The organism is Leptospira stimsonii, assembly GCF_003545885.1.
Classification (GTDB): domain Bacteria; phylum Spirochaetota; class Leptospiria; order Leptospirales; family Leptospiraceae; genus Leptospira; species Leptospira stimsonii.
Genome location: NZ_QHCT01000003.1, coordinates 500,001 through 557,032, shown reverse-complemented (window position 1 = coordinate 557,032; position 57,032 = coordinate 500,001). Strand labels below are relative to the sequence as shown.

Annotated in this window: 57 protein-coding genes and 1 tRNA gene (2 of these 58 cut by a window edge); 28 read left to right on the top strand and 30 right to left on the bottom strand. The window is 43.6% G+C overall.

The features are described 5' to 3' along the window. Positions 1-386, top strand: partial view of a hypothetical protein gene (locus DLM75_RS14025; protein ID WP_118969098.1) — the 3' portion only. 757 nt of this gene lie to the left of the window's left edge; the window shows 386 of its 1,143 coding nt (coding positions 758-1,143); the start codon falls outside the window, past its left edge; its stop codon occupies positions 384-386. A gap of 42 nt (positions 387-428) precedes the next feature. On the opposite strand, the gene DLM75_RS14020 is transcribed toward DLM75_RS14025, so the two are convergent. Then, complete coding sequence (locus DLM75_RS14020; protein ID WP_118969097.1) at positions 429-1,805, bottom strand: class I SAM-dependent RNA methyltransferase; 1,377 nt, start codon at positions 1,803-1,805, stop codon at positions 429-431. Positions 1,806-1,926: 121 nt separating this feature from the next. Between DLM75_RS14020 and DLM75_RS14015 the strand changes: the two genes are divergently transcribed. From DLM75_RS14015 to DLM75_RS14005, 3 genes are read left to right on the top strand one after another with little or no spacing between them, the layout of a single operon-like run. Further along, the gene (locus DLM75_RS14015; RefSeq protein ID WP_118969096.1) at positions 1,927-2,904 is read left to right on the top strand and encodes an ABC transporter ATP-binding protein; all 978 of its coding nucleotides are present in this window, start codon (positions 1,927-1,929) and stop codon (positions 2,902-2,904) included. After that, positions 2,901-3,686 carry an ABC transporter permease gene (locus tag DLM75_RS14010; protein WP_118969095.1) on the top strand — a complete coding sequence of 262 codons (786 nt, stop codon included), beginning with the start codon at positions 2,901-2,903 and terminating at the stop codon, positions 3,684-3,686. Before DLM75_RS14015 ends, DLM75_RS14010 begins: the two co-directional genes overlap by 4 nt. A gap of 2 nt (positions 3,687-3,688) precedes the next feature. Then, positions 3,689-4,492: an ABC transporter permease gene (locus DLM75_RS14005; protein WP_241547923.1), complete on the top strand. Its 804-nt coding sequence runs from the start codon at positions 3,689-3,691 to the stop codon at positions 4,490-4,492. Here DLM75_RS14005 and DLM75_RS14000 read toward each other — a convergent pair whose 3' ends face one another. Beyond that, a complete protein-coding gene (locus tag DLM75_RS14000) occupies positions 4,493-4,954 on the bottom strand; it encodes a hypothetical protein (RefSeq protein WP_118969199.1) in 462 nt (153 codons plus the stop codon). A 969-nt stretch (positions 4,955-5,923) separates the two neighbouring features. On the opposite strand from DLM75_RS14000, the gene DLM75_RS13995 reads away from it, so the two are divergent. Together DLM75_RS13995 and DLM75_RS13990 are read left to right on the top strand one after the other, a co-directional pair. After that, on the top strand, positions 5,924-6,331 hold the full coding sequence (locus DLM75_RS13995; RefSeq protein ID WP_147456640.1) for a hypothetical protein: 408 nt from the start codon (positions 5,924-5,926) through the stop codon (positions 6,329-6,331). Between the two features lie 15 nt (positions 6,332-6,346). Next, positions 6,347-7,054 (top strand): hypothetical protein, encoded by a 708-nt coding sequence (locus DLM75_RS13990; protein WP_118969093.1) that lies wholly within the window; start codon positions 6,347-6,349, stop codon positions 7,052-7,054. Between the two features lie 142 nt (positions 7,055-7,196). On the opposite strand, the gene DLM75_RS13985 is transcribed toward DLM75_RS13990, so the two are convergent. The 9 genes from DLM75_RS13985 to DLM75_RS13945 all read right to left on the bottom strand — a co-directional run bounded on the left by DLM75_RS13985 (position 7,197) and on the right by DLM75_RS13945 (position 13,532). After that, positions 7,197-8,009, bottom strand: coding sequence for a hypothetical protein (locus DLM75_RS13985; RefSeq protein WP_118969092.1), 813 nt, complete (start codon positions 8,007-8,009; stop codon positions 7,197-7,199). Between the two features lie 106 nt (positions 8,010-8,115). After that, positions 8,116-9,003, bottom strand: a complete 888-nt coding sequence (locus tag DLM75_RS13980; RefSeq protein ID WP_118969091.1) for a hypothetical protein — start codon at positions 9,001-9,003, stop codon at positions 8,116-8,118. After that, positions 9,000-9,734, bottom strand: coding sequence for a hypothetical protein (locus tag DLM75_RS13975; protein ID WP_118969198.1), 735 nt, complete (start codon positions 9,732-9,734; stop codon positions 9,000-9,002). Before DLM75_RS13975 ends, DLM75_RS13980 begins: the two co-directional genes overlap by 4 nt. Before the next feature lie 5 nt (positions 9,735-9,739). Further along, positions 9,740-10,063, bottom strand: coding sequence for a hypothetical protein (locus tag DLM75_RS13970; protein WP_118969090.1), 324 nt, complete (start codon positions 10,061-10,063; stop codon positions 9,740-9,742). Further along, the gene (locus tag DLM75_RS13965) at positions 10,060-10,416 is read right to left on the bottom strand and encodes a hypothetical protein (protein ID WP_118969089.1); all 357 of its coding nucleotides are present in this window, start codon (positions 10,414-10,416) and stop codon (positions 10,060-10,062) included. Before DLM75_RS13965 ends, DLM75_RS13970 begins: the two co-directional genes overlap by 4 nt. Positions 10,417-10,756: 340 nt before the next feature. Beyond that, entirely contained in the window at positions 10,757-11,119 is a 363-nt protein-coding gene (locus DLM75_RS13960) for a TRL domain-containing protein (RefSeq protein WP_118969088.1), read from the bottom strand. Further along, the gene (locus tag DLM75_RS13955; RefSeq protein ID WP_118969087.1) at positions 11,116-11,442 is read right to left on the bottom strand and encodes a TRL-like family protein; all 327 of its coding nucleotides are present in this window, start codon (positions 11,440-11,442) and stop codon (positions 11,116-11,118) included. The genes DLM75_RS13960 and DLM75_RS13955 overlap by 4 nt, the downstream gene beginning before the upstream one ends. Continuing rightward, positions 11,439-11,957: an adhesin Lsa14 gene (gene lsa14, locus DLM75_RS13950; RefSeq protein ID WP_118969086.1), complete on the bottom strand. Its 519-nt coding sequence runs from the start codon at positions 11,955-11,957 to the stop codon at positions 11,439-11,441. Before lsa14 ends, DLM75_RS13955 begins: the two co-directional genes overlap by 4 nt. A gap of 360 nt (positions 11,958-12,317) precedes the next feature. After that, on the bottom strand, positions 12,318-13,532 hold the full coding sequence (locus DLM75_RS13945) for a tetratricopeptide repeat protein (RefSeq protein WP_118969085.1): 1,215 nt from the start codon (positions 13,530-13,532) through the stop codon (positions 12,318-12,320). A 13-nt stretch (positions 13,533-13,545) separates the two neighbouring features. Here DLM75_RS13945 and DLM75_RS13940 point away from each other — a divergent pair, with 13 nt between their 5' ends. After that, a complete protein-coding gene (locus tag DLM75_RS13940) occupies positions 13,546-15,660 on the top strand; it encodes a sodium-translocating pyrophosphatase (protein ID WP_118969084.1) in 2,115 nt (704 codons plus the stop codon). Between the two features lie 254 nt (positions 15,661-15,914). Here the strand turns inward: DLM75_RS13940 and DLM75_RS13935 are convergent, their stop codons facing one another. Next, the gene (locus DLM75_RS13935; protein WP_118969197.1) at positions 15,915-16,442 is read right to left on the bottom strand and encodes a DUF1564 domain-containing protein; all 528 of its coding nucleotides are present in this window, start codon (positions 16,440-16,442) and stop codon (positions 15,915-15,917) included. On the opposite strand from DLM75_RS13935, the gene DLM75_RS24275 reads away from it, so the two are divergent. Next, positions 16,435-16,653 (top strand): hypothetical protein, encoded by a 219-nt coding sequence (locus DLM75_RS24275; protein ID WP_158586476.1) that lies wholly within the window; start codon positions 16,435-16,437, stop codon positions 16,651-16,653. The genes DLM75_RS13935 and DLM75_RS24275 overlap by 8 nt on opposite strands. Continuing rightward, positions 16,650-17,624 carry a hypothetical protein gene (locus DLM75_RS13930; protein WP_429945471.1) on the top strand — a complete coding sequence of 325 codons (975 nt, stop codon included), beginning with the start codon at positions 16,650-16,652 and terminating at the stop codon, positions 17,622-17,624. The genes DLM75_RS24275 and DLM75_RS13930 overlap by 4 nt, the downstream gene beginning before the upstream one ends. Positions 17,625-18,077: 453 nt before the next feature. Here DLM75_RS13930 and DLM75_RS13925 read toward each other — a convergent pair whose 3' ends face one another. Beyond that, positions 18,078-18,836 carry a hypothetical protein gene (locus tag DLM75_RS13925; protein ID WP_118969083.1) on the bottom strand — a complete coding sequence of 253 codons (759 nt, stop codon included), beginning with the start codon at positions 18,834-18,836 and terminating at the stop codon, positions 18,078-18,080. Continuing rightward, positions 18,814-20,070 (bottom strand): 3-deoxy-D-manno-octulosonic acid transferase, encoded by a 1,257-nt coding sequence (locus tag DLM75_RS13920; RefSeq protein WP_118969082.1) that lies wholly within the window; start codon positions 20,068-20,070, stop codon positions 18,814-18,816. Before DLM75_RS13920 ends, DLM75_RS13925 begins: the two co-directional genes overlap by 23 nt. A gap of 6 nt (positions 20,071-20,076) precedes the next feature. On the opposite strand from DLM75_RS13920, the gene DLM75_RS13915 reads away from it, so the two are divergent. After that, positions 20,077-20,694: an HAD family hydrolase gene (locus DLM75_RS13915; RefSeq protein ID WP_118969195.1), complete on the top strand. Its 618-nt coding sequence runs from the start codon at positions 20,077-20,079 to the stop codon at positions 20,692-20,694. On the opposite strand, the gene DLM75_RS13910 is transcribed toward DLM75_RS13915, so the two are convergent. After that, a complete protein-coding gene (locus tag DLM75_RS13910; protein WP_241547937.1) occupies positions 20,666-21,385 on the bottom strand; it encodes a flagellar filament outer layer protein FlaA in 720 nt (239 codons plus the stop codon). The two genes, DLM75_RS13915 and DLM75_RS13910, sit on opposite strands and share 29 nt — an antisense overlap. 140 nt (positions 21,386-21,525) lie before the next feature. On the opposite strand from DLM75_RS13910, the gene DLM75_RS13905 reads away from it, so the two are divergent. Genes DLM75_RS13905 through proC form a run of 3 tightly spaced genes read left to right on the top strand, consistent with a single transcriptional unit; the run spans position 21,526 to position 23,685 of the window. Continuing rightward, complete coding sequence (locus tag DLM75_RS13905) at positions 21,526-22,239, top strand: hypothetical protein (protein ID WP_118969080.1); 714 nt, start codon at positions 21,526-21,528, stop codon at positions 22,237-22,239. A gap of 1 nt (position 22,240) precedes the next feature. Continuing rightward, entirely contained in the window at positions 22,241-22,909 is a 669-nt protein-coding gene (locus DLM75_RS13900; RefSeq protein ID WP_118969079.1) for a YggS family pyridoxal phosphate-dependent enzyme, read from the top strand. Further along, positions 22,795-23,685: a pyrroline-5-carboxylate reductase gene (gene proC / locus DLM75_RS13895; protein WP_241547936.1), complete on the top strand. Its 891-nt coding sequence runs from the start codon at positions 22,795-22,797 to the stop codon at positions 23,683-23,685. The genes DLM75_RS13900 and proC overlap by 115 nt, the downstream gene beginning before the upstream one ends. A gap of 242 nt (positions 23,686-23,927) precedes the next feature. Here the strand turns inward: proC and DLM75_RS13890 are convergent. After that, positions 23,928-24,000 (bottom strand) — tRNA-Met (locus DLM75_RS13890). Between the two features lie 200 nt (positions 24,001-24,200). Here DLM75_RS13890 and DLM75_RS13885 point away from each other — a divergent pair. From DLM75_RS13885 to nhaC, 8 genes are all read left to right on the top strand, one after another. Then, complete coding sequence (locus DLM75_RS13885; protein ID WP_069607816.1) at positions 24,201-25,259, top strand: sensor domain-containing diguanylate cyclase; 1,059 nt, start codon at positions 24,201-24,203, stop codon at positions 25,257-25,259. Between the two features lie 42 nt (positions 25,260-25,301). After that, the gene (locus DLM75_RS13880) at positions 25,302-25,532 is read left to right on the top strand and encodes a hypothetical protein (protein ID WP_118969078.1); all 231 of its coding nucleotides are present in this window, start codon (positions 25,302-25,304) and stop codon (positions 25,530-25,532) included. Then, complete coding sequence (locus DLM75_RS13875; RefSeq protein ID WP_118969077.1) at positions 25,511-26,470, top strand: retropepsin-like aspartic protease; 960 nt, start codon at positions 25,511-25,513, stop codon at positions 26,468-26,470. The genes DLM75_RS13880 and DLM75_RS13875 overlap by 22 nt, the downstream gene beginning before the upstream one ends. A 1-nt stretch (position 26,471) precedes the next feature. Further along, positions 26,472-27,605 carry a tRNA 2-thiouridine(34) synthase MnmA gene (mnmA, locus tag DLM75_RS13870; protein WP_118969076.1) on the top strand — a complete coding sequence of 378 codons (1,134 nt, stop codon included), beginning with the start codon at positions 26,472-26,474 and terminating at the stop codon, positions 27,603-27,605. Positions 27,606-27,621: 16 nt separating this feature from the next. Further along, the gene (locus DLM75_RS13865; protein WP_118969193.1) at positions 27,622-29,904 is read left to right on the top strand and encodes an alpha-hydroxy-acid oxidizing protein; all 2,283 of its coding nucleotides are present in this window, start codon (positions 27,622-27,624) and stop codon (positions 29,902-29,904) included. 107 nt (positions 29,905-30,011) lie between these two features. Then, the gene (locus DLM75_RS13860; RefSeq protein WP_118969075.1) at positions 30,012-31,091 is read left to right on the top strand and encodes a PilZ domain-containing protein; all 1,080 of its coding nucleotides are present in this window, start codon (positions 30,012-30,014) and stop codon (positions 31,089-31,091) included. Positions 31,092-31,120: 29 nt separating this feature from the next. After that, complete coding sequence (locus DLM75_RS13855) at positions 31,121-32,128, top strand: pseudouridine synthase (RefSeq protein ID WP_241547935.1); 1,008 nt, start codon at positions 31,121-31,123, stop codon at positions 32,126-32,128. Further along, positions 32,125-33,540: a Na+/H+ antiporter NhaC gene (nhaC, locus tag DLM75_RS13850; protein WP_118969192.1), complete on the top strand. Its 1,416-nt coding sequence runs from the start codon at positions 32,125-32,127 to the stop codon at positions 33,538-33,540. The genes DLM75_RS13855 and nhaC overlap by 4 nt, the downstream gene beginning before the upstream one ends. Here the strand turns inward: nhaC and DLM75_RS24555 are convergent. From DLM75_RS24555 to DLM75_RS13830, 3 genes are all read right to left on the bottom strand, one after another. Beyond that, a complete protein-coding gene (locus tag DLM75_RS24555; RefSeq protein WP_174715084.1) occupies positions 33,537-34,271 on the bottom strand; it encodes a hypothetical protein in 735 nt (244 codons plus the stop codon). The two genes, nhaC and DLM75_RS24555, sit on opposite strands and share 4 nt — an antisense overlap. 78 nt (positions 34,272-34,349) lie before the next feature. Continuing rightward, the gene (locus DLM75_RS24550) at positions 34,350-34,958 is read right to left on the bottom strand and encodes an LIC11966 family surface protein (protein WP_174715089.1); all 609 of its coding nucleotides are present in this window, start codon (positions 34,956-34,958) and stop codon (positions 34,350-34,352) included. A 638-nt stretch (positions 34,959-35,596) separates the two neighbouring features. Next, positions 35,597-36,748 (bottom strand): IS481 family transposase, encoded by a 1,152-nt coding sequence (locus DLM75_RS13830; RefSeq protein WP_429945470.1) that lies wholly within the window; start codon positions 36,746-36,748, stop codon positions 35,597-35,599. 285 nt (positions 36,749-37,033) lie between these two features. On the opposite strand from DLM75_RS13830, the gene DLM75_RS13825 reads away from it, so the two are divergent. Both DLM75_RS13825 and DLM75_RS13820 read left to right on the top strand, forming a co-directional pair. Continuing rightward, a complete protein-coding gene (locus DLM75_RS13825) occupies positions 37,034-38,038 on the top strand; it encodes an adhesin OmpL37 family surface protein (RefSeq protein ID WP_118969191.1) in 1,005 nt (334 codons plus the stop codon). Positions 38,039-38,061: 23 nt separating this feature from the next. Further along, the gene (locus DLM75_RS13820; RefSeq protein WP_429945469.1) at positions 38,062-38,667 is read left to right on the top strand and encodes a hypothetical protein; all 606 of its coding nucleotides are present in this window, start codon (positions 38,062-38,064) and stop codon (positions 38,665-38,667) included. Between the two features lie 497 nt (positions 38,668-39,164). Here the strand turns inward: DLM75_RS13820 and DLM75_RS13810 are convergent, their stop codons facing one another. The 6 genes from DLM75_RS13810 to DLM75_RS13785 all read right to left on the bottom strand — a co-directional run bounded on the left by DLM75_RS13810 (position 39,165) and on the right by DLM75_RS13785 (position 44,032). Next, a complete protein-coding gene (locus DLM75_RS13810) occupies positions 39,165-40,163 on the bottom strand; it encodes an LIC11086 family outer membrane transporter (RefSeq protein WP_118969070.1) in 999 nt (332 codons plus the stop codon). Continuing rightward, entirely contained in the window at positions 40,163-41,044 is an 882-nt protein-coding gene (gene lsa30 / locus DLM75_RS13805; protein WP_118969069.1) for a laminin/fibronectin-binding adhesin Lsa30, read from the bottom strand. The genes DLM75_RS13810 and lsa30 overlap by 1 nt, the downstream gene beginning before the upstream one ends. After that, a complete protein-coding gene (locus DLM75_RS13800; protein ID WP_118969068.1) occupies positions 41,019-42,218 on the bottom strand; it encodes an MbnH family di-heme enzyme in 1,200 nt (399 codons plus the stop codon). Before DLM75_RS13800 ends, lsa30 begins: the two co-directional genes overlap by 26 nt. Before the next feature lie 45 nt (positions 42,219-42,263). Further along, the gene (locus DLM75_RS13795) at positions 42,264-43,211 is read right to left on the bottom strand and encodes an MbnP family copper-binding protein (RefSeq protein WP_118969067.1); all 948 of its coding nucleotides are present in this window, start codon (positions 43,209-43,211) and stop codon (positions 42,264-42,266) included. Between the two features lie 81 nt (positions 43,212-43,292). Next, positions 43,293-43,733 carry an LIC_11090 family protein gene (locus DLM75_RS13790; protein WP_118969066.1) on the bottom strand — a complete coding sequence of 147 codons (441 nt, stop codon included), beginning with the start codon at positions 43,731-43,733 and terminating at the stop codon, positions 43,293-43,295. Continuing rightward, entirely contained in the window at positions 43,730-44,032 is a 303-nt protein-coding gene (locus DLM75_RS13785; RefSeq protein ID WP_118969189.1) for a sulfate transporter, read from the bottom strand. Before DLM75_RS13785 ends, DLM75_RS13790 begins: the two co-directional genes overlap by 4 nt. Before the next feature lie 144 nt (positions 44,033-44,176). Between DLM75_RS13785 and DLM75_RS13780 the strand changes: the two genes are divergently transcribed. The 3 genes from DLM75_RS13780 (at position 44,177) to DLM75_RS13770 (ending at position 48,580) form a co-directional block, all read left to right on the top strand. After that, the gene (locus DLM75_RS13780; RefSeq protein ID WP_118969065.1) at positions 44,177-46,225 is read left to right on the top strand and encodes an O-antigen ligase family protein; all 2,049 of its coding nucleotides are present in this window, start codon (positions 44,177-44,179) and stop codon (positions 46,223-46,225) included. After that, a complete protein-coding gene (locus DLM75_RS13775) occupies positions 46,225-47,133 on the top strand; it encodes a glycosyltransferase family 2 protein (RefSeq protein WP_118969188.1) in 909 nt (302 codons plus the stop codon). The genes DLM75_RS13780 and DLM75_RS13775 overlap by 1 nt, the downstream gene beginning before the upstream one ends. Before the next feature lie 121 nt (positions 47,134-47,254). After that, positions 47,255-48,580, top strand: a complete 1,326-nt coding sequence (locus DLM75_RS13770) for an adenylate/guanylate cyclase domain-containing protein (protein WP_118969064.1) — start codon at positions 47,255-47,257, stop codon at positions 48,578-48,580. Here the strand turns inward: DLM75_RS13770 and DLM75_RS13765 are convergent. The 3 genes from DLM75_RS13765 to DLM75_RS13755 all read right to left on the bottom strand — a co-directional run bounded on the left by DLM75_RS13765 (position 48,577) and on the right by DLM75_RS13755 (position 50,305). Continuing rightward, a complete protein-coding gene (locus DLM75_RS13765) occupies positions 48,577-48,867 on the bottom strand; it encodes a YciI family protein (RefSeq protein WP_118969063.1) in 291 nt (96 codons plus the stop codon). The genes DLM75_RS13770 and DLM75_RS13765 overlap by 4 nt on opposite strands. Before the next feature lie 281 nt (positions 48,868-49,148). Next, entirely contained in the window at positions 49,149-49,685 is a 537-nt protein-coding gene (locus tag DLM75_RS13760; RefSeq protein WP_118969062.1) for a metal-dependent hydrolase, read from the bottom strand. Further along, the gene (locus DLM75_RS13755; RefSeq protein WP_241547921.1) at positions 49,685-50,305 is read right to left on the bottom strand and encodes a glutathione S-transferase family protein; all 621 of its coding nucleotides are present in this window, start codon (positions 50,303-50,305) and stop codon (positions 49,685-49,687) included. The genes DLM75_RS13760 and DLM75_RS13755 overlap by 1 nt, the downstream gene beginning before the upstream one ends. A 370-nt stretch (positions 50,306-50,675) precedes the next feature. On the opposite strand from DLM75_RS13755, the gene ilvD reads away from it, so the two are divergent. Continuing rightward, entirely contained in the window at positions 50,676-52,358 is a 1,683-nt protein-coding gene (gene ilvD, locus DLM75_RS13750; protein ID WP_118969060.1) for a dihydroxy-acid dehydratase, read from the top strand. Then, a complete protein-coding gene (locus DLM75_RS13745; protein WP_118969059.1) occupies positions 52,355-52,885 on the top strand; it encodes a nucleoside 2-deoxyribosyltransferase in 531 nt (176 codons plus the stop codon). The genes ilvD and DLM75_RS13745 overlap by 4 nt, the downstream gene beginning before the upstream one ends. Here the strand turns inward: DLM75_RS13745 and DLM75_RS13740 are convergent. Next, positions 52,882-53,682, bottom strand: a complete 801-nt coding sequence (locus DLM75_RS13740) for a YARHG domain-containing protein (RefSeq protein WP_118969058.1) — start codon at positions 53,680-53,682, stop codon at positions 52,882-52,884. The genes DLM75_RS13745 and DLM75_RS13740 overlap by 4 nt on opposite strands. A gap of 156 nt (positions 53,683-53,838) precedes the next feature. Next, positions 53,839-57,032, bottom strand: the 3' portion of a protein-coding gene (locus DLM75_RS13735; protein WP_118969057.1) for a methylmalonyl-CoA mutase family protein. The gene runs 184 nt beyond the window's last position; 3,194 of the gene's 3,378 nt are visible here — the last part of the coding sequence; its start codon lies off the right edge, out of view; the stop codon is at positions 53,839-53,841.

Sequence of the window (57,032 nt, the reverse complement as noted above, 5' to 3'; positions counted from 1 at the left end):
ACGGCGCAATCCCACATGTAAGCGCTGAAACAGGAACGCAAGAAGCGATTCGAAAAGCTGTCGAAAAGGCCTATCCGAAAATTCGGGACCAGATTACTTCCAAGTGGAAACCGGGTAATCTAATACGCGTTAGACTAGAAGGGATTCCATACGATGACTACGTCGATAAGGACGTAAAAGGGTTGATCCGAAGTATCAAAGGTGTGAACGGTGTTTCCGAAGTTACGAGCGGAAATAAGAATCAGACGATCGTTTTGGAAGTTGAGGCATTATTCAGCGGAAGCGTTTTGTATCAAAAAATGAGGGAACGAAAAAACGATTTCGGATTCGATTTTACTCAAAAAGAGGTAAAGTCCAGCTCCTTGCATATCATCAAGAAAAGATAATATTCTGAAATAAAGAAGCATCAAATTATACTATGATGGAGGTTAACGCTCCGTGTTGAAGGATTGTAGAAGGGCAACCGATTCGAGGTGTGGAGTTTGTGGATAAGGATCGGTAATCAATATTTTCTGAATATGGAAACGATCTCTCAGTTTCCAGAGATCCTCTTTCTGAGAACTTGGATTACAAGAAACGTAAATAAGGGAAGAAATTTTTGAATCCCTAAGCGCTTCGATCACGAACTCGCCTAGACCGGCCCGGGGAGGATCCGCGATGAGGAGAATCTTCTCTTCCGATCGAAAAAGTTTTTTCAATCCCTCCGTTGCCTTTTTTGAAAAAAGATCTTCGCGAAGGTAAGAGAAAGAAATTTCCGGAAAATCGGTTTGCATCTGTTTGCGTGCAATCTCTAGAGAGCTTTCGATGGAATCGATTCCTGTAATCTTTTGAAAACGATCCGCGAGAATTCTACTAAAAAAACCGGAACCGCAGAAGAGATCGACGAGATGTTCGCAAGAATGTGGGATTTCGTTTTGGATAAAATCCAAGATCGGTAGAAACCCGGTCGGATTCGGTTGAAAGAAGGAATCGAAGGGAACACGAAATTCCTTTCCCGCCACGAGTTCCAGATAAGAATCTTTTCCTCTGAGGATTTTGATTTCACCCATCGCGGAAATTTCGCCCTTTCTTCGATTGAAACAAAAAAGAAGATGGTTTGCTTTCAGAAATTTCTTGCATGCTTCGGCGAAATTGGATTCTTCCTCCGTGTCCTTGAATTCTTCTACAAACGTAAGAATGGACATGAGCTCGGTTGTGTTCCTTGCCTTTCGGAGGGTGAGATATTTTAAGAATCCGGAATCTTCTCTGCGATCGTAAGGGAGGTCCGGAAATTTTAGAATGAGATTTCTAAATCGTTCGAGTTCTTCGTTCGCTTCCTGAGTTTGGATGAAACAAGATTCTAAATCCACCACGTATCGAAACGAACCCGATTCTCTTTGTCCGACGACCGGGCCCGGAAAGACGGAGAAGTCCATTCGATTTCTGTAATGGTACGTTTTATCCGCCGGGATCAAGAGTGGGGTCACTCCGAAGTCGTTTTCGTAACCTTTGGAAAGCGAAGAAGTCTTCAACAAAAACTGTTCCGTATACGGGATATGCTGGGCCGAACAACCCCCACAACGAGTAAATGCTGGACAGGGAGGAGTCGAAGTTCTTGGAACCTGAGAAACTAACTCCAGTTTGGCGTTCGGTTTTCTCCGTTTCTTTTTAAAGAGCGTAACGTTGTAAGTATCCCCCGGTAGAGAATAGGGAACTTCGATTTGGTTTTTTTCGAAATGAAGAATTCCTCTGAGATTGGATTTAATTTTCTCCACTTGCGAAGGCAAAACGGAATTATTTTTTGTAACAATCGGATCGACTTCCATTTTTGGTCAAGTTAGAACCGAAAGCCGTACTGTAAATCGCTTGTTTTTGTCGAAGAATTGAAATTTTTATTCTACATTGTAATCAGATTCGGTCAGATAGAAATCACCGGAGTCAAACTCTTTGATCACAGTCAAAAACCTTCAGAAATCCTTTCAAATCTCCAAAAGAAAACCTGGACTCTTCGGAGCCATCGGCTCGCTCTTTTACACAAAAAAAGAAATCATTCAAGCAGTTGAAAACGTCTCTTTTGAAATTCAACCAGGAGAATTTCTGGGATACATTGGTCCGAACGGCGCTGGAAAGTCGACCACCATTAAATTATTGACCGGCGTTTTGACTCCGGATCAGGGAGAAATTCGAATTTTCGGATTGGATCCTTCCAGAGATAGGAGGGAAAATTCGAAACAGATCGGAGTGGTTTTCGGACAAAAGACCCAGCTCTGGTGGGATCTTCCGGTCGGAGAGTCTTTTGATCTTCTGCGATCCATTTACAAAATCGAAAGTAAAGATTATAAAAAACGAATGGAGATGTTCAACGATCTTCTCGGTCTTCAGGAGTTTTTTCATCAACAAGTTCGAAAGTTAAGTTTGGGACAGAGGATGAAGGCAGAGATTGCGGCGAGTCTCTTACACTTTCCTCGCGTCTTGTTCTTGGACGAACCTACGATCGGACTCGATGTCCTCGTAAAAGAGAAGGTAAGGGAATTTATTAGAACCATCAACGTGGAGGAAAAAGTAACCATTCTTCTTACCACGCATGATGTTCAGGACATCGAGTATCTTGCAAAAAGAATCATCTTGATCGATCACGGAAAAATTCGCTTTGACGGAGATCTGAATTCTTTTCGAGGACTCGGAGCAACGGATAACGTCGTCGAAATTCAATATCGTGGCGAACCGACTCTCGAGTTTCCTTCCGAGTTTACTTGGATTCAAAACGGAACACCCAATCAGGCGAGCATCATTGTAAAAGAGGGAGAATCCCTAAATCGACTCCTTTCTTTTTTGAGTTCTTCCGGCCTGGAAATTACTGAAATCAATTTCAAAAAACCGGATCTTGGCGCCGTTATCAAACAGATCTATGGGGAAAAACCTTGACGCTTTATCTAAAAGTTATTTCCAAAGCCTTCCAAAGATCTTCCACGTATCGACTCGAATACTTTACCGGGGTTCTCAATGCGGTTTTGTATCTTGCGATTCTGACTTCCGTTTGGCAATCGGTTTCGGGAAAAGGATTGGAAGGAGGTCGAACCAGAGAGTCTTTGATTCTCTACGCCGTTTTATCCACTTTGATCAAGGTTTCTTTCGGACGACAAGACGGACTTGTTTCCTCAAAAATCAAGAATGGAACCATCGTCTTCGATCTTTTGAAACCGATTCGATTCCCCTTAATCGTTTTCGCTGATACGATAGGAGTGAGCGTTTATCATCTCCTTTCCAGATCGCTTCCTCTTTTGATTCTCTCCTTCGCATTTTTAGAACTTAGGTTTACTCCGAATCCTGAAGCCGTCTTCTCCTTTTTGTTTGTTTATTTTCTTGCGTTCCTGATCTTCTTTTTGATCGGATTTATGATTTCATCTTTGTCTTTCTATTTTACGGAAATTTTTTCTTTCTTTTTGCTTTATTTTGCACTGATTACTTTGTTTTCGGGTTCCGTGATTCCGTTAGATCTTTTTCCCGAATTTTTGAGAAACGTTTCCTCCTGGCTTCCATTCGCTTATCTATATTATTATCCGACTCAAGTTTTGACATCGCAATCGATCGGAATGGAATTCGGAGAGTTGATTGTGCGATACTTTTTGATGATCGGAATTCTTACGGTTGCGGCTTCTGCAATCTATCTTTCCGGATTGAAACGACTCGAATTGGCGGGAGGTTGATTTTGTTTCGATCATTTTATACCTATCTTAAGTTGGCTCTATCTTCGGTTCAGTCCCATATGGAATATAAGGCGAGTTTTTGGATTTATCTAGTGACCTTGCTCATTTACTATTCCGCTCAAGCCGCGACAATCTTCATTCTACTTTCTAAGTTTGTCTCGATCGGAGGATGGAACCGAGGAGAAATCGCCTTTCTTTATAGCCTTTTAATTTTCGCTCAGGGTATCGTCGCGTCCGTATTTTCCGGAATGGTAGAATTCGGATCCTTAGTGAGAGACGGGGGATACGATCGATATCTTTTAAGACCTCTTTCACCGATAGGTCAGGTATTGATGAATCATTTTGATATCACCGGACTTCTTCATCTGATTTTGGGCATGATCACGTTTATAGTCGCCAATCAATTTACGGATATTGAATGGACTGCGACAAAGATTGTTATGTTGTTTTTGGTGGTGTTGGGAAGTGCGATGATCTTGGCAGGAATCAGGATCGCAATCGCGTCCATCGCATTTTATGCGATTCAGAATTATTCCTTAGTTCATCTCTTTATATTTTCGAGTCGCGAATTTATGATGTATCCGATGAATATCTATAACGTATCGATCCGGATTCTTCTCACCTTCCTACTCCCTTTAGGTTTTGTGAATTTTTATCCGGCTCACTATTTTTTAAGTAAGAGCGGAGATTCCTTATTTCATCCTTTCTTTATCTATTTGAATTTTCCGGTCGGTTGTTTTCTTTTTTTCGGATCCCTGCTTCTTTGGAAGAGAGGACAAAAAAGATACGAATCAACCGGAACGTAGCTATTTGATTTCTAAATGTTCGATTCCGGATTCGGTGAAGATTTCCTCGTATTTCGAAATGAAGGGCGCTTCCTTTTCGATTCTTTCTTCGATAGCCATTCCTTTGATTTCGGCCTCGGTATAAGTTCGCGTAAAATCTCTTACTGCCAACCTCTGAACGAGTTCGTCCCAGAAGATGCTATCTTGGTATTCGGTAATTAAATCCGAAATGTCAGTCTTTTCTTCGAACTCTCTCGTGAGGTAGTGAAGCTCCTCCTCGCTGTCGTAAGCGACCAAATGGGTCACTTCAAGTGCCTTCGCATACGAGAGGACCTGTTGTTCCATGTCCTCGTAGGCGTCATACGAATCCAGACGATCCGGTGCGGGTTCTTCTTCCTCTAAAATAGAGTGATAGAGAAAGCGAGTGATCGCTAAGGACTTAAGAAGGGCTTCGTATTGTTCGCGTGTGAGTTCGATATTCATTGCAATTCCCATTTCATGGAGGAGGCGCGGATTGCCAAATCTATTTCTCTACGAAAATTTCGGTAAATGATCGGGAAATAAATTTAGAATTTTCTTTACTTTCATTTCGGTCAAGTGGTTCTATCAAAATTCAAAACTTGTTTAGTTTAAAATAGACTTTCAGATCGCTCTGTTTTCTGCTTTTTCGGGAACTAACGAAATATTTTTCTTCTCTGTCTTCAAATCTCACGCAAATAGATAAATTCCGATGAAGAAAACTGCATGAGATTTTACAATAAAAAAGAAAATCGAGCATTGCTTTAATATTGAAAAAGAATTCGTGCGTAAGGAATCAGCGCCTTAAGAAAATTCATAAATTCGATGAAATGCGAACCACTTTGAATGATTTAAAGTGATGGGCTTTCATTGTAAATTTCTTATGACTTTTGAATTGGGAGTTGTTTTATAATTTTTTGATATGATATCTTAACAGGGAATAGGAAGGATTTCATTATGAATAAAGAATCGAGAAATCTTACGTGACTTAAAATCCGAATCTAAGTTGTATATGAAGATCCATCCTGTCTTCATTTAGAGTTTCACTCAAAATGAAGACAGATATTCTAAGTTTCGAATTTATTCGTCAGTTTATTTATGTGAAAAATCCAGAGAAATTTCAGTTTCGCCTTGGACGCGAAATTATAAAAAGGTTGGATTGCATTGCGAAAGAGTCCCTTTTTGTCGACTGAATTTCAAATAACTTTAATAGGCTATCTTGCTATTATACTGATGTAAGTTACAAATACTTGCCTGAAGAACGTTAAGCTATCTTCATATATTTTTACGTATTTGAATGCAGTAATTTCAGAAATACGGCGGGGAAGAATTTTTAGAACTCCTTAAGGCAATTTACAGAATTTGTCTCAAATTGTATTGACATATTCCTTATCTATTTTTTTCTTATGGAAAATTATTGAATGAGGCTATTGAATGAAAAAATCAATGTTGATTCTTATGACAGTTGTGGCAGTAACTGTGGCAAACTGTACATACAAATACAAAGAAGCTCCTGAAGTTGGAACTTCCGTATTGAGACTTGCGGAAGCGGATTACACAGTAGGCGCGGAAACTTCTGGAAAAGCCTGTGGCTTCTTCTTATTTCACGTTATTGGATCTGCTCTTTTTGGTGGGAACTTTGGAAGTATTGGATTTGGATATGTCGGATCTCTTACCGCAGAAGCTCAATATGACGCTCTTTCAAAATTAGAAACTGCAACTTACATTGTAAATCCAAAGTACGAGTCTGAATCTACAAACTACGTTATTGGAACTCATTCCTGTGTAACCGTTAAAGCTCGCGCGATTACTCTGAAAAACGGACCAGTAGCTTCAAAATAATCCTAGGGGGTTCGCATGAGAATTCTAATAGCGATCCTATTAGGCACCTTGCTAGTCGGGTGTGTTTACAAGTCGAATCAAGCAGGCAACCTAGTTCGAATTCCTGAATTAAAATTAGCGAAATCTGGTTATGAAATCATTGGTGAAACATCTGGAAAAGGATGCTCATTTGATGATCCGTTTCATAAGACAACAAGAGCTAATTTGAAAAGATACGTTTCTTTTGATGAAATGCATCCAGTTCTTAGTAATCTTGCAAAAACTGAAGGTTATGAATTAGGCGGTTCTAGGCAAGTGGCCCAAAAGTCTAAAATTAATCCGGCAGTTTTGGGTATTACTTTGGTGGTTGATTTCTATCAAGTTATTCTTGCAGCGGTTGGTATAGTTGAGTATCCTTCTAAAAGTCCTTTAGCGGATGTTGAGAAAGAACTAGCCAATAGCGTTGGTGTTGAGTCTGAGCGAAATGAGAATCCAATTAGGAAAGGTAGCGGATTTGATCAAAGGGATGCATACAATATTGCTCTTTACAAGGCTTTGGAAAATCTTGGGGCGGATGCTTTGATCGACGTTAAAGTTAACTACGATCAAAAGTATGTTCCGATTTTCTTTAGTTATTTCGTTAACTCAAATGCATGCGCAACGGTTACGGGAACTGGAATTAAGTTTACTGGTCCTAAACTAGCGGGCGCAGGTAAAACAACTGTTTTTCCTAAGAAAAAGTAAATCGAATTGACCCGATTTGCCTCTATTCTTTAGGGCATTTACTAAAAAAAAAGCCGACCTTTTAAATAGGGTCGGCTTTTTTTGTAAAGGTCCTCGATTTATTTTAACTAAGACGTGTCTTTTTAATTTTGAAAATCCATATTTAATCTAATAATTTTTGAAAATCTTGATCGATGAGTTTTTGAATTTTTAAGAATTCATTATGATACTCATTTTCATTTACGCCGCTCCTTCCGTGTACAACCCACTTCCTGGAGACAAAGGAATCAAAAACGATTCTTTTTTCTTTGCTATCATAAACTAGCATTTGGATTCCTGTCCGGATTCCTGCTAAACAACCCCAATCTTGTCCATTGAACCAACCGCCGGAATGCGCATAGTATTGCTGTACGATGGGAACCACAGCGAATCTCACATTCTCAACTTCTAAGACTTGGTTGAATTCTTTCGACGCTTCTTCAAAGACAAAATGAATGTTAGGAACGTTGATATTGTCCTGTCCATTGTCGGGGCTAAGTTCGTAGTTTTTAACCGTATTCACTTTCGAAAATGGTTGTTTTATTGTTACAATTTTTATTGGTTTATTTTTCGTCCTTAAAACTTCCGAGAGGCTTTTTTCCAACCAATTCAGAACCATCGGTTTTAATTCTGTCTGTCCTTTAAATTCTTTATTTTTGGATTCGACTTGCACGCCGAAAGCCTTCTGTACTCGAATGAGTCCTCCAGAGAAATGAATAAATCCGACGAAAGCATTATTCTCAAATGCGATTTCCGTTTTCTTGTAACCGGCTAATTCCGAGGCTAATAACGGACGGACTAATAAAAAATTTTCTTCCTTTACCGAACTTTGAATCTGGTTAGAACGAATCGAATAGTATTTTTTTGAACTGCAGGACGCAAGGAAAATGACTGTGCAAACAAAGAATAATGAAAACGTATATTTATTTTTGAACATAGTGAAAAATGAAATCTCCTAAAAATAGATGATTGGATATTTCTGTTTCCCGTAAAATCATTTTTTAATAGGGTATAATTTTGATCCAAATCACGAGGTAAAAAACTCATTTCATCTCATCGAGTAATTTACATTCCGGAATCTCTTCTTTTTCTACCCGTTTTTCTTTTCTATATCCAGTGATATGTCCTGGAATCGAGGAAAACAAACCTAGATACTGACCGGCGGATCCTAAAAGTGAGCCAGTTGCATAGGTGGAATAAGCGGGGTATAACGTTCTGTAGGCGAGAAGTTCATTCTTCTTATCACATTTGTGTCTCAGATAACGAAGCGCGTCGTCCGATGCTCTCGCTTCCGGATAGAGGGCTCCTAAAAAGGGAATCGAGTATCCGAGGCTATACAAAGATTTGTATTTTCTCATCGCAAAGTCTTTGGAGTGGCCACCTTCGTGTAAAACGACCGAGGGAAGATCACTGTAAATATTGATCGTGTTCGTATAAGGATTGTAATGGTCTCCGCCTCCGAAAATAAATCCTGCGAAGAGTCTTTCGGGAAAGAGGGTAGAAAGAAACCAGTTAGCAAATCCTAAGGTATATTTTAAGACGGGATGCACCGTATCCGATTTCCAGAGTTGTTTCAAATCGCTCCAAGGAGAATATTGATTAAAACGAACTTTGACGTCTTTTAGATTGTTCTCCCGAATGTAATCCATCAGATATTTTTTGGTTTCTTCGGAAATGCTATGACTGTTCATTTTCCGATTCCAGAGAATGAGTTTTGTTAAAGAACCGAATACGTTTCCCAGAAAATCCAAGAGCCAATAGGGCTCTCCTTCCTCGAATTGAGGATTCCTTTCGTCGAAGTAATTTTCGTTCGGATAATACGGTTTTGCATAAACGTATTTTTTTTCCACGGAATAGGAACAACAGATCGTAGACAAAATACAAATCAGAAGAAGAAGAAGTGTTCCTCTTGTTCTTAGGTTTCGATTCATGGATGAGAAATCCTAACTTTTTTTTCTGACTTTTCAAAGGACGATTTTTCGACGTAAGACTTTAGTTTTTCAGAAAAATCTAATAGAGCGATTCTGCCGAGTTGATTGAGCTGATCTTCCCTGTTTCCCCTGAAACCAAGATAAGGCATATAAATCAACCAGCCGACAATTGTTCCTGTCGCAAGTGCAAAGTTACAATCGGTGACATTGGAATCGATAGAATCTTCAAAACGGAAATCTAAATTTTTTTCGTCTTTTTCGACTCTATTTACGTCGATTTCCAGTTTTACGGAAGTGGTGCTTCCGTAAAAACAACGATCAATCGTCTTGAGTTCGAAGTTCTTTATATGAATTTTAAAACGCCGATCGGTTTTGTAATCGTCTCGATTTCGATCCAATTCTCTTTGAATCAGGGTTTTTACGGAACCATATTCGTTTTCCAATTTGCGGGGGGCTAAGAAGAATAGAGACGGGTCTCTGGTTGCAAAAAGGAATCGGGACGTTTCCGGAGATTCTATGACTTCGAAGTGAGGATTCAGGTTCGGTATTTCAAAATGAGGAATTGTGTCAACATTTCCGATATCAAAAGCATCCGTCCCTTTTTCGGAAATATAAACTCGAATTGCAATGCAGTTCAAGAAAAAGGAAAGCAAAAAAGAATAAAGAAAAAAAAGGATTTTCTTATCATCAAATAAAAAGTTAATATAGAGTAGATTGGAAGATGTGCGCATCAATTTCATTTTGAGATTCCTCGAATCACCTTGGCTGTAAATGTCGTACAGTATTTTGTTCCTAAAAACTGATAATACCAGGATTCTTGGATTCTAATTTCGGTTAGAACCCCGTCCTTAGCCTGCTCCGCTAATTTTTCATAAGCTCTTGCATAACGATCGGTGACATCGATTGGAATCAAATACAATAGCACGATTCCACATTCTCTTGCGAATGCCGGCGAACTCACGACATCGGTTTCCGTTATCCGCTTCTGCTCGATGAAAACCGGTTTTGAAATACACGAGATCAAAAGGAAAAGAATGAAAGGTCCAATTTTTGAAATCATTGAATGGCCTCTCCCGAGATGGTTAGGCATTGGAAGTTTCCTAAAATCCCCCAAAACCAGAATTCTTCTATTTTGATGTTCTTAATTGCCTTAGTTCCGGGAATCTGTTCTAACGCATTTTGATACGCCCTTTCTATCTTAGAAGTTTGTCGGATCGGAATGAAATAATGAATTGGTAAAAGGGTGAATGCTGGGTAGGGAAATCCTACAAATCCGCAAGCCTTTCCTTTTACATCGCCTAACGTTTTCTCGTTTCCCGTTAAAACCGGTTGAAGCAAGATATGATCCGAAGAGCAACTGAGAAAAAAATAACTCGTAAAGAAAATATATATAAAGAATACCGATTGTTTCATGGAAGGTTCCCGATTCAGAATGATCTAGAAGTGTGGAATGCGGTAAAGTATTTTTTAAAATGATAGCGAGAGATTATCTTTATTCCATGCATATCTTGGATAATCGAAGATGTATTTCGAGAAATGATAAAATGGGATTGAAACCAATGATCTACATTGGAATACATTCATAAAGTGTAATGTTTCCCTAGTTCTCTCGATATGGGCATTTCGGAAAAAGGAAAATCGAAACCTTTGAATAGTCATAATTTTTTTCAGCATACACTTCTTGTTCGTTGATAGCGCACCCTTTGATTTATTTCGATCGCCTAATTGGGCGCGAAGGTTTCCGGCAGTGATTTTATTCCCCCCAAACGACGACGCAATTTTTATAAAAGATGGGGCCTAAAAAACTAAAGGACGAATAATCTACGACCGCGATTTTTTCAATCCCAAAATCTTTTGCGATTTCCGCTACGCTGTTTTTAGGTCCTCGATACGCCGTATTGTAATGGAAAAATGAGATTGCATAGGCGCAACTTTCCCCTTTTTTCAAAACTCTCGCGGAAGAAATCAAGGTCCCGTTACTTTTTGAAAGAAGATGTTGTGCGTTATAGGAAAAGAGAAGTGCGGGCTCTGATGTCGCAGTACAATTTGAGTATTGCAGAAGGAAGAACGCGAAGCAAGAATAAAGGATGCGACTTTTTTTGTTATTTAGGTTCATTCTTTTTCTCCCGCTACGATGACGCAGTGATTTCTATAAACGATCGCAAAAATATGAAGCGCGCTATAATCAATCATCGCGATTCTTTGAATTCCGTTTGATTTGGCGACCGAGCCGACGCCCGCGTTTCCAAAGGAGATTAAGCCTAAGATATTATGAATACAACCCTCGGCGACGGCTTCCGGCTTTACGTCGTTAGCAGGATTGATCTGTCCTGGAAATTTATTGTATGTAAACAAGAAACCGCCGACTGGACCGGAAGCGCACCCTACAAAAAAAGTTAGGATGAGAAGAATGGAGAAGATAGACGTTCTTTTTTTCATTCGGATTCTCCTTTTGTTTTTTTCTTCTTGGTAATTTCAAAGTCCGGTTTCGATTTTTCGTATTCTTCTTCTGAGACAGTTCGGGACGGCTTTGATTCTCCCGTTACGATCGTGCAAAAACTGTGATAGACGATCGCAAGGACGGCGGTGTGCTCGTATTCTATATGTGCAATTTTTTTAATATTTCCTTTTTGTGCGGCGGTTAGAAGGGAGGAATCTCCCCAGGCAAATAAGGACAAAACGGACCGGGAGCATGCTTCTCCTCGATCGATACTTTTTGCATTCCCGGTAAGAGTTACTGGAATGGATTCATTGTGATAGAATAAACCACCTTTATAAAAAAGTTCAAAAGAAGGTCTTCCGTAGGCGGGAGTCGGGTTTGTGTTCATTTCTTCGGGGCCAATGGGAGAATTGACGATATTGATTCCGGTGCAAGAGAACGAAAAAAAGATTCCTATCGAAAATACGACGGAGGAAAGACGAAAGTGCTTTTGGAATAAAAACTTTGAATTCATAGAATCCTCCAAATGTTATATCACTAATTTATAAAATTTTAAGACAAAGAAAACGATTTTTTTCGATCAAAAAAACAAAAATCTTTTTTAATAATCTTATCTTAATCAGAAAAGACCTTAAGGGAGCCGTTTTCGTTCCCAGTTCTTGACGCATTTATTATTTCCTAAGCTAAAAAGAAGTTGAATGCACCGTTAGGCCCACGAATGTTTTGTTCATTCTTTGAGAAACGGGAGAAACGAACTAAGGTGGCTCGGTCCGAGAAGTCGCGCGGAGCTTGCGAATTTTCTTTGATGTTTCTTTCGATTTTTTATGAAAAGAGAGAAGTATTTCTTCGGTTGAAAGAGGATCGAGATCGATTCTTATCGAGAGAGCATTTCCGATTCTTCCAAATCAAAAGAAAAAGGGGAGATGATCAGGGAGATATCGTCTTCTTCTTTTTGTTTTCGAATGTTCCCGAAAACGCTTTTCCATTCTTCTCTCCTTTGCTTGGAGGTGGAAGTTTCGTTTTTTTGAATATAAAAAAGTGCGAATAAAAGGAGTTCTCGGTTGAATCCGGTTTGTTTGAGTTTTGCGTCCAAAAATTCTTCATCGAGAGTTCGGTTGGATTCCACGATTTCTTGAAGAATTTCGATCGCCTGAATATCGGAAACACTTCCTCTTTGTCTGTAAATTCTATGCAAAGGGTAAAGGATTTCCTTTCCCGCTCTTCCTTCTTTTTTAAGGCTCAGATAAAAGGCTCTCCGGGACATCGCCAAAGCATCGTTATATCTTTTGTTCTGTAAGAATTCGAGGCCTGATTCGTAAGAATAGATCGGTTCGTTTCGAAAGATCGCGGCTCGGTCCAAGAGGGCTTGTTCCAAAAGTGGAGAGTTTTTCTTTTTTAAGGACAAGAGAAGAATTCGGTGGAGAAGGGAATTCTCCGGAAAGTAAAGAAGATATTTTCTGCATTTTGAGATCGTTTCGTCGATTTTACCGGCTTCGAACGAAGTATTGACTTCCGCGTCGATTGCGTCTCGGTCTTCTTTGTAAGGATTGTTTTTTTGGATCCAGAGAAGTGTCTCTTTGTAATAATTTAAATTTCCGAGTCTCGAACTTAGAATGAGCGCTTTGTAACGATACTCCGGTAGTTCCGGTCTTTGTGTGAGGCTGAGTCTTGTAAAAAGAAAGGCTTTGTCCGGCTTCTTTAATTCTTCGTATCCTGCGACCATTTCTCTTAAGAGGTCTTGATTGTCCGGTTCGATCTGAATGCTCTTTTCAAAACTCTCCAGAGCGGTCGTTAGGTCTCCCTTTCCGATCCAAGCTCTTCCTTCGATTTCATAGTAGGGCGCGGTTCTCTTGGTTCCTAAGGAGTCTGCGATCTCCAATTTCTGGAGCGCTTCGTCGTAACGGAGTCGTCCCAATTCTTCCTTTGCCTGGCGGAGCAACTCTCCGTAAGAAAAGGTTGAATTCCCATGGAGCGTTGAATAACCTGTGCAAAGTACAAAAAAGAACCAAGTGGATAGCAGTTTCCTAGGCGCTCTGTCAGGTAGAATTCTTCCCATCTTTTTAAACATCGGAACATTGAAAAAAAACAAGAGGTTTCACTGAATGAATTCAGTTACGATTATTATCGCCATGTCTATTTTGGCGATCGTTACTGCAGTAGTCTACACCTTCAAAGTGATCGGCATTAAAGTCGGCGCTCCGGGTAGTAACGATAAAGAGACTCAAAAACTCATAGAAATATCCTCCGCCATCTCCGAAGGGGCAATGGCCTTCCTGGTTCGGGAATACAAGGTTATTTCCGTTTTCATCGCCTTTATGGCGGTCCTGATCGTTCTCCTTTTGGACAATCCGGGTTCGGAAGGGTTTAATGACGGGATTCACACCGCGATCGCTTTCGTTTCCGGTGCCGTGATTTCCTGTCTCTGCGGATTTATCGGGATGAAGATTGCAACCGCTGGAAACGTAAGAACCGCAGAAGCCGCAAAAACTTCTCTTTCAAAAGCGTTTCGAGTTGCTTTCGATTCCGGTGCTGTGATGGGATTCGGTCTCGTGGGTCTTGCGATCCTCGGGATGATCGTCCTCTTCCTTATTTTTACGGGAATGCATCCCGGAGTGGAAAAACACTTCCTCATGGAATCTCTGGCAGGCTTCGGTCTGGGTGGTTCGGCTGTGGCTCTTTTCGGAAGAGTGGGGGGAGGAATTTACACAAAGGCCGCCGACGTAGGAGCGGACTTGGTGGGAAAGGTAGAAAAGGGAATTCCGGAAGATGATCCGAGAAACCCGGCTACGATTGCGGATAACGTGGGTGACAACGTGGGTGACGTTGCCGGAATGGGAGCCGATCTTTTCGGATCTTGTGCGGAAGCGACTTGTGCCGCCCTTGTGATCGGAGCGACGGCATCGGCTCTTTCCGGTTCCGTGGATGCGCTTTTGTATCCTCTTCTGATCTCCGCTTTTGGAATCCCGGCTTCTCTTTTGACGAGTTTCCTCGCAAGAGTGAAAGAAGGCGGAAATGTGGAAACCACTCTGAAAATTCAGCTCTGGGTATCCACGATTCTCGTAGCGATCATCATGTATTTCGTAACCAACACCTTTATGGTGGATTCTTTTGAAATCGCGGGAAAGACGATCACAAAGTGGGATGTTTATATTTCCATGCTCGTCGGTCTTTTTTCGGGAATGTTCATAGGAATCATAACCGAGTATTATACTTCTCATTCTTACAAACCGGTGAGAGAAGTCGCGGAAGCGTCTAACACCGGTGCGGCGACCAACATCATCTACGGACTCGCGCTCGGATATCATTCTTCCGTGATTCCCGTGATTCTTCTTGTGATCACCATCGTAACGGCGAACATTCTCGCTGGGATGTATGGAATCGCGATCGCGGCTCTGGGGATGATTTCTACCATCGCGATCGGCCTAACGATCGACGCTTACGGTCCTGTTTCGGATAACGCGGGTGGAATCGCAGAGATGGCGGAGCTTGGAAAAGAAGTTCGTGATAGAACCGACAATTTGGATGCGGCAGGAAATACCACTGCGGCGATCGGAAAAGGGTTTGCGATCGGTTCAGCGGCCTTGACGTCTCTGGCACTGTTTGCGGCGTTTATCACAAGAACGCAGACGACAAGCCTCGAAATTCTAAACCCGGAAGTATTCGGGGGTTTGATGTTCGGAGCGATGTTGCCTTTCCTTTTCACCGCAATGACGATGAAGTCGGTTGGGAAAGCGGCCGTGGATATGGTGGAAGAAGTTCGAAAACAGTTCCGTGAAATTCCGGGAATTATGGAAGGAAAGAACAAACCGGATTACAAACGTTGTGTGGACATCTCCACGACTGCGGCTCTCAGAGAAATGATTCTTCCGGGATTACTCGTTCTTTTGACTCCGATCGTAGTAGGTTATCTTTTCGGAGTGAAGTCACTCGCAGGAGTTCTTGCGGGTGCGCTCGTTGCCGGTGTGGTTCTCGCGATCTCCGCGGCGAACTCAGGCGGCGGATGGGACAACGCAAAGAAATACATCGAGAAAAAAGCCGGTGGAAAGGGTTCCGACCAACACAAGGCGGCCGTAGTCGGTGATACCGTTGGAGATCCTTTCAAAGATACGTCCGGACCATCGATCAATATTCTTATCAAGTTGATGGCGATCACAAGCCTCGTCTTTGCCGAATTTTTTGTTCAGCACGGCGGATTGGTTCTGAGATTGTTTCATTAGAATTTTAGAATTCGATTCTAAAACTTGGGAAAGCCCTTTTCGCAAAAAAAAAGCGGGAAGGGCTTTTTTATTTTTTCAGGGGCGTGCCCTTCGCGAGGCGAAGGTCGCGCTCTCCGCTTCAGTCAAGTTATTGAGTGATTCCCGTTTGAGGAAGTCTTGGAATTTGAAAGCAATAACTTGACTCCGCCTCGATCGCTCACGCTTTCGAGGAAAGGTTTGTATTTGCCGTTTAGCTTTCTGGGAAGGGGAACTTTTTAGGGAAAGGGGTCGGGGATGGATTCAGTTGTAATCGGGTCCGGTGCGAAGTGCAAGGCACGGGAGATTTGGTTTTTCCGTAGATCTAAAGTCCAGATCATCCTGTAAACGGAATGGAACTGAGGAACTCCTCGGTTCATGGTTTCAACGATAGAATCCCCGACGCCGACGTCTTCCAACCACAAGAGATAGTTAAAGAGAAAACACCTCGAAACTCCGTGTGCCGCCGCCAAAGCCCCCAAGACCGCCCAAACTCCCGAATGTACATGGATCGTCATCTTCTTCATATCTCCGGCTCCCCAGTTGTATTTGATCTTACCACCTCTCCCATGAAGACGATCCAGGGAAGCAACGTACTTCGTAAATCGAATCAAAAGAAAAGGGAGCTTCTTAGAAAGAGCCTTCCTCTGAGCCACGTCTAAACGGTTCCAGTAACGGAGCGGAATCAAAAGAGAATCCGTTCCGACTTCACCTTCATTCAGAGCGGAAAGAATCTTTTTTTGGGAAGAAAGCAAGAGGATGTCCATACTCGAAACGGTTCCCCAAAGAGAAGAAACGGACGACGAAAGTGTAAAAAAAAATGGAAAAAAGATTCCGACGAAACGATGGAAAACAGCCGAATCGATTCCAAGTAGAGAATCGTCAGAATCCATTTTAGAATTTTGGTTTTTTAGTCCGCTCGGCGCCTTGTTTTCTCACTTGCAAATTCGCAAAGGAAGATCTATTTCATTCTTATGAAACTTCGTTCTCTTCTCGTTCCAGCGATATTCTCCGTTCTCTACGCGATCTCCGTTCAGTATCTCATCCGAATCGAAACCTTAAAGAGTCTCGGAATCACGATGGCATACGGAGGCGTTTTTGTATTACCGTTTTTGATCGGTGTAATCAGCGTCTACTGGACGGAAAAGGAAAGAGCGCGATCCATCTTCTTTCATATCTTTTTTCCTTGGTTGCCGACGACGCTATCGATGCTCCTTTCGTTTCTCGTAAATTGGGAAGGAATGATCTGTCTGATCATGGGTCTTCCTATCTACCTCGTCTTATCGAGCTTGGGAGGGATTTCGGTAGGAATCTGGTTTTATATCTTCCCGAAGAATCGAATGAACTTCCTCGGTGCGTTAGGTATTCTTTCCCTTCCTCTCGTCTCCGGATACTTGGAATCCCATTGGAATTTACCGAATGAGATCCGCTTCGTAGAAACGAGCATTTCAATAACCGCAAAACCCGAGACGGTCTGGAAGAATATCATCCGAATTCCGGAACTAGAAAAAACGGAAGATGGATTCTTTTACAAGATGGGATTCCCGAGACCGGTCGAAGCTACGCTTTCAAACGAAGCTCTCGGAGGAATTCGTGAGGCGAAATTTGAGAAGGGACTTCTTTTTTACGAAACGATTACGGAATGGAATCCGTTTCAAAGATTAAAGTTCGAAATCAAGGCAGATCCCAATTTAACGCCGCTTACAACGTTAGACACTCATGTGGTTCCGGGAGGGATCTACTTCGACGCGTTGCAGGGAGAATATGAGCTGGAGTATCCGGAACTTCAGAATCACAGGAAAAAACAAAAGGTGATTCTTCATCTGAGAAGCAAATATCGTCTTTCTACACACTTTAACTTTTACGCATCTTTCTGGGGGGATTTTTTGATGCGTGATATTCAGAATACGATCTTAAGAATTTTGAAAAGAAGGATCGAAAATTCGTAGAACAATTTCTCCGAAAAAAACTTTGATCTTCTCCTAAAAACTCCAATGTGGGAACTCTCACACTTTTCGGTCTGGTGTGGACGGAACCAAACGTCCCGAGATTCACTGAGGAGACAAAATCTGTGGGAACTCTCACACTTTTCAGTCTGTGTGGACGGAATCAAACGTTCCAAAGTCCACCGAGGAGACAAAATCCGTGGGAACTCTCACACTTTTGAGTCTGTGCGGACGGAATCAAACGTTCCAAAGTCCACCGAGGAGACAAAATCCGTGGGAACTCTCACACTTTTCAGCCTGAAAGGACAGAATCAAACGTTCATAGGTCCACCGAAGAGACTAATCTGTGGGAACTCTCACGAAAAACGACTTCTAACTTCTTTGAATTTAGCACTCGTTCTTTCTAATCATCCAGCCGAAGGGAAATGGCATGAAAACCGTATGGAGAACACCTCTTTATTTTTCGTGGGAATTGAAGTGGCAGATCGGATCCGAGTACGAAAGAATTTCCTCAAAAGAATTCACTCCGAAAAAAACACCGAATCTTCCGTAGTTGAGATGGGGAACCGAAAGAGATTCACCCGTATCCGAGTTTTCCTCCTGATCAATGTGAATGTGACCGATATAAACCCATCGACCGTCATCCTTCCTATTCTTACTCAGCTTAGAAAGTAACACAGGAGTATTGGAATACCAGAGAGTGGTTCTGATCGGATCCCGAAAGTTTTGAGATTCGTTTGTGGTTTGATCAACGATGAACTTTTTTACGTTTGGAAATCCGTTGTAGCCTTGATCCCAGGACCATTCCGGTTTTCTACCTCGAGTCACGTGTCGTATTAAAACGAAATCGATTTTTCTGAACGTTTCTTTTTCCGTCGAAACGGAGACGTCGTTTAGAAGAATATCATATGCATCTTCCGTAATATTCCTATCAAACCATCTGGCTGGATTTAGAAAGTTTAGAAAGGCAAAAAAGGAGGAACCAGGAATGTGCGGATGACCGTTTAAATCCTCTTTCCGAACACCCCTTTGCATGTAAGAATGAGAATCCGGTTCCTTTACGAACTCAGCCGATTTGGCGGAAAGAATCCTTACCCTGGAAATGGATTCTTCGGAAAATACTTTCCCGTTTCCGATCAATAAAAAACAAAAGAAAGCAATCTGATAAAAACGGAAGGTTTTCAAAGCGGGGCTACAACTTAGAAATCTCTTCAAATAGTCTTTTCGCCGCGCCTCGCCCTTGTTTTACGAAATCCGAATTGTGTTTTCTGATCTTTGCGATCTCAGTCGAAGGAAAATTCACAATTCTTAATATATCCTCGGGCTCTGATACGACAAATAAACCTCCAGTATTTTTTAAGATCATTGCCTCTGGGGAATTGGAAATTTTTTTCCCGGTCATCAGAGGAAGGCCGAACGTCGCCGGTTCTAAAACGTTATGAACCCGGTTGTGGATCGCTCCACCCACATAGGCAAAGTCCACAGCTTGGTAAGCGAAGGCGAGAATTCCCAAAACGTCGAAGACGATCGTCTGAGCGTTCATCTTTTCATACGGAGTGGAGGTCCAAGTCTCGTATTCCATCTTTGCGTCTTGCAAACGATGTTCTATCGAAGTGATCCTTTCGGGAGAAGTTTTGTGCGGAAAAATCCAAAATGCGAATTCGTTTAACAAATCCGGTTGTTTTTCCTTCGCGAGTTTGTAGAAGGATACGAGGAGTTCCTCGCAAGGTTCGTAAGTGGATGCAAATAGTATGATTTTCGAATATGGATAATTTTTAGGTCTTACAAATTCCTTTTTTGTATCCTCGATTTTTTTTAGAACCGTATCGAACCGGGTATCGCCTAAAACTTTTACGGGAATTCTATCCGGAACAAGGGAGCGAAAGGCCTCGTAAAAACTTTCGTGAGAAGGATAAACGCCGCTTAGGTTCCGAAATACCGCCTTTGTCAACATTCCCAAAAAACCATTCTTTCGACTTCCTATGACCGCAGAACCCAAGACGACCTTCGTTCCGAATTTTTTTGCGGAAAGAATGAGATTCGGCCAAGTGTCCCATGCCATCAGTACAAGAACCTTCGGCTGAAAGTGTTTGAAAATCCAGTCGTAACCGAAAGGAGTGTCGATCGGAAGACGAAAGGTTTCATCCGCGGGAAAGGCTTCGAGTTGAGAATCTCGAACGCTCTCTGAAAAAACGGACTGAAGCAAAAAAGTCGAAGGTTCTTTTTTGCGAAACTCCGATGCCAGAGCGTGGCACTGATCCAATTCTCCCACGGAAGCGGCGTGTAGCCAGATCACTTTTTTTGCGTTCGTTTCAAACGGTTTTGAAAGAATTCTCTCTCGATCCTCGTTTCGCTTTTGAAAAAAAATTCTTCCCGAAGGAAATAGATAGGCAAGAGGGACGATAAAGACTCGAAGAAAGATCGTCAGGATTTGGTAGAGAAAAATCATTGGTATATGAGCGGAGTTCTGTTTGCTTTTGATCTGATGGATACCTTGATCAAGGATCCCTTTCATTCTGCACTTTATAAAATACTTCCCAGCGAATCGAGAGAAAAATTCATTCAGGGAAGAGAAAGAAACGCCTTTATCGAATTCGAGAAGGGCCATATCGAAGAGGAGGAATTTTTCGAAAGATTCTACCTTCCCGAATTTAGAAATTCCGATCTTCCGGATCCTCGTAAAATCAAGGAACTGATGTTTCAAAAAATCCGTCTGATCGACGAGAGCGTCGGGATCGTCAAACTCCTAAAGGCGAACGGAAACAAACTCGTGCTTGCGAGTAATTATTCGATCTGGTATAAGGAACTCGAAAAATTTCCGGAGATGCAGGAAGTTTTTTCCCAATTCGATCAACTCTATTTTTCGTGTGAACTCGGGACCCGCAAGCCGGCAGAAGAATACTTTCAGTGGATTCAGACCGATTATCCCGGAATGCGTTATGTTCTGATCGATGACAACGCGACTAACGTGGAAGCCGCGGGTTATGTAGGTTGGGATACGTTTCGTTTTAGTTCGAAGAATCCTTCGGAACTGGGAGAATTTTTTAAAACCCAGTACCCCAATTATCTTTGATCTCCGCTCCCGGATACGCCTCGTCTCTGGTATCGATGAGAATTCCCATCCGATCGATGTAAAAGACGAATTCTCCCTTTTTTTGAAACGGTCCAGGTATCAATCGAATCGCCGCGATCTCGAAGGGATAACGGAGACTGGAATTGAGTCTTGTGTTCCTTGCGGGAATCTCCAGCTTCTTCTCGATTCTTTTCCAACCGTCAAAACTCAGATCGCTCAGTTCGATCACGATTTCTTTGGACCTGTATTGATGGAGAACCAATTCTATCTTTGCATTTTGGGAAGAAGCGTACATCCAAAAAAAGATCCGAGTCGGAGCGCCGATCGGAAGACGGATCTTTTCCTTTGGACGAATCTCCAAATGAGCGTGTTTTGGATTTTCAAAAAAGGTCTGGACCATCATCGAACGATAATCGTTCGCCGGAGCCAGTGTCGGATAGAATTCTCTTTCTTTCGAAAAAGCTCCGTGGGAAGGAATCTGCGCTTGGAACCGAATCTCGTTTAAAAAAGAAACGCCTCGATAAATTTCCCAGGGCCTTTCCCCGTCAAAAGAATCCACAAGAAAAAGATTGTATTGCCTCCACTCGGAAAGTACCTTTTCCAAGATCAGAACCCGACTGATTTCATCTTCTTCTCTTTTTACGGGCGCCGAAGGAAGACCCGTGAAACTTCCGGAAAGAATCGAGATCAGAAAGAAGAATAGGGCGAGGCGGAAAAAACGGCGGTTCACAGGATTCTATTCGGTGAAAATGAGACTTAAAAAGAGACACTTATCCCGTTTTCCCTTCCCTTTTTCGAAGGAAAAAACCGATATTCTAAAAAGGTATGCCCATGAGACGAGACCAGTTGAAAATCTTACTTTCCGGAATTTTAGTTTTGCTCTTAGGATCCTTGATCCTCTACAGTTACCTCTTTCGGGAAGACATCTCCAAATTCTTAAAAAAGAAAGAAGGTGAGGAAGTCTCAAACAATTCCAAAACCGATCGGGTAATATTGAGTCCGGACATGAACACGGAACCTCCGCTTTCGCCAAACGACTTGAATACGCTTCCCACGGAGGAAAAAATTTCTCCGCCTATCGGCGATTCTATGGGAATGGAAAAAGAAAAGTCTCCGTCCAAAGAAACCAAAAGCATCAAAGAAGAATGGCCCGAGGAAAAGAAGACAACTTCTCCCTCAAAACCGGAAAAAGAAAAATACCCGGAAGAAAAATGGAATCCTCCCAAGGACGACACGAGCACGTATAAAGACGAAGAACCCAAATCCAAAAAAGAAAGAATGAAAGAAGACAAAACGGATTGGGAAGACAAAGCGGAACGAAAACATTCCGTAAAAAAGAAAAAGTATCTTAAAAAACATTCTTCTCACAAGACCGGAAAAAGAATCCGCTCCTTGGAAACGAGGGTCAATCGATTGGAGAAAAAATTAGGGATCTCTTCCTCCAAGAAAAAGGGAAAAACGAAAAAGGCTTCTTCCAAACGAAGTCTCGAAAAACGAGTGGAAAAACTCGAAAGAGAAATGCAAAATTTAAAATCCAAAGAATGATATGGGGATTCGAGAACGTTATCTTCAAATTCAAGAAGAACTCGCAAGTCTAAGGCCGGAAAAACCGCCCACACTCATCGCGGTTTCCAAGTTCCAACCTTTGCAAGCCGTAACGGAAGCCGTAAACGCAGGAGTCATTCATTTCGGAGAAAATCGAATCCAAGAAGGTTTGGAAAAATTCGAAGAGTGGTTAAAGCCGAAAGAGTCTCCTTTGGTCTTGCATCATATCGGGCCGGTGCAGAGCGGGACCCTTCGAAAACTATTCTTAGGTTATTCGTATGCGCACGGAGTCGGTAGTCTTGGAACCTTGGAAGAACTTTTGAGCCGCGCGCAAAAAGAACAAAAGAAAATACGATACTTCTTACAAGTCAATCTCACGAACGAAGAAAGCAAACATGGGTTCGACAAAAAAGAACTGCTCGAAATTCTTACAAAAAAAGAAAATCTTTCCAACGAGTTTTGTATTCTCGAAGGAATGATGACGATGGGACCCTCGGACGGAGAACCGAATCAAACGAGAGACGTTTTTCGAGAACTCGCCAAGATCCGAAACGAATATTATCCCGAAGGAAAATTATCCATGGGAATGTCCGGAGATTACAGGATTGCAATCGAAGAAGGAAGCGACTTTGTAAGAATCGGAAGCGCCATTTTTGGGGAAAGGAATTGATCATGAAACATACGATTGGAATCGCCGGTTGTGGAAATATGGGAGGAGCGATCTATCTTTCGCTCAAGAAACGTTATCCGACACAGGTCCTTGGATACGATCCATACATGACCTCGAACAAAAAGATCGAACTCGTCTCTACCTGGGAAGAATTCTCGTCCAAATCGGATCTTATCGTCGTCTGCGTAAAACCGGGAAAGGTCGCCGAACTTCTCAAACAAGTAGCATCGACTAAGTCCGTGATCTCCGTCGCCGCGGGAATCAGCACACAGACGATTCGGAATTCTCTTCCTTCCGGATCCAAGGTCGTTCGGATCATGCCGAATCTTCCCTTACTCGTCGGAGAAGGTGCGATCGGATACTACGGAGATTCCGAACTCTACGAAACGGTCGAAGAAATCTTTCAGTCCCTCGGACATTCGGTAGCCTTGAGTTCCGAGTCTCATTTGGACGCAGTCACGGGGCTTTCCGGTTCCGGTCCGGCGTATGTGTTTAAATTCATCCAGGCTCTCGCAGAAGGCGGGGTGCAGTCCGGACTTGCCTACCAAGAGGCCTTGGACTTGAGCATACAAACCGTCCTCGGGTCTGCAGAACTTCTGAGAAAAGAAAGAAAAAAGGATCCGGGCACGCATCCGGAAGTTTGGAAGAATAAAGTGACTTCACCCGGAGGAACCACGATCGCCGGACTTGCAGAACTCGAAAAACACGGGTTTAGCCATGCGATCTTAGAAGCCGTCCAAGCGGCGAGCAAACGATCAAAAGAACTCGGAAATTAATGCGAACTCAGAGAAGTTTCGTTTTGCTTACGGGATCCTTGTGGGCAGTTTGTTTTCTCTCAAAACATAGTTCTTTCTGATTAGTTTTGATAGCAAGAAGAGACTAACGTTGAAGTGCGAGTAAATATTCACTTTCCTTTTTAGAAAAAGGACGCAAACTTATCCTAAAATGTAGTTATATTGGAAAACAAGTTTGAAATTGAAAATTTATCTTGAAAAGAAAGAGGGAAGGATTAAAACACTAGCGCGGACAGGATTCGAACCTATGACCTTTGGGTTATGAGCCCAACGAGCTACCAGCTGCTCCACCGCGCGGTGTATGTAGGTCAGTATTCGTGCTGAACCCTCGAAAGCAAGAATAAATCGACAAAAAGAATTGATTTTTAAAGAAAAATTAGATCTTATAGCGTTTGGTATAAGAGATTCATTTCGAATGAAAAAGAAAGCCGTTCAAAATTTCGGCAATAAATTGGAAAAGGCTCCTTTCGTATCTAAAGCACCGGAGAACCAACCGTTTGATCAGTAAAGAAAATGATCCCTTGATGATAGAATATCTGGAAAAGAAAATCTATGATCAGAAGCAATTATTAGAAATCAGCAAAGCTCTCAATTCTACATTAGATTATAAATATCTAATGGATGCAATTCTAAATATTTGTCTCGCGCAGTTGCAAACCTTACAGGCCGCCATTTATGTCAGCCCGGAAGCGGATTCCGATTTTTTTGAATTGGATCCGAGTTACAAAGGTTTTGATCTTTCGGAAAACGAAAAATCATTCCGTATCAAAACGGACGCGGCCCTCATTCAGTTTTTAGAAACCAGAATGAAAGCGATGACTGTAAATCAGATTGAAGAGAGCATGGGCCGATCCGTAACCGAAATCGATTTCCTTCGTGGAATCGGAGCCGACCTCATCATACCTTTGAACGCAAAGGGAAAGGTGAACGGTCTTCTCGTTCTCGGAGAAAAGATGACCATGAACGAGGTTCAGGAAGAGGACCGAGATTTTTTAACGACTCTTTCGACTCTTGCGGGAATCGCAGTCGAGAACTCTCGTCTTTATGAACTCGCGACCGTGGACATGATGACCGGTCTCAAAGTGCATCATTACTTCCAGACAAAACTCAAGGAAGAGATGGATCGTTGTCGAAAAAAGAAGTCACACCTGACTCTTCTTTTTACGGACGTGGACAACTTTAAAAAGTTCAATGATACGCACGGTCACCAGGCGGGAGATCAGGTCCTCATCGAAGTCGCTCGACAATTGATTCGAAACGCGGGCAAACACGACACTCCGGCTCGTTACGGCGGGGAAGAATTTTGCCTCGTCATGCCGGGCGCGGATCTGGAAAGAGGATATGAGATGGGAGAAAAAATTCGCGCGGCTGTGGAAGCCAGTAGCGTGAAGAATCCGAACGGCGGTCCCGATCTCAAAGTCACTCTTTCCGTGGGAGTTTCCGAGTTTTGGCCAAAGGACAAAAATAATCGGGATCTGATTGAAAGAGCGGATAAGGCCCTTTATATGGCGAAACATTCCGGAAAAAATCAGACCATTTGTTATAAAGAAACGTAAGAAAACCTTTTTCTTTTTTCGGAATTTGCCGATCAGTACAGCATGGAAAAGAATCTCCTGCTGTACCAAGGTCCTCTCTCTCAAATTGAAGAAAGAGAACTCACAAAACGGATCCAAGACCGAGCGCTCGGGAAAGAAAAATTTGATTTTTCTCCGTATTCGTGTTTTATAGAATACAAACCAGCGGACCCGGTGACAGGCATTCAATACAGGGACTGCGTGATCGACTACACACGATGTTCCAATCAGAAATGTATCAAAAAATTGATCTGAGGTTTTTCCTTACTTTTTTTCTTTTTGCATTTTTATCCTGTTCCCTTCTTCCCTCGAAAACACAGGTCACTGCCGTTTCCGGGGGAATCGAAATCATTCTTCCCTTTTTTGAAAAACAAGGTTTTCGTTTTATCCAGCTTTCCTTAAGTCCCGAGGAAAAGCCGCTTCGGTTTTTAGTGGATACCGGTTCTCGATTCTCCTTTTTGGATGAGAAGTTTTTCACTGAACAGGATTCCAAACGAAGAATCGCGGTGACCTATCCCGGAGGAAAAGACGATTCTTATCGAAAAGTGAGAACCGTTCAGCTTTTCTCTCAATCTCATTCCATCTTTAAGAATCTTACCGTCCATTCTCATACCTTTTCCGGGAATCTCGAACTCGACGGAATCATCGGGATGGATGCGCTCTATGAGAAAATTCTAATCTTAGAATATCCGACTCAGATCCGTTTTTTAGAAGGCGCCGGCGGAGAAATTACCGAGGCCATGCTTTCTCCCTTTCCCGGTTTGGCTCAGAATACGGAACCGCTCCGATTTTTTTCCGGACATCCGGTTTTAGAAATCGAATATGGAACCCAAGACAAAGCGCTCCTTCTCATGGACACGGGCGCGGACTTGAGTCTTTTGGAATTGCCAAATGTGATTCCCGGTTTTGTGGAAGAAACTTCCTCGAGTCGTCCCGTTCAGATTCTCAACTTCCAAGGAAAGGTTTTGAACGTGAGAACACGTTTTGTTCGTAAACTTTGTATTCTCATGACGTCCAATTGTGTAAACGATCTCGAAATTCTACCTTCGGGGCTTCCGGTCGATTTCGCCGGAGTTTCGACCGGAGTTCGGATTCAGGGAATTCTCGGCGTAAACTGGTTGAACGAGCATAGAATTCTCTTGGACATGAAACGGAGTCTTATAGGTATAGTAGGGAAAGACGGCGGGAAGTAAGATGAGCAAGGGTAAAATCATAGTAGCCATGAGCGGCGGAGTGGACAGCGCCGTAACCGCGGGACTTCTGATGGAAGAAGGCTACGAAGTCATCGGGGTCAATCTCCGAACCTGGGAATACGAAGCGCCGGCTTGCGACACCACTAAAAAATCCTGTTGTTCTCCCGAAGACATTCGGGACGCGAGAGACGTTGGTCTTTCGCTCAAAATTCCGTTCTACGTCGTGAAGATGGAAAAGGTCTTTCAAGAGAAAGTCATCGATCGTTTTATAGACGACTATCAACACGGAAAAACTCCGAACCCTTGTGTGGAATGTAATACCTTCGTCAAGTTCGGCGCGCTCTTTGAAAAAGCAAAAGCCCTTGGAATCGACAAGATCGCAACGGGCCACTACGCTCGGATCGCACAGAACGGAGATCGTTACGCGATCGCAAACGGTCTGGACATGGGCAAAAATCAGGCTTACTATTTATACGGACTCTCTCAGGAGAATCTCAAAAACGTAATCTTTCCTTTGGGTGAAATGACAAAGCCCGAAGTCAGAGAAATCGCAAGAAGAATGGGACTTCCCGTCGCCGAGAAAGCGGAGTCGCAAGAGATTTGTTTTATCCCCGAGAACGATTATAGAAAATTCTTAGAAAAGAAAAACGTGGAATTTACTCCCGGTTTTTTCAAACTCAGGGACGGAAGAATCATCGGCAAACACAAGGGAAGAGAAAACTTTACGATCGGTCAGAGAAAGGGACTCGGGATCGCATGGAAAAATCCGTTGTATGTCATCGCGATCGAAGACGACGGTTCCGTAATCTTAGGAGAAGAGAATGAAACCTATACGGGTTCCTTCTCCGTGATCGATTACAACTACCAAGGTTTGGCTCCTTTGGAAGAAGGAGAATCCTTGGAATGCAGAGTGCAGGTCCGTTACAGACATTCTCCGATCCGTTGTAAGATCACAAAGCGTGGAGAGGATCTCGTGGTCGAACCTCTCGAAGACGTAAGAGGTGTAACACCGGGACAATCTGCCGTTTTTTATCCGGTCGATTCCGACTATCTCTTGTTAGGTGGAATCATCCGCAAGGGAAGTATCGAAATGCAGATACGAGAAACCGCTCCGGCAGTTGCCCTTCAGAATTAAAGCAGGACGTTCTTTTTTGTCAGTGAATCACAAAATCACCGGGAAAACCATAATGATCGTGGGTGGGGGACTTCTTCAGGTTCCTATCATCCAAACCGCGAGAATGATGAAACTCACAACCGTAGTCGCGGACATGAACGGAGACGCTCCGGGTATGAAGATCTGCGATATTCCGATGGTGATGAGCACGAAAGACATAGAAGGTATGGTGCGAGAATCCAAAAAACTTGCGACCAAGATCAAGATTGATGGAGTCATCACTGCGGGAACCGACGCGAGTATGACGGTCGCAGCCGTCGCAAACGCACTCGATCTTCCCGGTATTCGTTATGTGGACGCGGAAGCCGCTTCCAACAAGGTCAAGATGCGTGAGCGTCTGAAAAAAGCGGGCATCCCACTTCCCGGTTTCGCTCCCGTCTGGAGCTTAGCCGATACGAGAGACGCATTAGAATTTTTGAAATTTCCTCTTGTGATGAAACCCGCTGACAATATGGGCGCCAGAGGCGTGATCAAGGTCGAGAACAGAGAAGAATTACAGGCCGCCTTCAAACACGCAAAAAAATATTCTCCCACGGGAGAGATGATTCTCGAAGAATACATGCCCGGTCCGGAAGTCTCCGTAGACGCTCTGACCTGGAACGGAAATTTCGTGATCACGGGAATCGCCGATCGAATCATCGAAAGAGAACCGTTTTTTATCGAGATGGGGCACAACATGCCTTCCGCCTTGAGTCCTTCCGTTTTGAAAGAAGTGGAAGACGTGATGTTTCGAAGTATGAAGGCGCTCGGGATCACGCTCGGTGCCGGTAAAGGAGACATCAAGGTCACACCGGACGGAGTAAAAGTGGGTGAGATCGCGGCGAGACTTTCCGGCGGTTTTATGTCCGCGTTTACGTTTCCTCTTTCTTCGGGGATCAACTTAAATCGTGCGGCCATCCTTATCGCGCTCGGAGAAGAGCCGGACAATCTTACTCCTACCGTAGAAAGAGTTTCGATCGAACGTTGTCTTTTGGCTCCGAGAGGAAAGTTACTCGCGATTGACGGAATCGAAGACGCGCGCAAAATCGAAGGAGTCAACGATCTCTTCTTCATGAATAAGATCGGAGACATCATCCAAGAACCAACGAATAACATCGAAAAGACGGGACACGTTATCATCAGCGCGGACAACCTGCAAAGCGCGGAATCGATTTTTGAAAAAGTCAAAAACACGATTCGTTTTACCTGCGACGAGCTCTATTCTATCTCCGAAAAAGAAATTCAACAAAACGCAAGAATTCGTTTTGGTAAAGATATATGCTGGGTTTGTAAGGTCTGCGACGGAACCGATTGTGCTTCGGGAGTTCCCGGTATGGGTGGCTTAGGAAGAATGCTTACGTTTCAGGACAACGTCGCGGCTCTTCAGGAATATTCCATTCTTCCTCGTTATATTCGTGAACATACGAACGCAAACGTCGAGACGACATTCTTAGGTAAAAAAATGAAAACTCCGTTGATGGCGGCGCCGATGACCGGAGCCGTCACGAACATGAACGGGGCCATGGACGAATTCACGTTCGCCGCGACTCTTTTGGAAGGTTGTCAATCCGCGGGCACCTTGGCATGGTTAGGCGACGGTGCGAGCCCCGATAAATATCTGATCATGCTCGAAGCGATTCGTAAGACAAAGGCGGACGCGATTCTTATCTGCAAACCGAGAGAGGACGAAGGACTTTTAAAAGAACGTTTTCAAGAATCCGAAAACTCCGGGCTTTTTGCGATAGGGATGGATGTGGACGCCGTAAATTTCAAAACGATGGCGATGAAAAATATTTCTTCGGTGACGCGGAACGTTTCGAAATTGGGAAGAATCCGCTCTCTCACAAAACTACCCTTTATCGTCAAGGGTGTCATGACTCCTCAAGACGCACAACTCGCCATCGACGCCGGCGCCGATTGTATTGTTGTTTCCAATCACGGAGGAAGAGTTCTCGACGATATGCCGGGAACCGCAAGGGTTCTTTCCGGAATTCGAAAGGCTGTGGGAGAATCGTTTCCGATCGCAGTCGACGGAGGAGTCCGAAGCGGAATGGACGTCTTCAAGATGCTCGCCCTCGGTGCGGACACGGTTCTTGTGGGAAGGCCGATGGCGATCTTTGCCGTGGGTGGGGGAGTCGCGGGAATCCGATTTCTGATCTCTCAGTATACGGAAAATTTATTACAATCGATGAATGTTACCGGAGTGGAAACGATAAAAGGAATCGGAACGGAACTCCTCTTTCGGAAAAAAATGGAAGAAGAAAATTCAGAGCCCCGGTGAGAAAATCGTTTTACTAACTCGACTTTTCCGATTGAATATTCAAACTTACGATCGTCTCTTTATAGAATCGGATCCCAACTCGGATTTCGGATCGTAACAATAGAATCATGGACAAATTCATCAACGACCCGGAAGGGATTCACAAAATTCTTCAGTCTCTTTTTACGAGACTTCCGGTCGCGATCATCGTAGAAAACCGTCCTCTTCCGGTTCGTGTCGTCGGTTTAAAGGACGCAATTCGTATCGTGGTCACACTTCCTCCGGGAACGGGTTCGGAACCGAATCGAAAATTATATCTGGTCCATAACAATCACCGATTCGCGGCGAATTTCGCCGTCGAAATGCACAATCCGTCCAACGGAGTAGAACTGTTGCTCGCGACTTCGATACAAGTCACCACCGCACAAAGAACGGAAGAACGAATTTCGGTAGACTCCTCCTCGGGTTTTCAAAGCACTCTTACCAATATCATCAATCAAGGGAATATTAGAAAAACATTAGCGTTTGCTGATAAAAAGATCGACGAGATCATAAAAAAACACGCCAAACTTCTCAGGGAAAAATATCCGAATTCAACCATATTCTTTTCGGATCGAATGGACAATCGTCTACGATTGATGTATAACTTCGATCAGTCGATCTACGTTTTGGATCGTTATTCGAAAGGTGACGGGAGCGGTGGTTTTCAGTTTTTGCCGTTTCCGGAATATCAAAAATTGATTGCGGTCAATAAATTAGAATCCGGAATCACCTCGGAAGTATCGATCATGATCCGATACAAAGGTTACACTCCGCTCGGATACGTGCAGATTCTTTCCGAGAAAGAATTAAACACGAATGACTTCAACGCGGCCAATATTTCCGCGAGTGCCGTTGCCAAGGACGTAATCGCTTCCGGATTCTTTCAAGAATCGAAAGAAAAGTGTACGGTGGATAACATCTCACTGCAAGGTCTCGGTTTTTTTCACCCTCAGTCCATTTTCTTTTCCAGAAGTTTCACCGTCGGCGAAACGATTCTTTTCGACCTTACTCTTTCCGCGGAAAACAAAGGAACGTTCCGAGCCGTCATACGAAACATCAACAACACCGACAAGATGTTTCGGATCGGTTGTGAGTTCTTCAATCTAAACGAAAAAGAAGAATCGATGATTCAGAATTACATCGATTCCAAGGAACAGGCGTCCTGAATCCGATCTTATTCGAAAACTCGCAAAACATCGATACGGAAGATCCGGTTTCCGAATCCTTGCAGGTTACGATTCGCGAGGAAGATTCCTCAATCAGGCTCGATCAGTTTCTTTCTAAAAAGTTCACGTATCATTCTCGGACCGCTTGGCAAAAAGAAATTTCCGAAGGAAGGATCCTCCTTTCCGGAAAAAAAGTGAAACCGGGTATCATTCTGAAAGAAGGCGATCAAGTCGTCTATCAAATCGAAAATAAAACGGAACCGCCGGTAAGAAGCGATTACAAAATTCTTTTCGAAGACCAATGGCTCGTCGCCGTGGATAAACCTGGCGATCTCCCCGTACATCCGGCCGGAATATACAGGAAGGGAAATCTTCTCACTCTTATGCAGGAATCCGGTAGGTTTCAGGAACTCTATACGATTCATCGTCTCGATCGAGAAACTTCCGGAGTGATTCTGTTTGCAAAGAATCAGCGGACTGCGTCCAAGCTCTCCGTTTTGTTCAGTTCCGGGAATATTCAAAAATTCTATATTACGAAAGTGTGGGGCCAAATTCCGAACCGTTTATCAGGATATGGAATTCTCAAGTCCGACGTTGAATCCAAAATACGGAAAAAAAGAAAATTTGTATCAATAAAACAAACGAAGTTTCTTTCAAAACGGGATCTGCTCGCGCAAACACAGTCGAATTCGGAAGAGGAAATCAGCCTTACTTTTTTTCGTAAAATCAGACCCGAAGGAATCGGGATGTCGCGGAATGACGAAACGAGTTCGTATGTTCTTTGTAAGCCGATCACCGGAAGAATGCACCAGATCCGTGCGACTCTTTACGGCCTCGGCTATCCTTTGTTCGGCGATAAACTCTACGGTAAAGACGAAGATGTGTTTTTAGAATTCATAGAAGGAAAGGAACCGGATTTAGTGGAAAGACTCGGAATGAAAAGACAGGCCTTGCACGCATATGCGATTTGTTTTATACATCCGGATACGAATCGAAAGATGAAAATTCGCTCCTCTCTTCCGGAGGATTTTTTATGAAAGTCACTCAACCCGGTTTATTCGAATCGATCCTTCCCGTTTTTGTTTTGGTTTTGGGTCTTAGCTACGCGGGGATCGTCTTCGGAAACGGAACCGTAGACGGACCGGCTCAGATGCTTTTGATTCTTTCCGGGACGGTCGCAAGTTTACTCGGACTTCGTCTCGGTATCGAATGGGAAACCTTAGAAGATCAGATCTTAGAATCTCTGAAGAATGTTTTAAAACCGGTACTCATCCTTTTGTTGATCGGATCCTTGATCGGTGTTTGGATCTGGTCCGGGATCGTTCCATCGATGATCGTCTGGGGTTTGAAAATTTTACATCCTTCTTACTTTTTGATCACGGCCTGTCTTCTTTCTTCTGTGGTTTCATTGATCACCGGAAGTTCTTGGTCCACTGCCGGAACGGTCGGGGTCGCTTTGATGGGGATCGGAACCACCTTAGGAATTCCTCCCGGAATTTCTGCGGGGGCAATCGTCTCTGGCGCTTACTTCGGAGATAAACTTTCTCCCTTTTCGGAGACTACAAACCTCGCGTCTTCGATCGCGGGAACACCACTTTTTACGCATATTCAGCATATGTTATATACTACGATTCCGGCGTTCCTGATCGCACTCGTTGCGTTCGTCTGGATCGGATTAGGCGATTTTTCGGGTTCGGTTTCCAATCAGAAGACCGATGAAGTCATACACTTGCTTGAATCTTCCTTTCGAATCCATCCGGCATTGCTTTTTCCACCGGTTCTTACGTTCGTTTTGATCTATTTTAAGATCCCGGCAATACCTTCGATTCTCGCCGGAATTCTTTCGGGAATTGTATCCGGAATCTTTTTGCAACACCCGGATTTGAGTTTTCAAGAAGCGTATCGACAAATTTTGAATGCGGCTTCGAAAGGAAATTCCATGGAAACGGGCAACACTCTCACGAATGCGCTTCTTTCGAGAGGGGGAATGGCTTCTATGCTTCCCACGGTTTGGCTCATTTTTTCCGCGATGTTTTTTGCGGGAGCGATGGAAGGGGCCGGCTTTATCCAAAAGATAACGACCGCGATCTTAAGATATGCAACCACGGATCGATCTCTTTTGACAGGAACGATTCTTACAAGTTTCGCGGCGAATCTCATTTCATCGGATCAGTATCTTTCCATCTTAGTTCCGGGAAAGATGTTCAAGAAGGCGTATGAGGAAAGGGGGCTTGACCCGAAAAATCTTTCCAGAGCATTGGAAGATTCCGGTACGATGACTTCCGCGTTAGTCCCCTGGAATACCTGCGGGTCGTTTATGGCCGCGACGTTAGGCGTTCCTGTGATTGTTTTTCTTCCTTATGCTTTTATGAATCTAAGCAGTCCGATCATTTCCCTGATTTGTGCCTGGACCGGTTGGACGATTCGCAAAAAGGAACCGTCCGTCTAAAACAACACTTTCAAAAGTATGAATATACTCAGATTGATCCCGACTAAGATAAAAAACCACTGAAAACTAGGAGAGGAGATCGTTTCCAAAATCGCGAAGTCGATCGTCTTTTTGAGAGCGTTTTTCAAATCTTCCGGATTCGGATTTTCCTGATCGGGAATTTTTGCAGAAATTTCCTTTCGAAGAGTTTCCACTTTTAGTTTCTGAGCGAGTTTGGAAACAAGAGCAGTCAACGGAAAAGGAAGGCTGTCCAACTTCGTTAAGTAGTAGGGGAGATTTTGGATCTGTTGCGCGATCGAAAAATTTCTACCTTTCGTGTTGTCTGCTTCCGCTTTTTTTCGGATCGATTCTTCCAGACGTTCGGAAAGGTATTCGCTGATGATTCCCCGATTATCACCCAGAAGTTGGTAGAGCGCCTTCGTCACCGCATATTTTTTTCCGAATAAAAAATGAATTCCTGGAAATAGGACGCCGAAACCTAACACGATCAAGGTGACCGGCCAGAGTTCGATGACGATCACGACGAGCGCGATCGCCGCGCCGATACCCCCGGCTCTTGCAATAGGAATTCCACCCAAATCGGAAGAAAGCGCTTTCATCTCTGGAAAAAGAAACGCAAGAAGAATCCAGTTTAGAATGATGCCGATCAAAGTAAAAAAGGCTATGTTGAAGAGACCGATAAAAGAAGCTTTGGTGGTCGATTTTAAAAGGGTGACTTTGTCTATTTTCACAGAGTTCTGATTCTCCTCGAAGTCGAATAGGAATTGAATCTCAATGAAACATCTTCGGATTTATAAGTCTATAAATTATTATAAAAAAAGAGACCGAAAAACGGAAATTGGAATAAAGAGAGTTGTTTCCTTACTCCTTGTTGACGTTATCCGGTCTTGTAACAAGAAAGTGTTTTTATATTTTAGAGAATGGTTCTGTTTTGGTTTCGTAAATTCCTGTTCGAATCTGTCTGAAGCCGCCTTCAAATCGTTCGTGGCTTTTTCAAGATTACGAACGATATTCTCAAGAAGTGCGTCGATTTGTGTCTCGTTGACTTTGGCTCCGCTTTTAAGACTGAGTCTGAGCTCGATCAGGCTTTTGTAGTCGGATCCTACGATTTTCTGATACAATTCAATGGAAGCGATTCCTGCATTTTTTAAATCACTCTTCCCTTTGAAATCTTTTGTTGTCTTAAGCTCTTCGAGGGCCTTTACCAGTTTTGCTTCCCATTGTTTGCGAATCGATTCTGCCGATGTGAAATCTTCCTTTGACATCGCCTCGTTCATAGCATCTAGGTCTTCGCCTGCTTTGTTGACCGTATCGATGATCTTATTGTTGTAATCGACCGGATTCTGCGTGTTGCAGGCGGAAAAAAGGAGAATGCAACAAACAGTTGCAAATAATATAATATACTTTGTATTTTTCATTCCTCGGATTTAACAAGTATTTTCTGGCAATCAAGAGTATTGTAAACGGAGAATTTATCATCTAATAAAGATTATTTTCTTTTGAAGAATAGGAGTGCAAAAAATTTTGTGTGCACGAATTTCTTCGTACCTGTTGAATTTTCGACTCCTCTGATAAAAAGCAGATCTTACCAGAAAAGCAGATTCGTAATTTGATTTTTCCTATTCGTGTTATTGAAAGGATCGATCATTGAAAAGCGGATCTTGGGAAGGTAAGCTTGGGCAGAGCTTTTCTTGTGTGTTTACGTTTATGTGATGGGAACTTTCTTTTCTTAAATGTTTCCCGAGCAGTCTTTTTCATGCAATCTCGCATGGGATTTTTTTAGAGTAAGATCGAACGAATGGGACGAAATCCGTTCGAATTGAACTCTGTTCGACCGGATTTTGGGTAGGCCTACCCAAAAATTGAGAGACCGGTGAAATCGAAAAACGTCTTGAGAAGGATCGTCTTTAGGAGTTCCTACAACGAGGTTTCTGCTTGCAAAATAAGAAAACTGTGGTAAAGGAAAAATCTCCGGAGTTTTCCCGCCGCCGCTCCCCTCCACCCAAGATTTTGTACATCCTGGAACATAGGTAACACTTTAGACCAGAGACATGGGTTACACTTTTAAAGTCTTTGTTACTTTCTTCGTGTGTTCGTTGAAGTAACCGATTGTTACAAAGCTGAAGAAGATCTTCCAGAGACCATCCTCGATGGGCTCGAACCCAATTTTTTCCCCAGCCAAACTCTTAGTAATAAAGTATCTCTGATTTTTCCAGTAAAAACAACCTTCGTCCACCTTTCGAATCTCAAAATGATCCGGATAAGAAATCTCCGGAAGACGATTCGGGAATTCTCTCTGAGAATAAGTATAAACTTGAGAAGGGGGCTTTTGACCTAAAGCTTCGTGAGGTCGTTCTCTGTTGTATTCAACTCGAAAACGATCGAAAGACTTCTGTTGTTGTCTCATAGAAGAACGAATCGGGTAAACGGCTTCCGCTTTGAGAGTTCTATGCATTCTCTCGTGTCTTCCGTTCTCTTGAGGTTTTCCCGGACGAATCCTCTCCGGAAAGATTCCTAACTTGATCCACCAAGTGGAGAGTAAGGAAAGTCCTGAACCGGCCGCAAAAGGAATTCCATTGTCCGTTCTGATCGCATTCGGGAGTCCGTATTCTCGAAAGCATCTTTCGAATTCTCTCTTCGTCTCGTAAGTTCTTGTTCCTGAGAGCCCTTTACAACAAAGTAAGAATCTACTGAATCCATCGGAGATCGTAAGAGGATAACAACGGATTCCATCCCTTAATTTAAAATCTCCTTTGAAGTCCGCACACCAGACCGCATTCGGATGATCATATCCTCGAAACGGTTCCGAAGGAGGAATCACTCCTCGTTTTCTCTTTCTGGGTTTTACAAAGCCTCTTTTTTGGAGAATGTTTCCGATCGTGCTCGCAGAAGGCCAGATGATCTCGGGATTACTTCCTTCTAAGATCACCAGTAACTTCTTTGGACCCCAAGTCGGATGTCTCTTTCGAAGAGCGAGGATCATTCTTTCCTCCGCAAATCCTACTCGATTCGGATTCGAATGCGGAGTTCTACTCTTTTCCAAGAGTCCGTTCGGGCCTTCCTTCCGATATCGTTCCAACCATTTGTAATCTGTCTTTCGGCTGATTCCAAAAGTCTCGCAGAGCGAAGTCATCGATATATTTCCATCGCAGACCGCCGCTATGAATTTTACTCTCTCGTCCATGGGTGACACCTCTTTCCAGGGCAAAGGTTTTTTCCTCCTTTGCCAGCATTTTGAGTGTTACCTATGTTCCCGGTCTATTTTGTTACCCATGTCTCCGGTTTGTACCTTTGGGCGGGGCGATCTTTTACAGAGAGGCGTCGGAGTTACGACGGATTCTTCTTGAGAAGCAAAATGTTTGAAGGTAAGGATTCTGGTTTTGGAAATGGGATCCTTTTTACTACAGTATTTCCACACACCAAATCACAGAATTCTAAGCTTTTTTTCCTGGGAAAAAGGGGGGAAGGCCGATATAAAAGAGTAGAGAAAGCCATGGTTTCCAGAATTCAAAAAGCACTGATCCTAATCATCTCCGTTTCCGGCGGTCTTTTGTGGGCCGTTTCCCCGGACCAAACTAATCTTGGAATATTGATTGGTGAAAATAAGATCAACCTGAAGTTCATCAATATCTGCGTGAGCAATCTTGCCCCGGCCTTCGAAGAGGGCGCAACGGTTGATAAAACGCCGCCAAACAACACGAAGGCGGAAGCGGGTGCGACCACTTCCACACAAACGAGTTCGGGAAAGGAAGAAGTTTATAAAAAGTTGAATGCGCTTCCATCCTATACGAGTTTGAAAAAAGCGAATCAATTCGACTTCAACGGAAACATGTGGTATTATCAGAGCAATTACAGTCTTTCTTTTAAGAATCTCCGCGGAGCTCAAGGAGAAATGAAGGATCTGTATCAGGCGACGCACGAACAATATCTTCAAAATTCGAGAGTCATCCTGGAATACGCTTCACCTTTGATCGTAAGAAGTAACGATAAGATCGCACAACATCTCCTCCGATTGGGTTTTCGCGATCTCAAAAGTTCCGAAGATCATTTTACGACCGCATACAATTCCGCTCCGTATCAATTCCGTTACAAACTCTTGCTTCATAGCGAAGGAATTAAGATCGCAAGAAGAGCGAGAAGATTTGCGCTCCTTGCGATGATCGCATCAAAAACTCCTGCCGAAGACAAACCGGAATATCAATTCGTCAACCTCGACGATATCAGAGCGGCGGCAGAAAAGGAAAACATTTCCGATTATGAAAGAATCCGAAATACATTGATCAATTTTATCGACAACGATCTGATCCAAAGAAAAATCGTTCCTCCGGGAGAATCCAAGGATAAGCCGATCGATATTTTAGAAATTCATGATGATAACTATTCCTTCATCACATCGGGGAGAGTTTCTTTTATGGATATGAGCAATGATGAAATCAAAACCGACGACATGATTCAAAAAGAAACGCTTCCACCGATCCCGGCAAAAACCGGAAACTAAGAATCGATCTCGAAAGGAAAAAATTGATGAATCGGTCCGCGAAAATTTTCTTTTTTTATTTGGTCTGCATTTTCGTTTTCCAAGGACTCTTAGATGCTGGATCGGTTTCTTTTCGGGAAAAGAAAAAATCGATCGAACGGAAGATTAAAATATTGGAAGAATCCAAGAAGGCGATTCCGTTTCGAAAACAAGACGAGAACTGGTCAAAACTTCAAAATCTAAAAGAACGTTTTCAGAACTTTGCACGCTCCGGTAGTTCTCAAGAAAGAGAAGAATCTTTATTACTTTTAGAACGAGCGGTTCCTCAGATCACTTCCGAATTTGCGGCGGAAGGAAAGCTTTCCGCGAAAAATCTAATCGTACGTTATTCCGAAGCCTATCTTCAAAAGAAAAATCATTCCGATGAAACTCCGATTTCGGCAAAAGACGAAGAGAAGTCTTCCAACTATTTTCGAATGGCAAAAGAAGAATTCAACCAGGCAGAAAAGTTCGATCGAGATCGTAATGATTTCTATGCGCTTGTTCTGTACGGAAGATCGATTCAATATTCTTTGAAAGCTTTGGATTCTTTGGATCTTGATCCTCCGAAAGGGTATGAAGGAATTCTAAAAAAGAAAATCAAATCGTAAAACGCCTCTTTTCGAGATCGCTTAATTCGTGTTTGTGATCCGAATTTTACAACGTGGAAAGTTCAACGTTCTTGTAGACGCTTTGATTGCATGGTCCTAGAACATAAGATTGAACTTCCTTCCGATCGAACGTTGGAAACGATCACAACCGGAGACGATTTAAGACGTTCGTTGGGTTCTGCAGAACAACTCGTCTTCGGGAAGGATCGTGGATTTCCTTTGAGGAAGATCGTTAGGTCGAAGCCAAACGGAGTCGATGGAATGAAAGACAGATCTTCATCAAGGGATAGAAACAACATTTCTTTCGATCTCGTTTTCACGAGACCGTTGTTCTCTTTCGTATGTTCGGATGAAAAAGAATCGGTTGAGTTTCTGAGTCATTGTAGCCTAAAAAGGCCGCCTTTCTTTGGAGTCTAAAATCCGATTTGGAAGGGGAACGAGGTCGGCCGACGTCTCGTAGGAACTAAGTCCACTGGATTCGGATTGGCCTTTGATTCTTAATTCTCCTCTTTTTTTTCGTCTTCCGGCCTTCTTTCCACTTTCGCTTCGGATTCTTTTTTTTCTCCCGTCTCCTCATTCTCCAGTCCCGAGATTTCTATCGAGACCGCGGCTGTAATCGCATAATCGTATAATCGTTGTTCTTCGCCTCGAAGGAGAGGATATCGATAGGCCAAGTTGAAGTTGAGTTTTTCGGAAACATTCGCGGAAAATCCGAAACTCACTTCTCGAAAGATCGACGGTACTTTTCCTTGATCCGTTCTTTTGAGATCGACTCCTTCGTAAGGAGTTCTATAGAGATAGCCCGCAAAAAAGGAAAGTCCCGGTCTCCAGAGCCAAGTGATGTAACCCGAAATCAAAGTCGTTTTTTTGAGTAGGTATGTTTCTTCCGGAGCGGAAGACGACGGATTTCGGAGCCAGTAAGCGATTCCGTCATTGTCTTGTAAGTTGTTCGGTTGTGATTTTGAAAGAGGAAAGATTCCGCTAACTCTTGTCACAAAGCTGAACTTTCCCAGAAGATAGCCGAGAGTCACGCCCGGAATTCCGGAGTAATAATTCCCTCCCGTGAACTTATCCGTATCCTGACCGGAAGGGAATCCCACGTTCGCGCTGAAGACTATAAAGTAGTTTTTTTGGAAGTCGATCAAAGGAAGATATTTCATTCCGATATATGTTTTGCCGATACGAGCCGCGTCGGATCGATCCTTTTGTTCGTAATAGGTATACGGGGTGCTTAGGTTGATCGCAAACATCCCGTTCTTAAGATTCATCTCTCCGTAGAAGGTCGTCGTGTGAATATTGCTGTTTTCGTTTGTTTGTTTGTAAAAATCCTGGGTTAATACGAAGTAGTTCGCGGGCTTTTCCCTTTTCCCAGTGAACGGATCGACAAAACGAGTGGAGGCTTGGTCGCTTCCTCCCATTCCCGTGTGATGAGCCGAAATGGAAAGAGGAAATAAAAAAGAACAAAGAATCGGTAAAATTAGAATATTCTGTTTCATTAAAATAGGGTGCATCCAGTTTGATACAAGACTCGGTCTTGCTGTCGAAAGTTGGCCAAAATGAGATTGTAGAGATTCCCGTTTTGATACGGATTGATATTGACCGGATTCGGTAAGGCGGAAATAGAATTCAAGAGGGACGTCCCGCCTTGGTCTTGAAGAATTCCGGTCAGGTTCCAAGTCACCGGAAAATTCCCGAGTTTTTCCGGTACGATATCGAATCTGCATCTTGGAAACAACTCCACTACGAAGGGTGCCAGTTGAATTCTTACCGAAGTGTTGATCGGTCCCGGAGCCGTGATCTGGAACGTAAGATCCAAGGATTGCACCTTATACTTTACCGAAGCGAGATAACCGGAAGGAATTCCTGGAATAGGGGGAACTACCGAAGAGTGAACGTCGCCTGTGAGAATCGATCCGTTGACTACTTCCAGATTCGTATCCGTAAAAGAACCGGTTCCGTAGTCCGCTCCGTAAGGAGAAGTCAACGGCAAATCCAACGGAACCGTATAAGGAGTATGAGAGGCCGCTGAATGTTCGTCTCGATCTATGGATCGAGTTTGATCCGGAACGGTCGGTACCGGATTGGGATTGACCCGTAACGCAACCCCGTCCCAAACGATCTTTGATCCGGCTAACAGCTGTAAGTTGTAAGTCGTTGCTCCGGAAATCAGACTGAAAGCGCCTATGTTTACGTCCTGTTGATCGTCCGTAAAATAAATGCTCGTTTGAAACGTAGACGGCCTTTGTCCAATTAAGGTCAAAAGCCTCTGTAACATCTGAGCTTCTTCTTTTCTCGAATCTCCGACCGAGCCGAACGTGCACGAGAAAAAAAGAAACGAAAGCGAGAGGAGACTAAAACGGATCGCTGTTTTTCGCATTGGTCACGAATTCCGTATCGGTTAAACTTTTGAGAAAATTGACAAGGTCCGTTTTCTCACCGGCGGTCAGTCCGATTGCAAATACGAAGTTATTCTTATTTGGATTGATTCTTCCATCTCCTGCGTTCGGGCCGGCCCCGATATTTCTTCCTCCGTTGTTATAGTGCTCCACTACATTCTCCAGAGTATCGATGGAACCGTCGTGCATGTAAGGAGCAGTCAGTTCCACATTACGAATCGATGGTGCTCTGAATTTTCCCTTATCGGATGCGAGCCCCGAGAACTCGAAAAGACCTTGATTTCCCGTTGGATAACTTCCGTTGCCTCCGATGTTGTAGAGTCCGTTGTTGTGAAAGGAAACTTCTTCCGTTACCGTTCCGACGTGAACACTTGTGGTGGAGAAATTAAAACCTCCGTGACAGTGAAAACATTCCCCTTTTTCGGAGGAGAATATCTGCGCACCGCGCAAGATCGACGCCCTTTGCGTAGAATTTCCGAGCGCCGAAATATCCCCGTCGTAAAGATACTTGTCATAGGGAGAACGGCCCGAGATCAAAGTCCTTTCAAAACTGGCGATCGCCTTTACCACGTTGGAAGTGGAAAAAGGATCTCCTCCCGGAAAGGCGCTTGCGAACATCGCCTGATATCTGTTATCCGATCGAAGTCGATCCAGCATTTCGTTTTCCTTATTCGCGAGTCCAAGTTCTACAGGATGTTCCCCGAAGATCGGGACCAACATTTGATCCTCCAAATTTCGAAGGTTTGGATTCACCCAAGTTTGGCGGAGGTTGTAGGCGACGTTGATGATTCCTTGCGAATTTCTAGGATGAACGTCTCCGGTGGAACCGACCGCGGTGACGAGCCCGTCCGTGTAAGCCTTCGCTTGTTTGTGGCAGGAACCGCAGGATTGAGTCTGATTTCCGGAAAGTCGCTTATCAAAAAATAAGAATCTCCCCAAGTCGACCTTTTCCTGCGTCATCGGATTGGAAGCCGGAACTAAGGGTACAGGAAAACCGTTCGGCAGATTCCAAACGTAAGAATTCTGAGGCAAGAGCAGTAAAAGTAAGGCCTCGTCATTTTTGGATTCTTTCTTTTTGAAAGGGTCGATCGGAAGGATTCCGGATCCACATTGAATCAAAAATATCAAAGAAATAGAATATACTAAAAATTTCATATACTTTTCCTAACAACGCCCGGAAAGTCCGGGCGTTGTGTTCGGCTATTTGGAGATGATCGAAAAAACGGTCTGGGCCGGTGTGATTGGCAAACCGGTATTTAGGTTTAATCCGATATTCGGGAAGATAGTAGGGCAACCGACAGCCATCATACCTGCAGTTCCCGACATACACATCGCACCGTTTGCATCCGCGGTAAGATCGATTCCTTGTAAGAGAGCTTGAACATTGATCTTAACGGTTTGAGTCGCAGGATTAAAACCGCCGTCCGGGGTCAAAGTCACTGGGATTCGGTTCGCGCGAAGGCAGGTACTTGCACTTCCCGTTCCTGTACAATCTCCGGATCCGATATGGACGGAGGTTCCGGCGGCACCGGTTTCGGCGGTTTCAAAATCCAATTTTAAGAATTTGTAACCGGAAGTCCAACTCCAGAACATTCCCGTCGTATTCAAAGGAGACGGTTGGCTGTCCGCGTTTAAGTGGTTTTTGTCTTCAGGAAGCCCGACCGTAAATTTAATACCTTTGTAAGTCGCTATCGGCACTCCGGCGGCGACGAGATTGTTTGTTTCGGTCGTTCCATCACATTTTCCGGTTTTGTTTTCGAAATCCAGAAGAGCGATGTTTCCGTATTGGAATTTACCGTCTTGGTTCAGGTTCAAAGGAATTTCGGTTCCATCCGCGGCAATCAAAGTCACTCCATAAACGAATAGCCGGAAGTCATGCAACTGAAACGTTACACTTTCCGCGATGTGCGCATTCGGAATAAAGGGAAGGGATTCGAGCGTAAGTCCGTGACCTTTGAGAGTCTGCCCGCATTCTAACTTTTGTGTTCCCGCATATGCAGAAAATTGAATGCCCGGTGTGACGCCTAACGCGACGATCGCCGCGAGAGTCGTCATATCGTCGTCGTTCTTCTTTTTGTCCCAGGGACAGTGAAGGAACGTAAGTCCTAAAAATACGATAGAAAATGAAACTAAAAATTTTTTAGTCATGAGAATTCTCCTGAAAAATATAAATACCGATTGAATAAACCTAAAAAAGCTTCGGTTCTCTTTCCTAGGCGGAATCGAAATTTAGGAGAATTGAGGGGGTTTGAGAAGGGAAAGAGCGGAAAGAATACCCGTATTCAAATCTTTGAATACGATGATTTCAAGAAGATCGGAAACCGGTTCTACGATCCAAAAAGTAGCCGGGTTAAAGAGAGTGGAGTAGAATGCGCTCAGCTTGGAAACTTTGTTTTCGGATTTTTTACAAGCGCAAGTATGCGTTTCTCCCGCTTGTGCGGAATGGCAATCCGGAAGTTTTTTTACATCATGAGTTTCTTCTGAAGCGATACGAGATCCTTTCGAAAAACGACCGTCTTCTTGGTTTGCGTGTTTTTGAACTCTACTTCCGTGATTGCATTCGCAGATCTTTGCTTGTTCAGCCAGAACACAACCGAAAAGCCCGCTCGAAAATACGACCGCTTGAAAGAGGATCGTGATCGAGAGGGAAATGGAAAGAAGACGTTTCATCCCAAATTGATCTTGAGTTTGGAAAGCACTAACTGCAAACCCTCGCTCAATTTAACTTCCGAAATTTGAATTTGTTCCTTCTTGAGGTCGGAAATAAATTTTAGAATTCGGTTGAGGACCATCGAAGGAATTGCAACGACCGGCGTTAGATCCAAAAGAACGGAGCTGGGGCGGATTTCGCGAATCTGGGAAAGGATGATCTCAATTTCCTCCGATTCCACAGAGCAAATATTCTTACGAAACTCGACACGAAATACATTCTTATCGGGGTAGATGGTGGATTCTTCCAGTTGTTGCATAAAAGAGAACTTTAAAACAACTATTTCAGAAGCGAGTTTTTCATGGAAACAAAAAAATCCCCTATGGAATGAGAATCCGAATCTCGCACAAATCGGAATCGTTTTATCGTTTCGGAAAAAATCCGTTCGGATTTCAGTATCCGTATGCAAAATCGGAAGCGCGAATCATTCTTCTCGCATGTTTCGAGTTCTCAATGGAAGAGGGTTTTTTGGATCGGATTTGCCGGAATCCTTCTGCTACCGCTGTTGAGTTTTTATCCTTGGAAATATAGAATCCTCTTCACTTTATCGTTTCTCGCATTTGTTTGGATCGACTTATTTTCTCCGTTAGTCGCCACTGCGATTCTTGCGTCTTCTTCCTTGTTTTTTGGAAATCATCCGGGAGGAAGATTTTTAGAACTCCAAGATTGCCTTTGGATTTTTTGGTCGGTTCGAGGAATCATAGAACTAAAACTTTTAGGAAGATCCGTTTTTTCTATGGAGTTTTGGAAACGTCCGATCGGAATTCTACTCTTTGGTTTTTTTCTCTCGGGAATCTTGAGTTTGTTATCCAACCCGGAACTCGTTTTCGATCTCCGATTTTATCAAAAAGGATGGTTTTGGTTTTTACATTCTACGGAGTTGGAACCTTGGTATCCGATCAAATTACTCGGAATCGGAATTCTTTTTTGGATCGGTTGGAACGGAAGAAAGGAATGGTTGGAGAAAACAAAGGGTCGGGATCGACTTTTGGAATTCTTCGCTTTCGGGGTAATGATCGGCCTATTGATAGCCGTTTTGTTCGGATGGCTCGAATTCTTTTTTCCATTCGTAAAATCGAAGTTAGACGAATATCATCTTTGGTTGGACGGATACAAACTGGTCGCACTTCCTCATTCTTATTTTATTTGGATGAAGGAGATCCAAGCTCCGTTTGCGATTCAATCCTTGTATTGGAACCGAAGTTGGTTCGCTGTTTCCCTTCTTTCCGGATTGCCCTTCGTATTCTATCTTCTATTTCGAATTACTGAAAAAAAGGAATTGGAGAATCCGGAGAACAAATCGTATCCAAGTAAAGTTCACATTCGCTTACTTTTGTCCTTCGGAATTCTGATTCTCCTTGGATTGACTTTTGTTTGGATCGGTGCGAGGGGAGGAATGTTTTCTTTTGCGCTTCTCTGGATTTGCGCGGGATTCTATTTTCTTTTTTTCAAGTTGGTTCCAAACGAAACGGTTCAAAAAGCGATCGTTCGTTTCGGAATCATCGCTCTGATTATTTGCGGAATTTTATTTCCGATTCTGGTCATTTATACGAAACTCGGATTGGAAGATCCGGAACGTCTTTCTCATTTCCAGGCGGGTTGGAAACTTTTTCTCAACAAACCCTTGTTTGGCGGAGGTTTCGAATCCTATGGATGGTACAACGAATGTTGTCTCAATCAAACCGGAAAAGGAAGTCCGTATCATACGACTCACAACCAGTGGATTCAGATCTTTTCCGGGCTCGGTGTTTTTGGAGGAATCCTTTTCGCGCTCCTCTGGGGATTTCTTTTGGATTCGATCGCATTTTCAAAAATGGAAAAAGGAGAATCGATCGGAGAACGCGCCGTTTATTTCGGTTCCGTCGTTGCGATTTTTGTTTATTCTTTTTTTCAGGAATGGTTCTATCTGCGAGCCGTTTATCTACAGTGGATCGCCTTGTTTGTGTTCTTTGGAAAAAATGAATCCGCATTTGTTCTAAATTTTATAAGTAGAATATTCAAAAAAGAAAATATTCTAAGATTCACGATCGTTGTTCTGCTTTTACTTGGAATCTCCATTTTCTTTTTCCCAACAAAAATGTTTCGGTCCGGGATTTACTTTCCTCCTGGACAAAGGAAGGACTTCGCCTGGATTTTGGAAGGAAAAAGCAGGCTCGTTTTAGTGTCTACGTTCGAATCGTATCGTGTAATCCCGAATTCGGATCTTTCCAACGGAGTTTCTAATGTCGATATCGAGGGAGGACATAGAGTGGTATATCCGACCGTGAAAACGATGGTTCCGATGGATGATCTTGAATTCCAAACGATCGAAGGTGAGAATATTCTAAAATTTGAATGTAAAATCACTGAAGAACGAAATGGTTGGCGAACGCTTCGGTTCTGGAGCTCCGAGGTTTTGGATCCGGAACCTCGGAAAATTTGCGCCCAATATTCGATCCAAAAAAGTCTTTGATGAATTCTCTTCCGATCACGGTCGTCATTCCCACATACAATCGGGAAGAAAAAGTTTTGAAAGCGATCCAAAGTGTACTTCAGCAAACCGTTTTGCCGCAGGAAATTCTGATTGTGGACGACGGTTCTACGGACGCGACCGTCTCCAATATCCGAGAACGTTTTTCAAATTCTTTGGAAAGAATCCGAATTCTTTCTCTTGAACATCGGGGCGTAAGTTTTGCGAGAAACCGTGGAGTGGAAGAGGCACGAAATGATTGGATCGCCTTTCTCGATTCGGACGACGAATGGTTGCCCGAAAAACTGAAAAGACAATGGGAAACTCTGCAAGGGCTTCCTCAGATTCGAATTCTTCAATCCTTGGAAATTTGGATCCGAAACGGCAAACGTGTCAATCCTCCGGCCTATCTCCAAAAAAAAGACGGTTGGATCTTTGACAAAAGTTTGGAATTCTGCGCCGTTACACCGTCTTCCGTTCTATTGAGAAAGGATCTGTATCTGGAGAATGGCGGCATGGACGAAAACCTACCCGCGTGTGAGGATTACGATCTTTGGTTACGCATCAGTTCTCAAAATCCAATCGTGTTGTTAAACGAAGAGCTTTTGATTCGTTACGGAGGACACGAGGATCAGCTTTCGTTCCGCTATCCGGTGATGGATCGATTTCGAATCTACTCCATTCTAAAATTATTAAATACGCAACGATTGACCGAAAAACAAAGAGAACAAGCGAAAGCCATTCTGTTTATAAAGTGGAATGTATTAAGACAAGGAAGAATCAAAAGAAACGTTTGGAATCCAGAGTTAGATCTTCTCTGGGAACGAACCGTAGAGGAAGGTCTTGCTTCCGAGTCCGGAAAAAAGATCCAATCATTCTTTCTCACAGACGAAAACTGGACTAAAAATTAATTTCCTTCGTTTTGTTTTTTATCTCTGATTCGATTTCTGGTTTTCTTTTTATGCCGTTGTGAAATGGTTTTCCAACTTGGATTCTATCGATAAAAAATCGAGATCCACTGGAGAATATGTGATGCTCAAAGGTTTTCAGGAACTCATTCAAAGAAAAAAAATGCTCGTGATGGACGCCCTTTCTTTCGAAGTTTTAAAAAGTGAAATCGTTCGAACCAGAATTTTATTTCGCTTCTTTTTTGTTGCGAGTCTCGTTCTCGGAGTCGTTTACTTCCTAATCGGCGAGAGAATGACGAAGGAAGTCGGAGTTCGTCTTCCGTTCGAGGCGATTGTTCTTACCGGACTCGGGATTTCCTTGTACGAATACTTTGTGTATCGGATTTTTCTAGCCTATCAGAAAAAGCGCAAAGTTGTCTTTCCTCCGGCGCGATTCGGAAACGCCTTCGTGGAGATTTCTTTCATCACACTTCTTCTTTGGTTGAACATCAACTCATTCGCTTCCCCCGTGATTCCGCTCTATTCTCCCGCGACGTACATCTATTTTATCTTTATCATCCTTTCCGTACTCCGTCTTGAATTTTCTTTGAGCGTCTTTACGGGTTTGGTCGCTGGAGTGGAGTTGTTTGCATTAGCTTTTATTTATATTCCCGCGAATCAGATGAAGTTCGAACTGCAGATCTTCAATTCCTTTATGCCCTTTTTCGGGAAGGGGATTTTATTGTTGATGGGAGGCTTCGTTTCGGGTTTGGTCGCGATGCAGTTAAAGAAAACCTTGGTTTCCGCTACGGAGGCGGTTCAGGAAAAGAACAAGATTGTAGGAATGTTCGGTCAGTATGTTTCTCCGGAGGTTGTGGATCGTCTCTTGGAACAAAAGAGCGAGAATTTTTCCGAGTTCAAACACGTCTGCGTGATGTTCTTGGATATCCGTAACTTTACCAGATTCTCCGAAAAACGTTCTCCGGGAGAAGTCATCGACTATCTCAACTATCTTTTCACACACTTGATCGACATCGTGAATATGCACAATGGAATGATTAACAAATTTCTCGGAGACGGTTTTATGGCAGTGTTCGGCGCCCCGATCTCGGACGGCGCAAACGATATTCACAACGCGGTCAATGCGTCCTTGGCGATTTTAAAAAAGGTGGAACAGCTGAACCTGGAAGGTAAAATACCTGAAACCAACATCGGAATCGGTCTGCATTCCGGTGAAGCAATGACGGGTAACGTTGGATCCGAAGCTCGCAAGGAATATACGATCATCGGTGACGTAGTCAATCTTGCTTCGCGCGTGGAACAACTCAACAAGGAGTTTGCTACCAAATTCTTAGTGACACAGGCGGTTTTTGATAACGTAAAGGACAAGGTTCCAGGAAGACATCTTTCTTCGATTCATGTGAAGGGAAGAGAAGAACCCGTGGACGTTTACGAACTCGCGAAACTCTAAAGCCAGAATTCGAATTCTTTTTGGTATTTAACCGGATTCCACTCGATGATTTGATATTCGGCGACTCCGTTCGTATAAAAAGGATCTTGGTGGCAAAACGCCTCCAGGTCCTTTCTCGATTCCGCTCTCGCGATCAAAATCCCACCGCTTCTCGGTTCTTGCGGACCCGATGCTAAAAGAATCTTTTGTTCGTAACCTTTTGCGAGAAACGCTCTGTGTTCGACCACGTGTTGATCTACGATTTCAATCGGCGTTAGATAACGAAGTACAACGATAAACTGTTTCATTCTTGATTCCTAAGAAGAATTTAGATTCTTCTTTCAAAAATGAAACGTGGGCTTCGCTGTCCATTGTTTTTAGAAAGAATGGATTTCTCCGAATTCTATAATTACAAAATGTATGGAGGCTTTTCACTCATTCACTCTCGATAGATTGCGTCATTGAAATCGGTTTTTCTAAAGGTGAAACAAACCGCTTTGTTGAAAAAAAGAAGATTCTTCCTTTCTCGACGGGAGGAGGCATTCGTAGATCGGAGTCTTCCTGGAAGTAAACGATCAAAAATTGAATTTTAGGGATTCTTCCTTCGAAGTCGCCTCGCGAGAAAAAGAAAACCTGCGAGCATGTACAACGGAATCCAAACGAAAAGAAACTCCGATTTGAATACGACCAAACCTCTCGCGGTCAAAAAGTTTTTGATTCCGATCGGAGATACGCGGATCGGTCTGTAGTCGAAAAAAAATCGTTCGGAAGAATAGGGGATCAGAAATCCTACACCCAGACCTCCGCTCGTCATCGCATCCAAAACTCCGTGGGAAAGAATCGAAAGAAATAAGAATGAGATCAGAACGGTTGCTTTCACCTGAAACCATCGTAAAAGAACGCAGGAAAAAACGGAAAGCGACAATGCGAATCCGATGGAATGGCTGAAACCCCGATGACCTAAGTCGGCTTCATAAGGAATCCCTAATTTGAATGCGATTACATCCGCGTCCGGAAGAATTGAAAAAAAGATTCCGACTAAGAGCAGTTTAACGGGAATCGTCTTTTTTCCAAGTGCGAGCCATAGTGAGATCGGCACGACCGTATGCGTCATGATTGTCGGCATTAGAGCGTGTCCTTCGATTCGATCGAGATCATTTTCGGATAGTTTTTCACGTTATGCATCCATTTACGGACAAAGGGAAAATTTTCAAAGGAAAAGCCTCCGTCTTCCGCGACGTGAGAATAGGCATACAAAGCGATGTCCGCAATTGTGAGTCGGTTCCCCACGAAAAAATCTTTATTTTGTAGATGGGCTTCCATCACTTCCAATGCCTTGGTTCCTTTGCTATGATTGTTTGCGATTTGTTCGGCGTTCGCCGTTCCGGGAACGAATTTGAGAAGCCAGCGATTGACTGCTATGAACGGTTCGTGACTGTATTGTTCGAAGAACATCCATTCTAAGATTCGTGTCTGTTCCAAAAGATCGTTGGAAAAAAATTTCGTATCTCTCGCGAGATAATAAAGGATTGCGTTGCTTTCGGAGATATTGGTTCCATCGCTGATTTGAAGAACCGGAATTTTTCCGTTGGGATTGATTCTTAAAAAATCCTCCGTCTTCGTTTCTCCCTTTCTCGTATCCAATTCAATCCATTCAAAGGGAAGATCCAGAAGAGTGAGAATCGATTTTACTTTGTGGCAATTTCCGGAAACCGTCATTCCGTAGACTTTGTATTTTGGAGCCAAAGGGTATTCTCCTTTATTTTTTCCTGAATCGTTTTCGAATCTCAAAACGTTTCCAAAAGCTCTCCTCGAAGAGAGAAGGTCTTTTTTCGGAAACATCTTTTTGACCCGATGAAGTCTGTATTTCTTTTTTTATCCACGCAAGGGATTTTTGAAATCGTATCCCCGCACCTTCGAAGTCAAACGAGGATCCAGGATTCTGACTCGAGTGAGAATCGGAAAATTCCACCTGCTTCTTTGCGCTTTTCCATTTGACGGCGAAGGGAGTTGGCAAAACTGTACTTACAATAGCTTTGTTGTGCGCTCCTGAGTCTGCGTTTATTGAAAATGTAAGGCCCTTGCGAACGAGAAAAGAGTCAGATAGGATCCAAATATGAGTGATAACTTAAAAAAAAGAAGCCACATGACTACGGATGGGGACAACCGGGCCCCGAATCGCGCGATGCTTCGTGCGGTTGGATTTACGAACGAAGACTTTCAAAAACCGATGATCGGGATCGCCTCCACCTGGAGCGAGATCACTCCTTGCAATATTCATATCAATAAGCTCGCGGAAAAAGTCAAAGAAGGCGTTCGGGCCGCAGGAGGAGTTCCTCAGATTTACGGAACGATCACCGTGTCCGACGGAATCATGATGGGACATGAGGGAATGCACTTTTCCCTTCCATCCAGAGAAGTGATCGCCGATTCGATCGAAATCGTTTCCAACGCGATGAGACATGACGGTGTGATCGCGATCGGCGGTTGTGATAAGAACATGCCCGGTTGTTTGATGGCGCTTTGCAGAGTGGACGTTCCTTCGATCTTCGTCTATGGCGGCACGATTCTTCCCGGAAATTGCGACGGACACGACGTGGATATCGTCTCCGTTTTCGAAGCGGTGGGACAAATCAACGCCGGAAAAATTTCGAGAGAAGAATTCGTCCGGATCGAACAGAATGCGATCCCTGGCGCAGGAAGTTGTGGAGGAATGTACACTGCGAACACCATGTCTTCCGCGATCGAAGCCTTGGGGATGAGTCTTCCCGGTTCCGCTTCCATGCCCGCCGTCAGTTCGAGAAAGTCGAACGACTGCTACGAAGCAGGTAAAGCTTTGATTGAACTCATCAAAAAGAACATCACTCCAAAGCAGATTCTTACCAAAAAGGCGTTTGAAAACGCGATCACCGTCGTTCTTGTGTTAGGTGGTTCCACCAATGCCGTTCTTCATTTGATTGCGATCGCCAAGGAAATCGGTGTCGAGCTGACTCTGGAAGACTTTGATCGAATCAGTAAAAAAACTCCCCACCTCGCGGATTTAAAACCCGGTGGAAAATATTCGATGACCGATCTCGATAAAGTCGGCGGCGTTCACGGAGTGATGAAATATCTTCTCAAGGAAGGAATGCTCCACGGAGATTGTATGACCGTAACCGGAAAGACGATCGCGGAAAATTTGAAGGACATGCCTGACCTCGTTCCGAATCAGACGATCGTTCATAAAAGAGCGGACGCTCTGCATCCTTCCGGTCCTCTCGTGATTCTCAAAGGAAACCTCGCGCCTGACGGAGCCGTTGCGAAAATTTCAGGACTGAAAAAAATTTCGATCACCGGTCCCGCAAAAGTTTTCGAATCTGAAGATGATTGCTTCAACGCAATCATGAACGATCAGATCAAGGCCGGCGACGTGATCATCATTCGATACGAAGGCCCGAAAGGCGGACCCGGAATGAGAGAAATGCTCGCGGTCACTTCCGCGCTCGTCGGTAAGGGGTTAGGCGAGGATGTCGGTTTAATGACGGACGGCCGTTTTAGCGGCGGAACCCACGGTCTTGTGGTAGGGCACATTTCTCCCGAGGCGTTCGACGGAGGGCCGATCGCGATCGTTCAAAACGGAGACACCGTTACGATCGATTCTACGAAGAATCTTCTCCAATTGGAAGTCTCCCAGGAAGAAATCGATAAACGACTGAAAAACTGGAAACCGATGGAACCACGTTACAAGTCGGGAGTTCTCGCGAAATATGCGAAGTTGGTTCAGTCCGCTACAAACGGAGCCATTACGAATCTCCTTTGAAAACGATCTATCTTGCAGGTCCGGAAGTGTTTTTACCCGAAGCCCTTTCGGTTCTGCAGGAAAGAAAATCCCTCTGTTCTTCGTACGGATTTCTCGCCGTTTCACCCTTCGATTCGGATATTCCGAATGACTCTGAAAGAAATCAAGACCTCGCTCGAAAAATCTTTTTCGGAAATCTGGATTTGATTCGGAAATCCGATATTATATTAGCGAATTGTAATTCCTTTCGAGGTCCTCTCGTGGACGACGGGACCGCGTTCGAAATCGGATACGCGTTCGCTCTCGAAAAAACGATCTACGGTTATGCGAAATCGCTTCCACCACTTCCTGAAATCGTCAAAAAATCGATTTCGACATTTCCACATTCTTCCGGTTACGAGATGGACAAAGACGGATATTTGTTAAACGAAGACTTCGGTAACTCCCTCAATTTAATGCTACAATACTCGATTGAAGCTAAGGGAGTTTTGATAGAAGGGGAATTCGAAGACGTACTGAAAGTCCTCGCACGGCGAGAGAACAACTAGAAAATCCGAATTCGAACGGAATTTTCGTCGTTATTGATTACGATTTCTTTATCCAATTTTCCCATACTTTTAAAGTAGAATCGGGTATTGTATATGTTTCCGTCCAGATAGACATAGATCCATTCGGAAAGGTAACTCGTCTGCGGGATCGCCTGGGAAACAAAAACGAGTTTTTCATTTTCCAAAACGTATTTTGTGGAACAATTCTCCTGATTGATAGAATCCATAGAACATTCTAAAATTCTTCGAAAACGTTTATCTTGGGAAAGCGCGACAGTGTAGTATTTTTTGAATTCGATTTCACCACTTTTTGCAAGGTCGATCGTACGAAGAAGGTTTGTGTCGTTGCTTTTACCGGTGGTTCGGATTCCGGTAATGAAAATTTCTTCCGAACGATAGGGGATATCGCCCGTCTTTTTGTCGATCTGGTTGTGAACGAATTCGTTTTTTAAGAACGTTCTTTCCACAGTTTCATAATATTCTAATTTAGATTCATCCCAGCTTATACCGTCCGAAAGGTATTTTGTGTATTCTTGGGCAAATTCCTTCTCTTTTTGAAGGAGGCTTTCGGCCAGTGCCTGATCTTTTTTGGACAACTTCGGCGATTTCGAGACCGGGCGATACCATTCGAATTTTCTAAAATACGAATCTAAGGTAGGATTTTTGAATATGTGGCCTTGTTTGGCATAGATTTCATTTCTTTTGAGAATGATTTGTTCGATCGTTCCGTTATCCGTTTGGGAAAATAAGGAAAAAGAGAAGAGTAAAAGAAAGAGTAAGAAAAATTGGCGGTTCATATTCCGGTCCGTTGTTTATGACTTCTCGATTGCAAGTCTTGATCTTTTTTGAACTCCCTCGTCCAAGGAAGAAAAATTCTCCTTCGACAAGGGTATCCATTACAACAATCTACACCGCAAACGTTGCGCGAAATCGTTCGAATCGGACGAGAATTCTTACATACTTCTTCTATACTGGCCGCCGACCTCGTAAAGAGAATGAGTCATTTGTCCGAGGGAAGCGACTTTGGAAGTTTCCATCAGCTCTTGAAAGATATTTCCGTTCGTGAGACTCGCTTTTTTCAATTGTTCGAGACGAGACGCGCTTCTATTTTCGTTTCTTTTTTGAAATTCCCGAAGCGCCTTGATTTGATCCTGTTTTTCAGCGTCGGTCGAACGAATCACCTCTTCGGGAATGATCGTCGGAGATCCTTCCTTGCTTAAGAACGTGTTTACTCCGATGACCGGAAATTCTCCGCTGTGCTTTAGAGATTCGTAATATAAGGATTCTTCTTGAATCTTGTTTCTTTGATACATCATCTCCATCGCTCCAAGAACGCCGCCTCTTTCGGAAATTCTATGGAATTCTTCGAGGATCGCTTGTTCCACCAAGTCGGTGAGTTCTTCGATGATAAAGGCGCCTTGTCCCGGATTTTCGTTTTTGGCGAGTCCTAATTCCCGGTTGATGATGAGCTGAATCGCCATCGCTCTACGAACAGATTCTTCAGTCGGAGTTGTGATCGCCTCGTCGTATGCGTTCGTATGCAAAGAATTGCAATTATCGAAGATGGCGTATAACGCTTGTAATGTGGTTCGGATATCGTTGAACGCGATTTCCTGCGCGTGTAAGGATCTTCCCGATGTTTGGATATGATACTTAAGCATCGAAGAGCGTTCGTTCGCACCGTATTTGTATTTCATCGCTTTGGCCCAGATTCTTCTCGCAACACGACCGATGACCGCGTATTCAGGATCGATTCCGTTCGAAAAAAAGAAGGAAAGGTTGGGGGCGAAGTCGTCGATTTTCATCCCTCTGCTGAGAAAATATTCCACATAAGTCAGACCGTTTGCGAGAGTGAAGGCGACCTGAGTAATCGGATTCGCTCCTGCTTCCGCGATATGATAACCTGAGATGGAAACGGAATAAAAGTTTCTCACTTGTTTGGTGATGAAGAATTCCTGAATGTCTCCCATCATCTTCAACGCAAATTCTGTGGAGAAGATACAAGTGTTTTGCGCTTGGTCTTCCTTAAGAATATCTGCTTGGACCGTTCCTCGTACGACTTTTAGTGTTTCGGTTTTGATCTTCTCATAGATTTCCTTTTCCAAAACCTGATCGCCTGTGACTCCGAGAAGTAGCAAACCGAGACCGTCGTTTCCTTCGGGGATCGCCGCGTTGTATTTGGGAACCGGAAGATTTTTTTCTTTGTAGATCGATTCTATCTTTTTACGAACCTCTGTTTCGATTCCTTGCGCCTTGATATATTTTTCACAAGCCTGATCGATTGCGGTATTCATAAAGAAAGCGAGGACCATCGGAGCCGGACCGTTGATCGTCATCGATACCGAGGTCGTCGGATTGCAGAGGTCGAATCCGGAATAGAGTTTTTTCGCGTCGTCAAGCGTCGCGATGCTCACTCCCGAGTTTCCGATCTTTCCGTAGATGTCCGGTCTTTCTCCGGGATCTTCTCCATACAAAGTCACGGAATCGAACGCGGTGGACAAACGTTGTGCGGGCATTCCCAAACTTACGTAGTGAAAACGCGCGTTCGTTCTCTCAGGGCCGCCTTCTCCGGCAAACATACGAGTCGGATCCTCTCCGGTTCTTTTAAACGGGAACACTCCGGCTGTGTACGGAAATTCTCCGGGGAAGTTTTCTTGAAAGGACCAACGTACGATTTCTCCCCAGTCTTTGAACTTAGGAGTCGCCACCTTAGGAATTTGTAAATGACTCAGAGATTCCGTTTTGTTTGCGACCTTGATTTCTTTGTCTCGGACCTTATAAGTAAAACTTTCTCCCTGATAGTTTTTGAGTTTGGATTCCCATGCCGCGAGAATCTGTTTTGCCTCCGGGCTCAGAGAACTTTCAATTTTAGAATATTCTAATTCTATAATTTTTGTGTCCTGACCTGCGGATTTTAGGACTTCCTGTGCGCCCGCGAGTTGAAAAAGTTTTCTTGCCTTCGCCGATTCTTTTTCCGTCATCTGATCGTAGCGGTTGCATTCTTCGCGAATTTCGGCGAGGTAGCGCACTCGGTCCGGAGGAATGATGAAGATCTTTTCGCTCATGCCGGCTTCTTTTCCGTACGTGCTCGTCCATCCGAGTTCCAATTTTTCGGAAACTGCGTGAATGACATTGCTATAAAGGCTATTCGTTCCGGGATCGTTGAATTGAGAAGCGATCGTTCCAAAGACGGGCATTGTATCCACGTTTTCTTGAAACAACTGTCTGGATCTTTGGTATTGTTTTTTTACGTCTCGGATTGCGTCGAGTGCTCCTCGTTTGTCGAACTTGTTGATCGCGATCAGGTCCGCGTAGTCGATCATGTCGATCTTTTCGAGCTGGGTCGCCGCTCCGTATTCGGGTGTCATCACGTAAAGAGACACGTCCGCGACTTCTGTGATTTCCGAATCGCTCTGGCCGATCCCCGCGGTTTCGACTAGGATCAGATCGAATCCGGCGCTTTTTAAAACTTCGATACTTCGTTTTACGTTTTTGTTAAGCGCAATATTCGCTTCTCTCGTCGCGAAGGATCTCATATAAACCCTTTCGTGAGAGATGGAATTCATCCGGATTCGGTCGCCAAGAAGCGCCCCTCCGGTTTTTCTTTTGGAAGGATCTACGGAAAGAATCGCGATCGTCTTTTCCGGAAAGTCGATCAAAAATCTTCGCACAAGTTCGTCGGTGAGAGAGGACTTTCCCGCTCCTCCGGTTCCAGTGATTCCGAGGATCGGAACTTTTTTTGAGCTAGGTGGGAATTGGAGTTTTTCCGTCAGAGCCGACTTTTCCAATCCTTCCCTTTCAAACGTATTTTCGACGAGCGTGATCGTTTGAGCGATTGCTAAAGGATTTTTTTCTTTGAGAGACGCGTGAAGGGTTCCGTTGAAGGTGAGGGGAGGAATGAAGTCGGATTTGGAAATGAGATCGTTGATCATTCCTTGAAGACCAAGTTCCCTTCCGTCGTCCGGAGAATAGATTCTTGCGACCCCATAGGCTTCGAGTTCTTTGATTTCGGAAGGAAGAATGGTTCCTCCTCCGCCTCCGAATACCTTGATATGACCCGCGCCTTTTTCCTTCAAAAGGTCTATCATATATTTGAAATATTCCACGTGACCACCCTGATAACTCGTGATCGCGATTCCCTGTGCGT

What these genes read in the sequence shown, in the direction of transcription:
- DLM75_RS13795 (WP_118969067.1), bottom strand. Translation starts at nt 43,211, where the DNA reads ATGACTAAAAAATTTTTAGTTTCATTTTCTATCGTATTTTTAGGACTT.
- DLM75_RS24275 (WP_158586476.1), top strand. Translation starts at nt 16,435, where the DNA reads ATGTCCATACTCGAAACGGTTCCCCAAAGAGAAGAAACGGACGACGAA.
- DLM75_RS13905 (WP_118969080.1), top strand. Translation starts at nt 21,526, where the DNA reads ATGAGACGAGACCAGTTGAAAATCTTACTTTCCGGAATTTTAGTTTTG.
- lsa30 (WP_118969069.1), bottom strand. Translation starts at nt 41,044, where the DNA reads ATGCGAAAAACAGCGATCCGTTTTAGTCTCCTCTCGCTTTCGTTTCTT.
- DLM75_RS13955 (WP_118969087.1), bottom strand. Translation starts at nt 11,442, where the DNA reads ATGAAAAAAAGAACGTCTATCTTCTCCATTCTTCTCATCCTAACTTTT.
- DLM75_RS13800 (WP_118969068.1), bottom strand. Translation starts at nt 42,218, where the DNA reads ATGAAATTTTTAGTATATTCTATTTCTTTGATATTTTTGATTCAATGT.
- DLM75_RS13860 (WP_118969075.1), top strand. Translation starts at nt 30,012, where the DNA reads ATGGACAAATTCATCAACGACCCGGAAGGGATTCACAAAATTCTTCAG.
- ilvD (WP_118969060.1), top strand. Translation starts at nt 50,676, where the DNA reads ATGAGTGATAACTTAAAAAAAAGAAGCCACATGACTACGGATGGGGAC.
- DLM75_RS13930 (WP_429945471.1), top strand. Translation starts at nt 16,650, where the DNA reads ATGAAACTTCGTTCTCTTCTCGTTCCAGCGATATTCTCCGTTCTCTAC.
- DLM75_RS13810 (WP_118969070.1), bottom strand. Translation starts at nt 40,163, where the DNA reads ATGAAACAGAATATTCTAATTTTACCGATTCTTTGTTCTTTTTTATTT.
- DLM75_RS13780 (WP_118969065.1), top strand. Translation starts at nt 44,177, where the DNA reads ATGCAAAATCGGAAGCGCGAATCATTCTTCTCGCATGTTTCGAGTTCT.
- DLM75_RS13790 (WP_118969066.1), bottom strand. Translation starts at nt 43,733, where the DNA reads ATGAAACGTCTTCTTTCCATTTCCCTCTCGATCACGATCCTCTTTCAA.
- DLM75_RS13935 (WP_118969197.1), bottom strand. Translation starts at nt 16,442, where the DNA reads ATGGACATCCTCTTGCTTTCTTCCCAAAAAAAGATTCTTTCCGCTCTG.
- DLM75_RS13985 (WP_118969092.1), bottom strand. Translation starts at nt 8,009, where the DNA reads ATGTTCAAAAATAAATATACGTTTTCATTATTCTTTGTTTGCACAGTC.
- DLM75_RS13785 (WP_118969189.1), bottom strand. Translation starts at nt 44,032, where the DNA reads ATGCAACAACTGGAAGAATCCACCATCTACCCCGATAAGAATGTATTT.
- DLM75_RS13965 (WP_118969089.1), bottom strand. Translation starts at nt 10,416, where the DNA reads ATGAAACAATCGGTATTCTTTATATATATTTTCTTTACGAGTTATTTT.
- DLM75_RS13920 (WP_118969082.1), bottom strand. Translation starts at nt 20,070, where the DNA reads ATGATTTTTCTCTACCAAATCCTGACGATCTTTCTTCGAGTCTTTATC.
- DLM75_RS13875 (WP_118969077.1), top strand. Translation starts at nt 25,511, where the DNA reads ATGTATCAAAAAATTGATCTGAGGTTTTTCCTTACTTTTTTTCTTTTT.
- DLM75_RS13900 (WP_118969079.1), top strand. Translation starts at nt 22,241, where the DNA reads ATGGGGATTCGAGAACGTTATCTTCAAATTCAAGAAGAACTCGCAAGT.
- DLM75_RS13775 (WP_118969188.1), top strand. Translation starts at nt 46,225, where the DNA reads ATGAATTCTCTTCCGATCACGGTCGTCATTCCCACATACAATCGGGAA.
- DLM75_RS13990 (WP_118969093.1), top strand. Translation starts at nt 6,347, where the DNA reads ATGAGAATTCTAATAGCGATCCTATTAGGCACCTTGCTAGTCGGGTGT.
- DLM75_RS24550 (WP_174715089.1), bottom strand. Translation starts at nt 34,958, where the DNA reads ATGAAAAATACAAAGTATATTATATTATTTGCAACTGTTTGTTGCATT.
- DLM75_RS13960 (WP_118969088.1), bottom strand. Translation starts at nt 11,119, where the DNA reads ATGAACCTAAATAACAAAAAAAGTCGCATCCTTTATTCTTGCTTCGCG.
- DLM75_RS13765 (WP_118969063.1), bottom strand. Translation starts at nt 48,867, where the DNA reads ATGAAACAGTTTATCGTTGTACTTCGTTATCTAACGCCGATTGAAATC.
- DLM75_RS13880 (WP_118969078.1), top strand. Translation starts at nt 25,302, where the DNA reads ATGGAAAAGAATCTCCTGCTGTACCAAGGTCCTCTCTCTCAAATTGAA.
- DLM75_RS13995 (WP_147456640.1), top strand. Translation starts at nt 5,924, where the DNA reads ATGAAAAAATCAATGTTGATTCTTATGACAGTTGTGGCAGTAACTGTG.
- DLM75_RS13740 (WP_118969058.1), bottom strand. Translation starts at nt 53,682, where the DNA reads ATGAACCGCCAATTTTTCTTACTCTTTCTTTTACTCTTCTCTTTTTCC.
- nhaC (WP_118969192.1), top strand. Translation starts at nt 32,125, where the DNA reads ATGAAAGTCACTCAACCCGGTTTATTCGAATCGATCCTTCCCGTTTTT.
- DLM75_RS14020 (WP_118969097.1), bottom strand. Translation starts at nt 1,805, where the DNA reads ATGGAAGTCGATCCGATTGTTACAAAAAATAATTCCGTTTTGCCTTCG.
- DLM75_RS13980 (WP_118969091.1), bottom strand. Translation starts at nt 9,003, where the DNA reads ATGAATCGAAACCTAAGAACAAGAGGAACACTTCTTCTTCTTCTGATT.
- DLM75_RS13760 (WP_118969062.1), bottom strand. Translation starts at nt 49,685, where the DNA reads ATGCCGACAATCATGACGCATACGGTCGTGCCGATCTCACTATGGCTC.
- DLM75_RS14000 (WP_118969199.1), bottom strand. Translation starts at nt 4,954, where the DNA reads ATGAATATCGAACTCACACGCGAACAATACGAAGCCCTTCTTAAGTCC.
- DLM75_RS13975 (WP_118969198.1), bottom strand. Translation starts at nt 9,734, where the DNA reads ATGCGCACATCTTCCAATCTACTCTATATTAACTTTTTATTTGATGAT.
- DLM75_RS13825 (WP_118969191.1), top strand. Translation starts at nt 37,034, where the DNA reads ATGGTTTCCAGAATTCAAAAAGCACTGATCCTAATCATCTCCGTTTCC.
- DLM75_RS13915 (WP_118969195.1), top strand. Translation starts at nt 20,077, where the DNA reads ATGAGCGGAGTTCTGTTTGCTTTTGATCTGATGGATACCTTGATCAAG.
- mnmA (WP_118969076.1), top strand. Translation starts at nt 26,472, where the DNA reads ATGAGCAAGGGTAAAATCATAGTAGCCATGAGCGGCGGAGTGGACAGC.
- DLM75_RS13970 (WP_118969090.1), bottom strand. Translation starts at nt 10,063, where the DNA reads ATGATTTCAAAAATTGGACCTTTCATTCTTTTCCTTTTGATCTCGTGT.
- DLM75_RS13940 (WP_118969084.1), top strand. Translation starts at nt 13,546, where the DNA reads ATGAATTCAGTTACGATTATTATCGCCATGTCTATTTTGGCGATCGTT.
- lsa14 (WP_118969086.1), bottom strand. Translation starts at nt 11,957, where the DNA reads ATGAATTCAAAGTTTTTATTCCAAAAGCACTTTCGTCTTTCCTCCGTC.
- DLM75_RS13770 (WP_118969064.1), top strand. Translation starts at nt 47,255, where the DNA reads ATGCTCAAAGGTTTTCAGGAACTCATTCAAAGAAAAAAAATGCTCGTG.